Raw genomic sequence first — 57,671 nt, forward strand, 5'->3', positions numbered from 1 at the left:
CCATTGACTGTCCCAATAGATTTGCAAATTCATGCAAGTAGGTGCCGCACTTACCGTCACTTTCTCGATGTTTTGCATTGACTATTTTAAGGATTTTGTTTTTCACGGCTCTTTAGTTCTTTTTCTAATATTTTTTGATAAACTTCTTTGTTTGGATATTTTTTCCACTTTGAAATTATTTTTTCAAGCTGATCAACGCTGAGGTTTTTACAACTTTCTTTAAGCATCTCCTGGTATTTTTCTGAACTCTGAAGAATTTCGGGAAGCGTTGGCAGCGGGGGGCGTTCAGAAATAGTTTCTGAAACTCCTTTGAACATTTCTTTAACAACTTCATTATTCCATTTTGCAGATAAAGGTTCCTTACTTTTCGAATGTTCTTGCTGCGAAATCATTTCGGCTATCTCACATCGCTCTTCGAAATAATCAGCAAACCATTTCATAATTTTCGGTATACTCAAACTTTCGTAAAATTCCCCATACTTTCCCGTAATTGCCTTTTTGAAAATGAAAGTGATATCTGCAACCGTAAGCATCGGATAATCGGAAATGATCATTCCGGATAACATTTCAATTTGGCTTTCGGACAAAGGGCGCTTTAAGTCCAGGGTTTCGTTGAGGTATAGAATCCAAACCATCAAAAATGTGCTCGCGAAATTTTCACCATTCGATTTTTTTAAAAATGAAATGGAAGGGGTCTCGGTTTTAATCACATCCTGTATAGTTTTTAATTTTGCTGAATGCTTCAGGCAGTTATTCGGATTGTAAACCTTCAGCAATTTTTCTCGCGAAACTGTCACTAACTGTTTTGAGTTGTCCTGTGTATGAATTTGATCTTTCATTTTGATTATTTTTTAATTCAAAAAAACCTTTCCACCCTTTAGCCAAAGACTGATGAATAATTGCAATTGCTTTTTTTTCATCAGATCCGGATAAATTATTCAATTCAGAAAGCCCGGCCTGTTCGCTTGATTCTGATTTGTATTTGAAACCGAATTCTTTCGCCTTGTAAGCTTTCCATAGCTGCCATTGGGTTTTGAATAATTCAGTTTCAAATGGGAAAACGATTTCACTTGTTTTGACAATCGATTTTTTTATTTTTTCTCCCGTACCCTCTTTTTCTTTATTTACACTTACATTTTCATTTACATCTCCATCTCCATTTGCATAATTGTTAACCATTTGGTTAACCGTTTCTTTTTGGTTGTTTAATTGAGTATTAAACCATTCCCTAACCCTTGTTTTTATTAGGGTTTCATCCGTAATCAAAACATCATTTTCGTAAATAAAAAGATCCATTTTGAAGTTTCTTTTTATCCTTACCTGGTCATCTTTCGATAATTTGGAGCTGGAAATTAAACCGGCCAGTGATGCCGCTGCTGTTTTTTTAGGCTTGTTGATTGATCTTTGGTTAATCTCTTTATCAAGCCTGTTGTTAACCAAATGGTTGCCTATTTGGTTAAATTTATTTCCGACCATTTCCCAAACCATATCGAATTTTTCAATGGTGAAAATGCTCGTAATTCGCATCAGCCTTTCTTTGTCCACGGGGATGTTTCCATGTTGATGCTGATACATTAGAAGTCTCAAATATGCTCCGACCTCATCACATGACATATCCTGGGTACCACTCTGGAAGTCTTTTGTGTAAAATAAAAATGCCGGATCTTTCATCGTTTTGTCTTATTAGAATTCTTTGGATTGTATTTATGGTTTTCATCACTATGGGATTTATCGTGACAGGTTTCACAAAGTGTGACCAGCCAATTCAGATGATCTAATTCATGCCCTACAATTGATTGTCCGTTCACATAATATGATATATGATGGGTTTCTAATCGTATAGTCGATCCACATTCTACACACTTGAAATCGTCACGTAAACGAATACGTTTTTTAACCTCATCCCAGTATGGATTGCTTTTTATCGATTGCCTGTAATTTGATGGCTGGCCTCTTTTGTGATTAAGTCTACCCATTTATGTGTTTGATGCTTTTTTGATCGAGTTAAAGAATATCTTATTCTTTTCAGTCGCGTTAAAAATATCGCTAAGCTGATGATCCGGAACCTGTGCAACCTTTGCTAACTGCAGTCTACAATCCATGTAAGTAAAATAATAGTAGTTGCCACTGTATGCGATCTCCCAGGTAAATGCCTGATCAAGGTTTATCTCGGCAATACCTTGTTTTACCTCTTTGCTCAGCATTTCAATTTTATTCATACATGCTTTTACCGTTTCACTTGCCTTTTTTTCAATCTCTTTTACTTTTTCCAATTCAAGTAAAGCGGCTTTTAACTTTTGCTTATAAACAGGTAATTCGTTTTCAAGTTCATTCACGTATCTACTTCTGACAATCTCTTTTTCGTAATCGTCCATAAATCGGTTTGTTTCGATTTTTTTTGGGACGGCAACGAAATTGTCATTTATAAACTTTTGGGCATCTTCTGGCTTCTTGAATGCTCCTAAATCAACGGGCACCGCGCAGTTAGTTTCTAATTCAACTGTGAAATCGATTCTTTTTGGACGATAATTTTCTACTATTTTCATAAAATTTATTGTTTGAATTGAACATTAAGTTTGTCATGTTTTTGATGGCATTTTCTGCACCTTATGACTATGTTTTTTACATTCCATGCCTGTTCGGTTTTACCCTCTTCCTTTGCTCTTTTGACTGACATTTCGTGAGAGCAATCCAATCGTGTACCTGATCCATTATGACCACATTGTTCACAGAAATTATATCCGTAATTCTCAATTTGATTTTGCAAGGTCTGGGATTTTGCTTCCCTAATTTTTCGATCGATTTGCGTTTGTAAAAATCGTTCGCCTTTTGAGGTTGAATATGTATTCATTACTTTTTTCTAAAAAAAAGCTTTTGCTTTTTAACTGCATTATGAAAATCATTTACAATCAATTCGTAGTCGCCTGGATACTCTTTTGGATTAGTACTTATGAATTCTTTTTTATCGAAAAATTCTTTCCAACTAGTAACAGACCTTTCTTCACAACCTATTTTTATAGTATTCTTTCCAACTATTAAGGACCATTTACTTTTATTTTCGATACGTACTTTTACATCTTTAGTCAAGCCTTCCGGTAACACCGTGATTTGGGTTCCGAGCAGGTCAAGAGATCCACCAACGGTCAAGCCTTCCGGCAATGAGGTGATTTGGGTTCCGCTCAGGTAAAGAGATCCACTAACAGTCAAGCCTTCCGGCAATGAGGTGATTTGGGTTCTGCTCAGGTCAAGAGATCCACCAACGGTCAAGCCTTGCGGTAACACGGTGATTTGGGTTCCGCTCAGGTCAAGATATCCACCAACGGTCAAGCCTTGCGGTAACACCGTGATTTGGGTTTCGCGCAGGTCAAGAGATCCACCAACGGTCAAGCCTTGCGGTAACACGGTGATTTGGGTTCCGCTCAGGTCAAGATATCCACCAACGGTCAAGCCTTCCGGCAATGAGGTGATTTGGGTTCTGCTCAGGTAAAGAGATCCACCAACGGTCAAGCCTTGCGGTAACACGGTGATTTGGGTTCCGCTCAGGTCAAGATATCCACCAACGGTCAAGCCTTCCGGCAATGAGGTGATTTGGGTTCCGAGCAGGTAAAGATATCCACCAACAGTCAAGCCTTGCGGTAACACCGTGATTTGGGTTTCGCGCAGGTCAAGAGATCCACCAACGGTCAAGCCTTGCGGTAACACCGTGATTTGGGTTCCGCGCAGGTCAAGATATCCACCAACGGTCAAGCCTTCCGGCAATGAGGTGATTTGGGTTCTGCTCAGGTCAAGAGATCCACCAACGGTCAAGCCTTGCGGTAACACGGTGATTTGGGTTCTGCTCAGGTCAAGATCTCTACCAACAGTCAAGCCTTCCGGCAATGAGGTGATTTGGGTTCCGAGCAGGTCAAGATATCCACCAACGGTCAAGCCTTCCGGTAACACGGTGATTTGGGTTCTGCTCAGGTCAAGAGATCCACCAACGGTCAAGCCTTGCGGTAACACGGTGATTTGGGTTCTGCTCAGGTCAAGATCTCTACCAACAGTCAAGCCTTCCGGCAATGAGGTGATTTGGGTTCCGCGCAGGTCAAGAGATCCACCAACGGTCAAGCCTTGCGGAGTTTCAGTGAATTCAATGTTTGATTTAAGTAATATTTCTTTTAGATTTTTCATTTTATATATTTTTAAAATTTTGTTTCTGGAAATTTTTATTGTAATAGCCAAAGGGGCGCGTGTAGTTCCTCTTTTTCAGGTTCAAATTCATATTTAGACTTAGGGAACCATTCAATATCCCCTCGCAGTCTAAATACCAGGCTTTTGTTGTCTCACTGACAATAGTAGCCTGGATTGTGTATATATCATCCCTATTCATTTTTATATGTTTACAGGTAGGTATTCCTGTTGATTCCAATTCGGAAGGAACATCTGAATAAGTCCGTGGTCTTGATCTTCTGAAAATACTTCATACCCCTTTGTTGATTGTTTTTCCATTATTTCTTTCACATTTTCTTTTGCAAAATGATATTTGTGTTTTCCCATTTCGATATCTTCAGCGGACCATACCAATAAAGCGATGGCGTACGGTGCGACTGTCTGAAGCATTACCGTAATTGTAGTATTGAAATCTCTACCGGTACAGGCCGATGCTACTTCCTGATACATTCCCTCTGACAGATCATAATGAAGTTTAGCAGCTTGATAATAGAATGCTTTCAAATCTTCAATCCCTGAGCTTTTAACCGATATGATAGCATCAACACCGATATTTTCTTTGAACTGGATAGCATCGGGACGAATTTTAACTTTCAATCCAGTTTCACGATCATTGTAGTACATCGATATTTCACGTTTCGAATGGTGCAGCAATTTTTTAAGAATCCCATTACCGTAAACCTGATAATGTTTTTTAAGGATTTGAATTTTTAAGAAGTTTTCTTCGCTCACTGGCTCAACTCCCGAAATGCTTTTAAGGGCTGCTACATAGGCACGTTTGCCGTCTATTTTGTCGATACTTAATTTATTGTCAATGATAATAGTTTTGCAATGGTCCAATACATTTGCCGCTTCAACCTGTTCATTGCCAATTTCACCAAAACCATTTGTAGTGATGAGGTTTTCCCAGAATTCGATCATATTGTTAACGCCCTCAGTCGAATTCATGGCATAGTTTGGTTCAACGATTGCTCGTTCAAACTTTGTCGGTTCCAGAATGGCCTGGTGAAGGAATGTTCCTAATTGGAAATAAGCCGGTCCTTTACGTAGTTTTTCAAGTTCTTCCTTATCTTCGCTTTTAGCAAAGTAGAAGTGAAGGGGTGTTTTTAAAGCGGCTTTGAACATTGATGAACTAATACTATCATCATCAAGGTATTTCTCAATCTCGTCCTGAACTACCTTTCCACCTACATTGATACTTTCGGTGTAAATGTGCTGAGGTTTTGCACCTGAATTAATGAAATTTGAAATTGTATCGACCTTTGGGTAATCTGTCAAAGGCCTTGTGAAATCTATGGACTTACTGAAAAGTTCATTTTCCAATACTGTAGCCACATGTAAATTTGGCAATGTCTGTTTTAAAGTTTCTTCTACACTCATAGCTTAGTATATTAAAGGTTTTACGCTCCATTTGTCTGATAGGAACTGATTCGTTTTATTTTTCATTTTACCCAGGAATGTGATTCGTACGGCAGTCGATTCAACCATCAACTCGCCTGATTCAATAGCGCTTTCAATGGTTGCGTAAAGTCTTTTTGAACCGTTACGGATAGTAGAAAAAGTTTGATCCTCATTTTGTGATAGCATGATGATACAAGGCAGCAAAATTGATTCTCCTGTTTTGTCATCCGTGTAGCTTTCTTCCTTTAAAGAAAGTACTACACCAACTTTGTACTCGCCAGGTGTTTCTGGTGTCCAATACTCTGATGATAGTTCCCGTGGGGAAGCTTCCACTAAGTGCAGATTTGGTAATTCTTTAACATTTACTAATGTTGTTTGTGAATTTTTCATAAATTTGTTTTGATTAAAAATTAAACTTTGGTTTAGCCCGGTTACTGCCGGGTTTTTTTATTGGTCAAACTGGCGATTAAACTCAGTTTCTTATCTTCAGATAAATTGTAGACCTTTCGGCCCCGCTCTGGTCTTGCTCCCAACAATTCCAGAGCGGTTTTTGCTTCACTTTCGAATCGTGCAGCTAATTCCATATTTTGCCGGGCAACTTCAATTAAAGTTTGAGCAGACTTAATCTGCTTTTTGTAAAATGTTATTTGCTCCGTTTTGTTCATGCTTCAACCTCTTTTAAAATTTGTCGGTGTGTTTTATCGAAATACTGTTTTTTGTGATTTCGTGTTTGAATTGCTATTTTCATAACATCATTTAGCATAGGGCAGTTTTCAGATGTTACGTTCCGGTTCCTTTTAATCACAGCATTCAAAATAGAGGGGCCATAATTATGCTGATTAGCTACTGTTGCTCTGTCAGCTTCGTTTGTATGTTCTTTCAAATATTCTGAAAGATCAACACTGATTTTTTCTCCAATTTTGTATAACATATTATTCATTATTTAGTAGTACATATAGTAGGCACATCAGCATGAACATTACAACGAGTGAGCCTAGGCAAACAAGTTTTACAAACAAGTCATAAAACCTTTGGTTAGTTTTTTTCATGGTTATCCTTTTTTTTTATTGTCCATATCCCCACATCACCCGTTGATTTTTGACAATATTTGCGATCATGATAACCCCAATTTGTCACATTATTTAAGCATTCATAATTTGATACTAAAATCACACTGGAATCTTTGCTTATGGTATTTTGAATTGTAAAATCTTTTTGCATGTCTTTTAATTTTAGGTTAGTAAAAATCTTTTTCTGAAACTCCATAATCCAGTACAAATCATATTCAGTCTCGTAATCTGGTTCATTTTCTTTTGTATCCATTTTTTTTCAATTTGAGGAAAACCATAAACCACATTCACAATTTTCCATTTATATTTGCACTGTTGTGTTTTGTACGGTACAAATATATATTAATATGCAAACAAAATGCAAACAAAAAGAAAAAACATTTTCATTTTGTTTGCAGTTTATAACCGTTCTAAATAAATTAAATGGAAACAATACAGGAGAGATTGCAATATTTACTCGATTCTAAAGGTCTGACGCCTTACCAATTGTCTGTTAAGACTGGTATTTCTAATTCTACATTAAGTAGGACACTTAAAAAGGGGAGTAAGCCGAATTCTAAAACATTGGAATTATTATGCAAATATTTTGAAATCACTGAAGAGTGGTTACTTACAGGAAATGCAAATAGTGTAAGTGCTTTAGAAAATAAAAATGGAAACAAGTTTTTCGAATTGGCAAGCGGTAAGTTTTTGATGACTGTGAAATTGGTTCCGATAAAAGCCTATGCTCAGTATATCAGCGAATGTTGTGATGGCGAATTCGTTTCTGATTACCAATATGAAGAAGTCAGCTTCCACGTAGATAAATATGCAAGGGGCAATTATATGGCATTTGAAATTAAAGGTGATTCAATGGATAATGGGATGCTGTATGATACACCTGATAAAGCTACGGCACTGTGTAGGGAATTAGGCAGGCAGCATTGGAAGGATGGTTTTAGAGATTCCTTATATGGATGGGTGATAGTACATATCGATACGATTCTTTTTAAGGATATTATAGCGCAGAATTTGGAAACCGGAATTATAACCTGCCATTCGAGAAATGAAAGTCCGGAATATGCTGATTTTGAAATCAGCTTAAATGATGTAAAACAAATTTTTAAAGTAATAAAACGTACATTCTAATGAAAAGATTAATCACAATTATCGCTCTTGTATTTTCAATAATATCAGTAGCTCAAATAAAAAAAATAGAGATAACGAAGCCTGTTGAAATTGGAAAAGTAACACCAGGTGGAATCTTTGGAATAAAATGTGAAAAAGTAGACGATACTTATCTATTCACTTATCGTGATACCAAATTTAAAAATATGGATGAGAATAAGATATTCATCATAAAGGATGTGGATAATGCATTTGATAATTTATATTTGGAAATAATTGATGGTTTTTCAAAAATGCCTGATCAGCCTGTCATGTTGGAATTCCCTGATGGATATATTTATTTGAGTTATAGAAAATTTTTGGGATCTACTTATGTAAAGATTACACATTCTAATTCTAAATCAGAATATGCTACATTGGGTTTTTCCCAAGAAATAACAAAGAAGCAAGTTGATAAGTTATTTGGAAAATAAGTTAAAGAAAAATGTTATCTGTACAGCCTAATTCCCCAGTAAACACGCATGTTTAAGTGTTTTTGTACCCGACAATACAAAGCGGTATTATAATCATTACAAAAATAAAAATATACTTTATAAAACACTGGTAATCAATACGTTTTGTTTGTGAAATAGTGGGCCTCATAATTCATAACCCTGAGGTCGGGAGTTCAAATCTCCCTCTCGCTACTTAAAAAGGCAAAGGCCCTACATTTAGTTGTAGGGCCTTTTTTAATGGTATAGTTTTTAAGAGATGTTTTTTAAGAAATCTAAAAGCTGTATTTCTTTTTTTATTATTCGGACCATTAATAATCCGAAAATTAGTAAAAAACCAAATCCGCTTAGTACAATATAAAGGTAAAAACCTTGAGAGAAAATTTCTTTAAAAACAGGTAATAGGAGTATAAAGCCAGCAATATAGGCCAGGTAAATTATTGGGGTGAAAATATAGTGGATCTTTTTTCGCCATTGATAAAACTGGTTCGCCTGTTTACTATATTCGATTAAGGTAACATCGGTTTTTAAGGTCTCTAATTTTTCCACACTTTTCCATTCTAAGGTCACACGAACTAAAAGCATTGTGATCATAATACACAGTCCAAAACTGAATTGTGTTTGTCTATAGGCACCTACCCAAATATAATAAGCGATTAATAGTATTGCGGTTAAGCTTAAAATTGCCCTGGTCCAAATATGATTGCGTTTAATTCTTTTAGTATGTTCCGCTGCTTTTTTAATGACAGTAGCGGCAGCAGGTTTTGTATCGGATGCTGTCTGCTGGTTCCAGATATTTTGTAAATCTTCAAATGTTTTCATTTTGTACACATTGGGTTAAACTCTTTTTTATTCTATGGATCCTGACACGAAGCGTTTCTTCGGTTATCCCGATTACAGCTGATATTTCTGCATATTCTATGTTATCTAAGGTCATCAGAATTATCATTTTGTTTGTTTCTTCAAGCTTTTGGATGCATTGATACATTTGTTTAAGTTGCTCTTCTTGTTCGTTCGGATAGGTTTCGGAAACAACGTTAGGCAGAATGGCTGTCCTGATTTCTTTTTTGGAAGATGATTTTCGCAAATAAAGGAGACAGGTATTTACAGCAATTCTATAAATCCATGTACTAATGCTCGATTCATTTCGGAACGTAGCTAAATTTTCCCATACTTTAATGAAAATTTCCTGAGAGGCATCAGAAGCTAATGCACTATTGCCACAGAAATAACCTTTGCACAAACGAAACACTTTACTATAATGCTTGCTGTAGATATCGTTAAATTGGTTTTTATTAGCCACTTATTGTACTTCTAATTTTACTTTTTCCATAAACCATTCCGGTTGATCATACATTACAAAATGAGCCGAATTCGCTGCGTAATAAATTTTAACCGACGGTAAGTTTTCATACTGAGCTTTATAGGTATTTTGTACCGTCGTAAGATCTGGAGTTGTGGCCGCTAAAATTACCACCGGAATTTTAATTTTAGCAATTTCTTTGCGTAAATCTAAATTAAGCATATCGATGTAACCATAAACATAAGTTTTTCTATCAGCAATGTCCATCCAGGCGTTTATTGTTTTTTGCTTTTCTTTATTCAAACACAGATAAGAAGTAAACTGGGTATTCATGGAACGGAATGCCTTTTGATCCATATCGAGCATCATTTTACTTTGCGGATTTTCATAAGGAATAGCTTCTCCGCTGTAATTAGGAATCATTAAGGCAGCACTTGCGGGTAAAGCATCAACGATAATTAAATTTTTAAACAAATTGGGTTCTTCTGATGCTAACCATAAACTTAAAGTACCTCCTAAACTATGACCCATTAATGTAGCATTGTTTAATTTTTTAGTTTTTACATATAAAATGACTTGTTTCTTTATTGTCGATAACCACGGGCTTTCAATAGGAGGAACAGTACCAAATCCTGCGAAAGTAAAAATGTGGCATTCGTGCTTTTTAGAAAGTTCGGTTACTGTTTCATTCCATACTTCTCCTGTACAACCAAAGCCAGGGAATAATAAAATAGGATCTCCTTTTCCTCTTACATCCACCTTAAAGGCAGTTTGAGAAAAAACAGATTTTGAAATAAGGAATATAAATACGACAATCAAGATTGATTTTGTTTTCATAATTTTTACTGTTTTAAAGTTTATCTTTTGATGCATTGCTATATGATTTGTTACCTCGAAAAACATTTTTTTTATTTAATTTTTTTGGAAGTAGGGTAATAATAGTTAATTAAAGTGGTTGTGTCTTTGGGTTAAATACTCCTTTAGAGCCTGAAATAGCAGTCAGCGATGTTTTACTAAACTGCTTTCGATCTGCTTTTAAAAAGAAATTACCAGTGAAACAAAAAATTGCTTAATAACTTACACGGTAACGATTTGTGAACTACAAAAACAAGTCCAGAGCTATTCAGCTAATAATAGAATAGCCGCTTAGGATTGAAAGATTTTAGTCATAATGTGGTATATTTGTAAGAGCGACAACGTTGTGATTTATCACCAAAAAAATAAAAAAATGGAGGATGTTAAAACATTTCGGACGAAAACAGGCTATTGCCATATCACTCCCGATCAGATCATCTTAAACAAAGATGCTGTGTTGGATACTTCGGAAAAAATGACGGAGAGCGATGGCGTGGTAAAAATAGTGTTGGTCTATATTCTTTTTGCGGCCTATTTAATTTATTCGGCCTATGGCGATTTTGGAAGAGGTGAAAATGTGATGGCAGGGATTCTGGCCTTAGTGGCGGTAGGCCTTATTTATGCAATTGCGATCAGCCTGGACAATAGTGGAACTCCGGTTATTGATCGGAGCAGTATTAAAAAGGTAGAATTTACCACAGGAAAAAAGGGATTGACCCGATCCGTATTCGTAGTGCGGTTTAAAAATAAAAAAGGAAAAATAAAAAAACGCCTGATTATGCTTCCAGGTTCCCTGAATAACGGAGCTGAAGAAACCGAAAAAGCGCTTCAAATCATGAGAGCAGAAAAGCTGATCCTGTAAAATAGTACAAGCATGAAATTATATAAAAGAATAAATATCCCCTTGAGTCAATAGCAGATTTAAGGGGGCTTTTTATGGATAAAATATAGGTAGACATTTATAATAGGAATTAAATTTGAATTTTGGATGATAATTCTGTCGCAACTTGATTTTGGATTAATGGTTGAATCAAAATGCATTTTGGTAGTGATGAAATTTGTTTTTTTTGGTTTATAATTATAGAATATTTTGAATTGAGGTTGTTTTTTTGAAAAATACATAAAGAAACGTTAATTATTTTTTTAAGCTTTGTAATAGTGCTAATTTCATTCCGCCACCTTACTTCCCTTGTCTATTTAACTTTAAACCTACATCATGCCTATAAGCACGAAAATTCAAATACAAATTGGAGGAGAAGCCTTAACGCGTTTTTCGAAACTCGTAATTAACCAAAAAGTGCATACACACCATCGTTTCTCAATATTACAACCTCTACCTAAAGAGTTTGTTGGAGAAGCAATTGAAAAAGCTCAGAATTATGTTGGTGAAATGATAAAGATCAGCATTAGTCCGGGCTACATGGAAACTTCATCTTCCTTATTATTTAATGGTGTAATTACTGAAGCACAAGTGGTAAGAACGGCAGGAGCTTCCGGTGGAATTATGATTAATGGATACAGTCCGACTATCCTAATGGAAGGGCCACCAAATACGCATTCTTTTAGTGATAAAACGTTATCGGATATTGTCCAGGAGGTCATTGGGAGTTATCCAAAAGATAGCTTAAAAGCAGCAGTAGAAGTTCAAAAAGATGCTACTCTTCCTTATACGGTACAATATGCCGAAAGTGATTTTGCTTTTTTATGCAGAATTGCACAAAAGAAAGGACAATGGTTTTTGTATGATGGCGAAAGCCTGACTTTTGGAAAGCCAAATTCTAAAAATTTCGTTCTGGAATATGGTAGGACATTACATTCTTTTCATATCGAAATGCGAGCCAAATCACTTGGTTTTGAGTATCTTGGATATGATCCTTACAATGGAGAAAGCCAAAAAGCAAGTTCCGATGAGGTAAATTACCAACCGGAAGGTTATGCACGTCATATTTTTGATGCATCAAAAAAGTTATTTCCTAATACTTCTACTTTATTGTATTCACAGGCACTTGAAGAGGGAAATTCCAGGACACATTTAGTGGATCGTGTTACCACACAACTGCATTCCCGTACTGCAGATATGGTGACTGCCCGTGGAGATTCGGATGAAACTGGTCTTCGCATTGGTGATATCATCCAAATTAAAGAACCTGCTTTCTCCTTAACCGGAAATCCACGAGATGGACTGAAAGAACAAAATTTTGGAAGTTATATCCTGACAGATATTGTTCATATCTGCGATGAATCAGGAACTTATCACAATAGTTTTGATGCAGTACCCGAAAGCGTACTTTCTCCACCCTATGGCAACGTACACAGTTTTCCTGTGGCAGACTCGCAGCCGGCAACGATTATTTCTAATGATGATCCCGAAGGTTTGGGTAGGGTAAAAGTTGCTTTTTCCTGGCAGAAAAACAGTGGAGCCAATACACCATGGATACGAATGATTAATCCCCATTCCGGAGGAGGGAAAGGCTTTTATTTTGTACCCGAAATTGGAGAAGAAGTATTAGTCGCGTTTGAAGGAGGCAATGCTGAAAAACCATTTGTTCTTGGAGGAATGTATAATGGGAGCGCTTCCAGTAGTTATCATACTTCAGGGAACGATCAAAAAGTAATTCATACCCGATCCGGAACCAAAATGATTTTTAACGATGCTGCAGGTAGTGTTTTTATTGAAGATTCGAGTGGAAATACCTGGATGATGGATGGCCAAGGGAATATTAGTGTCAATGCACCAAAGAATTTTAAATTGACTGCAGGGGAAAATATAAATATCAGTGCTGGAAAAAATGTTACGATTAATGCCGGAGAAAATATCGACCAATCGGCAAGTCAGGATATATTGCAGGTAGCAGGGCGTGACCTAAACCAGACCGCTGCAGGGAATATGTCGGAAAATGCAAATAATAAAACCGAATTGATCCAAAAAACACACATCAGGGGAGCACAGGAATCCATACAACATGCCGAGCAGGTAACCATCTTTAGTACAAAAGAAAATATGCTGCTCGAAAGTTCTCAAAAAACGGTGGAAATCAATAGTGCTGAAAAATCAAATCTTTTTTAAATCCTGTAGTTATGGCAATCAATAAAACGGCAAAAAATCTTTATATAACGATTACACAAACGTATTCTACTTCATCTAAGACATTTTTGGAAAATGCAGAAAAGGTAGAAGTAGTGGCAACAGGAACAAACCTTACACTTATTTCCAATAAAAAGGTGGCAATAAAAGGAAAAAAATAAGCTTATGGCAAATGTAACATTTGGACAGCCAAGGTTTAGTCCTCCAGAAGCAACAAAAGATAAACTTATTTACGATTTAGTAATGTTTGTACCAGGTACAACGGATCCGTTGAATACCTCAGCACTAAAACATGAGGCTAATAAAGAGTATTGGCGTGCCAACATGCAAAATCTCCGGGCACGAGTCAAAGAGTTAAAATTTCAATACAATAACCTGCACATTGAAGATGAATTCTTCAGTTGGTCCGGGGACAATAATACACAGGAGCGAAATGCTGCTGCAGAACGGTTGCTCGATCTCTTTTTAAGGAATTATAGCGGCTGGAAGCGTAAAGAAGTACACCTGCATCTTATTGGACATTCCCATGGAGGAAATGTGATTAATGAATTTACAGACCTGATTACACGTGACAACCGTTTTCCTGAATTTTGGAAAATCAAAAGCATTACTTATTTATCAACGCCTTTTTTTCAGAAAAAACACCAGCTAAATCATGCAAAATTGCATAAAAACTGTAAAATTATCAATGTCCATAATGAATATGATATCACACAGCGTTTTGTAGCCGATTTTACCCTGATCAATCTGGAAATTCTGATTACTAATTTTCAAAAAGGAGATTTTGATAAAGCTTTGGCACGGCTAAAAGAGCCTGATTTTAAAGTATATGACATGCTCAATAGAAAGCTCGGTGGCCTTAATCTGGCAGAGGGGCGTAATATGTGGCGTCAGACAGCCATATTACTGGATGGGGTGAGCCTTTTGTTATCCGCAATCCTCAAATATATTAATAGTATCAAAACCGATAAGTTTAAGACCGAAAAGAAGCAGTTTACGGGATTGCTCGGTCGTTTGCAGAAATGGGCAAATGATGCCCGTACCACTTTTATAAGCCATCAGAACTCCCGTCCGGGGAATTATAGCAGAGGTGCTTTTTTTGATGATATTAACCTCCTCCATATCCTAAGGCTCCTGAATGAATTTTTAGCTATCAGAACCAATGAAAATGACAGCTATCTGTTGGGAGTGCTGGAAGTATTTTTCCGGGAAAATACAGGGATTACCGACAGTATTGAAGAAACAGCATGGAACCCTAAAAAACAAACCAAAGGTCTGGAAATTGTGGATGTTAATATTACGCCCGATGAAATTTATGACGCCAGGAATAAGAAGAAGAATTTTGACGGCTTTATTAATGGGATTCAGGCAGCACAGCGTAATAATAAACTAAGGGAAATCCTAATGCGTTTGCTCAGCCAGTTTGTAACGGGAGCACAGATTCAGGCTATCAGGGATAAAATTAGTACGCTCGAATATGTCGTTTGGGGTGCCGAAGATGATGAATTGGTCTTATTACGGGAAACGAACCTCAGAGTGTACCAGGGACTGGTAACACGATATAATGCTGACCTGATAGCAAGGTACGATAAAGAATTGCCATTAGCCGATCGTCCAGGTGGTATCCCTTATCTCGCAACTGTTTCCCATAGTTTGAGTCATACACAATTTTGGGAAAAAGCCGAGATTGGATTACGGTCTGCATTTAGTTCGGGTGTAAATAAGGGTTATAATAAAAAATAATATGAAAGATAGAAAACAATATATCCTTATTGGTGCGCTTATTTTTATAGTGGGCATTATAGCCATGTTCCCGCTTGAAGTATTAATGAATAGCAATAATATTGGAAAATTAACCTTGTCATTTTCAGGTTTATCTATTGGCCTATTGGTGCTGCTGTATGGTTTTATGGGACGTAGTTTTTTAAAAGCTGTAGGTATCATTCTCGCAGGAGTTCTCATCAGTATGTTATTTTGGTATGTATATGAAAATGGGGAGTGGGGCGACTCGATTATTATTTTTTGGGTTGGTGTTCCTGCCGGTATACTTGGGAGTATATTATTTTTAATAGTTAACCACTATTTTTTATGTGGCAAAAACAATAAAACTGCTATAGGGATTCAGGTACTGTGGGGACTATTGATTCTCGCTGCAGTCAACGCATTATATTATAATTTCGGGGATTTGATGGATTCTATTTTATAGCGATACTCTAAAATTTAATAAATACTACTATTAACGATTAGAAACATATGACTTTTGAAACTGAAATATAGAAAATATACAATTAAGAATGGGGATACTTTAAACGGAATTGCCCAATTATTAGGCAAGTCCACTCTGGAGATTAAAAATTTCCACAGTATGTTTTGTGCCGATGATGATCATATTGTACTTGACTTTCCAGACCATTTAAAGGAATTGTTCATTTATCCTGAATACCGTGAAACCGACCTTACCCTTATTCCTAAAGTTTATTTTGATGGAGGGGATAAACTGCTTTTTCGTCCGTTGAACCAAAAAAAGGAATATGGGGTTCAGTACACTACAACGACCGGAGCCGAAAGCCGCATTATGAAATGTGAAGTTGCCGTAACCTGCAAGGGAAGGATAACAGCTGAAAATTATTTGTTTGAGGTGCAAAGAATATCCAGATTTTTTGTAGATGATGAAGAAACATCAACTATAGCCGATGAACTTGCAGAAAAAGTATCAGGTGTATTGTATCCGTTAGAAATTAGTGTGGATGAAACCGGACAATGGACGGGTGTTTGTAATTTTGGCCAGATCCGTCAAAGATGGGAAGGAATTAAAGAAGCAATCCTGGACGAGTATGAAGGGGAATCTGTACTACAGTATTTGGCTTTAAGTGAGCAAACACTGGAAACGGAGAGCAGTGTCTACCATGCACTCACCAAAGATTGGTTTTTAAATGCCTATTTTGGAGGAATATATATAGGGTACTCCCATAAATTCAACTGTAAGAAGGATGTAAATTTTCCTTTGGTTCCGTATTGTGAAGCTGCAAAATATAGGGTAACCCAAAAAATAGAACCCTATTTAGATGAATATAACTTAATTGCAATCCGTACTTCAGGCGATTTGGAAGAAGAAAGAACAATAGGTGATTTCGAAAACCACCTAGACTTTCCCTACTATGGGCTAATGGATCCAACAGCAAAAAAAGCAACAGGACAATTTGCAGCCAAATATTTTCTAAATGCCGCAAGTAATGCTATTGAATCCCTTGCGGTAGTTTGTACAATGGATTTGACAATACCCAAAAAGGTAGAAGTTATAATTTCAAAAATGTAAGGGGCTTCAGGGCAAAATACAAAAAAAGAGAAATCATGAGTGAAAAATATGTTGTGGTACAGGGAGCAGACTGTAAATGTAAGTTTAGCGTAGAACCCTTACTGGATAAACTTCTGGTGAAAACACAAAAGAAAGAATACGCTAACGATAGGGATGGAGCCAAAAAACTAATTGCAACAGATCAGGAATTGGGACAAACCCTCGAAAAGAATACGTTTGGGAAATGTAAATTGCAGCCCACACCAGGGGGGTATTTGCCTTGTAAAGCAGTGATTACGAAATGGAGCGCAGTATATGAAGCGGTAACGCTGTCCAATAGCGGTAAAATATTATTGGAAGACAGTAAGGCAACCTGTCCTATTGGTGGCCCTGAATGTATCCTGATCGATAAAAATGGGCAAAAGACAGAAGCCGGGGAACAAAATTTTAAAAATGCAACCGAAGAAGTGCAGATACAAATAAATCCGCTGGTTGATCCTAAGGATATGATGACATTGCAACGCCTTCATGCAGGAGCTGAGGATAGCAGTAACTAATTCTTGGAGGATTAAAAATATGTATTAGTTATGGCAAAAGGAGTAAAAAAAATATATTGCGCAGAAGGGGTAACCTATCCCAGAATGTCCATTCCTAACAAAAAAGTAGTGATTGTTCCTGAACAATGGGTTTTCTTTAAAGTGAGTGAATGGGAAGCAGATACAACGGAAGCAGACAAGAAAAAAAACCTGGTCTGGATGCGCCGGAACAACAATAGGAAAATTATAATCAACCAACTTACGGTTGGTTCGGATGGTAAATACGGATTTTGGATTCCGAAACTGCTCTGTGGTTCTTATACCTATTATATCGAAGCCAGTATGTCCGGAAAAAGAGACTCCCGGCTTTCCGGGCTCTATGTTAGTGGTTGGTGTGAAGCTAAAATTGCTTCTTCCAAATGGAGAAAGCAACCAAACAGTACCAGTATAAAGAATAATAAAAAAGCTGATTTCATTTCCTATGGGGAAAATGTTTACCTCAATCTTGGTACAGAAGGCCTCAATGGAGATTTGTTAATTGTAGAAATCCTGAACCGGCAGACTGCAAAAGACGATAAACTTATTCATGTCTATACTAATGTTGAGGTAATTGACGGGCAGGTCAATCTTAAAATTGAAAATACTTTTTCCTGGATGTCACATGTTAATAACATCCAAAATGTTGAAGAGTTTTACATCAAAGTAAAAAACCAGGCTAACGGACGGTATATTAAAGACAGTCGGGGCGATGAACTGCATGCCATCTACTTAAATGTAAAAAATAAAGTAGCCTCTTCGCAGGTTGCCGTTGCCAAAAACCAAACGCCGGCCAAAGTGGGGAAACCCGATGAAAAGCGAACGAATATCCATACCTGTACCTTCGATGAAATTGGAGTGGAGGATACGGATTATTTTGAAGTTTTTAAACAGGGAAAAACCAGTTTAAAGAAGAAAGAATCCCTGTCAAGGTTGGTGAACTTCGAAATATTTTTTGATTTTGATAAAGACACGATCCGGGAAGATGCCAAACCGGTACTTCAAAATATTCTGAACTTTTTATTGTTTAATAATCATCTGGATATGCTACTTTCCGGACATGCAGATGAAAGGGGATCTTTAGATTATAATCAGGCTTTATCCGAAAGAAGGGCAAATACTACACGGGAGTTTTTTATTTCCAAAGGATTGGATCCTGATAAAATCCGCACACGTGCATTTGGTGAAGCCACTCCCAAAGATAATGGTAAAACAGAAGCTTCCTATCAGAAAAATAGAAGAACAGAAATTCAATTTTCCTATTTGGAATACAATGCCGACGCACTCGTGTATGAAACCATTGCTTCCAGTGTAAAAAAAGGTAAGAAAATAAAAGTAAAAATAAAATCACGCTCCGATGAAGGCTGCTTTAGGGATGATAAGCACAAAAAGAATGAGGTACTGGTAAGCAATCTGGGAGTAGAAACCGTAAAAAAAACCGGTAATGAAATCCCTTTGGATGTGTATTCCAATACTGGTAACCATTTTCCGAAAAACTATTTTGGAAAGCTTGTCGAATACCTGAATCCATTTTCTACGTTGTACAATTCTTTCTCATTTTATATCAATAGTTGTGCTTATTTTTCCGATAAAAACAAGTCGACATTAGAAGTCCGGGTGTATCCTGATATCATTTGGATTGCCCATTTTCAATACAATTATAAAGAGAGTGGAAACTATTTTTTCCATAATAAAAAAGTAGAACTCAAAACCGGCATTGCCGACATTATTGATGAATTCACCAACAGCCTCTTTTTCAAAATAACGAAAATATTACCTTCTCAGTGGATTATGGAATATGTTGTCCTGGAATATATAAAAAGCCAGGCAGAGGATTATAGTTATGGTGCTCATGTTATTTATGACAGGACATTGGAAAAACCAGGAAAAGAGTTGCTACTCCAAGGAACAGAAGTGAACCTGATTACCCAAACAAGCTATACCAAATATGCTGCAGCTTCTGTAATTTATTGCCTGGTATTGGTAGGCATTGCTATTGATTTGCTCATGATCTACCTCACCAGGGGGAGAAACCTGACCGGACGGATTGCTCGTATTGCCAAAAAAGTAAAGCAAGTCCAAAGCGTTATCAAAAAGATGGAAGATGCAGGTATTGAAATTGTACCACCGGCAATAGCCATCAATGGAGGGATCTATTACTACAAACAGGCCAATGGTAAAATGGCTGAAGTCTTTGAAGCCAACCTGAAAGCGAAACCTTTAGTGGCGGTAAACTTTAAGAAGGACTTTGACCTGTTGGAAATGCTCCATAAAAAAAATGATGTAAAGGGAGCAAAATTACCTGACGATAAAAAGACAAAGGAGAAACTGAAACGGAATTCCGAAAATAATAGTAAAATAGCGGATGCGTTTGAGGGAGAAGGAAAAACTTCCATTACCGGATCAATTACGGTCATAGGGGAAATTGCATTTGAACACAATGTAAAGTTTAACTTTCTGACCCAAAGCTACTCCATTATTGATATTTTAGGAAATGGAATCCAAACCGCAAAAGATGAAAGGCTGATTACCGAACAGATTTCTTTTGAAGCCAATATAGATGGGAAATTTGAAAAGGAATTTAAATTTGATCCTTTGCAGACTAAAATTGAAGGAAAAATGAACATCAAGCTAAAGGGAGCTGCAGGTGTGAAACTAAAATACGGAGTAAATGAAAAACAAGGGTTGTTTATTACACAAACCGTTTATTTCTCGGGTATTGAAGGAACCTATTTAGGGAGTTTAAAAGCCAAATCGCGTTGGGGCTTAATTGATGTAGCATATGAAACCAATAAGGGAAAACCAATGCCCTTTACCCTGATGGAGCCTTTTGAAGTTGAAATGTATACCGTGCAGCTATTCAATCAGCCGAAGAATAAAAAAGAATGACCTGTGAAAAAAATAAGTACGCTAACCCTGATCCTGAGCATTATAGCCTGTTCACCAAAAAAAGATGAAATGATTACCCAAAATCCAAATATTACAGCCACTAATTTGGCAGAGGAAATAGTCCGTGAAGTAAAACATTATCCGGAGGAAATAGTATACAAATTAACTTATGAGAATTATTATTGCTTTTTTGAGCTATTAGTGAATGATGTCCCGGTTTTTAAGGAATTCCAAAGTCCTGCTACAGGCTCAGCTATCGAAATTAATCAGGCGATTTTTAAAAGTGGTACTCAAAAGATTACTTACAGAATGTATCCCGTTGGTACGATAAAAGACCAGGACGAGGTATATTCTACATTACTGGATAGGACCTATTTAAAATTCACATTGAAATCCTATGATTTAAAAAAACCAAAAGAGAGTGATACGCAATATCAGGAATATAAAACACGCTCAATGACTGTTAAACCGAATGAGTATGAAACGATAGAAAAGTTTGATGGCGCTGGGCAGGTATATTATGAAGGAAATTTTACAATTGATGTAAAAGTACCGTATACTTTGGAAGAAAAGTTTAAGGACGCACAGGATTTGAGAAAGATGGATCCGAAAATTTTAGAGGCTAAATTACTGAATCACTACAAACAGGTAAAGAAGATATATGAAGAAAAAGAATATGACAACATTGCAAAATTATCCTATGATAAGCTTCGTAACGAATTTGTAAGTACCTATGATGATGATCAGCGAGAGATTGAGGAAGGTTGGAATGACTTTTTAGACGCTATAAAGCAACCTACATTACAAATGCAGCCGATAACGGATTATAAACTCCAGTTTTATGCTGAAGGGAAGTTGGTAGGGTTTGTGAATCAATCCGTCAATGGAAGGTATCAGGGAACATCAGCTCTTTGGGGGAAATTTGCAGGAGATTCAGGTCATTTTTTATCTTTTGAAATTAAAAGCCTTTATTATATTCCTAAGGGTGAAAATGAATTTAAAGAATATTAATTATGAAAAAAAATGCTATTTGGGTACTGTTCTTATTATTAAATTTAACAGCCTGTTCTCAGAAAAATGAAAATACGAAATCTAATGCGGAAAAAGGAAATGTAAAGGAACTGATTGAAGGGGAGCATCACGATAATCAAAACTATTATATTTTTAAGAAAAATCAAAAATTCGGAATTTGTGATGGAGTAGGTAATATTATTATTCCAGCACAGTTTGATGAATTTGGGCAAAGGAATGACAACTATTATGTCGAGCAAAAAAATGGGAATTATATTTTATATTGGTTGGATGTGAAAAATAAGAAATTAGTATCACTACCACAATTTGCAGATTTCCATTTCAATATCAGTGATAATATAGATGTTTTTACAGATGAAAATCAAAAATTTGGAGTATATAAAAACCGAAAAGAAGTTCTTCTGCCTTTTTCCTATTTTAAAATGAATAAGTTTGGAAATACCATTTTGGGACGTAAAGAGGGTTTAAAAGTAGTAGATGCCTTTGATACGAAACTCGTACCCAAAAGTGGAATCGATTTTTCAGATTTCAGATTACTTTCCGAAAAAGAACAGTTAGTTGCTGTAGAAAAAGAAGGAAAATGGGGAGTCGTAAATTATGATTTGAAACAGGTTGTACCTTACCGGTATTCAAATATAAACGAATTGCAATCGCATGGAGGTTATTTTATTGTCTCCCAAAAAGAAAATAATAAGAACCTTTTTGGAATCATTGATGTGAAAGGAAAAGTAATTGTAGCCCTGAATTATTGTGATATCGAAGAAGAAGGCACACGAATAAAATTCTGCAAAAATGATAAGTATAGTATAGTAGCTTTTGAAGAATTTATAAAATAAGGACACTAAAGTAGCCTACTTATTATGTAAAACCCACAGTATCAAACTTGTTGCTGTGGGTTTTGTCGTCACTTAATAAAAGCAATAATATTTCTGTTAGGATACGGACTGTCTTTTTAATCTTATTTTTTGGACCATCCATTGTGCAGCGGCCAATAGGAGTGCTAAGAAGAATAAGAGCATTCCCACCACCATGAAGGTGATTAAAAAGTAAGTATCGTGGATATTAATGTCAATCAGGTAATCTGTTGGATACAGATAGCCCCAAATGACCAGAAAGATGCTTGAGAATAGCAGTATGTAAATAATTTTTTTCATAATACAGTATAAACTGAAAATAAAGTGCCGACGAGAATGTGAATTGGCCCTATATTCTGGTTTTCATTTATAAGAGATCCAGTACTCTCTCATGTTCAAAATGGACTTCATCGTCCTCATTGTATTGTTTGTGCCAGTTAATGGAAAAACCGGTCAATTTGACCACCTAATTCCGGAGTAAATTGACCACCCGTTCCGGAGCAAACTGACCACCTAATTCCGGAGCAAATTGACCACCAAGTTTTGTGGTGAATTAAGTATTAAAAACTATTGATTTTTTCATGTTGTTAGAACCATACATTCGTTAAAAATTTACGGATTATGGCAAACAAAATAACAGACATGAGTAAAATTAGAAAAGTAATTAAATTCTATTGTAATGGAAAGAGTAAGTTATTTATAAGTAGCTACTTATCCCTTTCAAGAAATACGGTAAAGAAATATATTTCTTTATTTGAAGTTCTCGAATTAAGCTTTGAATTAATCGACCAAAAAACCGATGCAGAGCTGGAACTTTTATTCTCCCAGACTAGTGTAGAGGCCATTAGCCCGAGATTACAGACACTTTATGATTTTTTTCCTAAAATGGAACGTGAACTAAAAAAAGTTGGCGTTACCGTACAGCATATGTGGGAACAATATATTGCTGTAAATCCTGATGGTTATCGAACTTCACAATTTCATTATCATTACAATATATGGGGCAAACGAGTTAATCCGGTCATGCATATGAACCATAAGGCTGGTGATAAAATGTATGTTGATTATGCCGGAAAGACACTCTCAATTATTGATATAGATACTGGAGAAGTCAAAGAAGTACAATTTTTTGTAGCAATATTGGGCGCTAGCCAATACACGTATGCTGAAGCTTCCATGAGCCAGCAAAAGGAAAACTTTGTTGACTCGGTAGAAAATGCCATGCGCTTTTTTGAAGGCACTCCTGCCGCCATTGTTCCAGATAATTTAAAATCTGCCGTAATAAAAAGCAGTCGTTTTGAACCGACAATCAATGAAACCCTGGCTGATTTAGCAGAACATTACGAAACCACAATTTTACCTGCCAGAGCTTACAGGCCCAGAGACAAGTCACTAGTTGAAGGAGCTGTTAAGATATTATATCGAAGGATTTATGTAACCATAAAAGAAACTAAGTTCTTTTCTCTGGAAGAATTAAACCAGCAGATCTGGGATTTACTTGACTCTCACAATAACAGAAAACTGACAGGACGCCCTTATTCCCGCTTTGAATTATTTTTAGAAGACGAGAAAGAAAAACTGCGTCCACTCCCACAAGATCGTTTTGAAATTAAATACCAGTCTTTTGCAACAGTAATGCAAAACGGTCATGTTCAATTAAGCCAGGACAAAAACTATTACAGCGTTCCGTATCAATATGTAAAGAAGAAAGCCAAGCTGTTATATACCAAATCAACAGTAGAGATTTATTATAAATACAATCGAATAGCTGTACATCCAAGAAACTACAAACCTTATGTCTATACAACAACTCCTGAGCATTTAGCCAGTACACATCAATTTGTAGCCCAATGGAGTGCTGCCCGCTTCATTGAATGGGCTAATAATATTGATGAGTCAGTAGGAGAATATATAATGCAGATAATCGAAAGCAGAAATCATCCAGAACAGGCTTATAAAAGCTGTTTAGGAATACTGAATTTTGAAAAAAAGGTAGGCAGACAGCGATTAATAAATGCCTGCAGGCGGGCACTTGATTTTAAAATTTACAATTTTAAGACCATACAAAACATTTTAGAAAACAACTTGGATCATATTGATTTTGATCAAGAACCTGAGCAGGAACTTCCCGATCACAGTAACATAAGAGGAAAACACTATTATAACTAAATTAAATCTTGAAAAAATGAATGAATCCACAGTAACCAAAATGAAACAAATGAAGCTTTATGGCATGTTTAATGCTTTTAAAACAGCCATTGAAAGCGGGAAAACAGATCATTATACCCTTGACCAGTTTGTATCGATGATTATTGATGCAGAATGGGATGAAAGGTACAATCGTCGTATTGAACGAAGTATCACTAATGCCAAATTCCATTACAAATCAAATATTGAAAGTATCAATTTTGATGTATCACGTAACCTGGACCGAAACATGGTACTGCGTCTGGCAGAATGCGAATTTATAGAGAAAAACGAAAACATTTTAATCACTGGAAGCACCGGTGTCGGTAAAAGTTATTTAGGTACTGCATTAGGTTATCAAGCCTGTATACAGGGTTTTAAGGTAAGTTATTTTAATACCTCAAAATTGTTCGCTAGACTAAAAATGGCTAAAGCAGATGGTACTTATCTACGGGAACTTACCAAAATACAAAGACAGGATGTTATAATACTTGATGATTTTGGACTCCAGGCACTTGACAGCCATAACCGAATTACTCTTTTAGAGATCATAGAGGACAGGCATAATAACGGCTCTATAATCGTGACATCACAAATACCAGTTCAAGGCTGGTATGATATAATTGGAGAAAAAACGATAGCCGATGCAATATTAGACAGACTTATACACCAATCTCATAGGCTTGAATTACATGGAGAATCCATGAGAAAGAAAAGAGGAATAAACAAAGAGTGATATTTTATTATATTTGAATACTAATTAACAGATGAAAAAATATAGTTTTTAATCAAAACGGAGGTGCTCACTTTGCACCGGAATTAGGTGGTCATTTTGAACTGGAATCAGGTGCTCACTTTAAAACGGAATGGGGTGATCAATATAACCGGAATTTGCAGAACGACTTCTTTGGCATACTTTTTAGGATTACTACAGTACTTCACACAATACTAAAGAAAGGAAATGATCATGTTAAAATGGATTGACGTTGTAAAGTTTGCCAGTGTTGGAAACCCTGTACCCGATACAAGAGTAGAGAAGACCGAAGCAGAGTGGAAAACCATATTAAGCCCGGAAGCATTCAGTATAACCCGCCTTAAAGGTACCGAGCGTGCCCATAGTTCGGATATGTGCTCATTCTTTGAGCCTGGAATATATGCCTGCGTTTGCTGTGGCACCCTGTTATTTGATGGGGATGAAAAATTCGAAAGCGGAACAGGCTGGCCTTCTTTTACACAACCGGTAAAGGAAAATGCAATAGCCTATCACAAAGATAGTACCTTCGGGATGGTTCGTATTGAAGCCCTATGCAATACCTGTGATGCACATCTGGGGCATGTATTCCCCGATGGCCCAAAACCCAGTGGATTACGCTATTGTATGAATGCCGTAGCACTACAAAAGGTGGAAAGTAGGGAAAAGAAACTCACTCTTGGTGGTGGTTGTTTCTGGTGTACCGAAGCAGTTTTTACGCTGCTGAAAGGCGTTTCCAAAGTAGAAAGCGGCTATAGCGGCGGAAAGATTGATAATCCTACCTATCGTGAGATATGCAGTGGGATGACAGGCCATGCTGAAGTAATTGAAATTACCTATAACCCGGATGAAATTACAGTAGAAGATTTGTTGCGAATCCATCTCAGTACACATAATCCCACCACCTTAAACCGTCAGGGTGCTGATACGGGTACTCAGTACCGTAGCATTATTTTTTATCGTAGCGAGGAGGAAAAGGTCGCTGCTCAAAATATAATCGCCGAAATGCAGGAAGTATACGATGCTCCTATTGTAACGGAAGTAAAGGCTTTGGAGCAATTTTACAAAGCGGAGGACTACCACCAGGACTATTACAGCAACAATGCCGAAGCAGGATATTGCCAGGCTGTTATAGATCCGAAACTTCAAAAATTCAAACAGCTTTTTAAAGATAAGCTAAAAGCATAACAGGTGAAATTCGCCTGTTGGATAGTATAATAGATACTCTAATTTATTTATTTGAATCACATGGAAAACAAAAAAAATATAGCCTACTCCATACTGGAACTCGCATTCATATCGAGTGGCACTACTGTTGCAGAAACATATAAAAATAGTCTTGACCTCGCTCAAAAAGCAGAAGCGATGGACTACAGCCGTTTTTGGCTTGCTGAACACCATAATATGATTAGTATCGCCAGTTCGGCCACTTCAGTACTTATCGGTTATATTGCCGGAGGTACTAAAACCATCAAAGTAGGATCAGGAGGCATCATGCTTCCAAACCATTCCTCGCTTATTGTTGCCGAACAGTTTGGAACTTTGGGCACGCTTTATCCCAATCGTATCGATTTAGGGTTAGGCCGCGCTCCCGGCACCGACCAGATTACCGCCCAGGCCATCCGTTCCGACAGGATGCAGGCTGCCAATAATTTTCCGGGAGAAGTAGCGCAGATACAGGAGTATTTTGATGCGGAAAACAGTCATGCGCCAGTACGTGCCATTGTGGCCGAAGGTGTAAATGTGCCACTCTATATCCTGGGATCCAGTACAGACAGTGCCCACCTGGCTGCAAAACTGGGATTACCGTATGTTTTTGCCAGTCATTTTGCAACAGGGCAATTGTTTGAAGCCCTCGATATCTACAGAAGAGAATTCCAACCGTCCGTACATCTCGATAAACCCTATACCATCGCGGGAGTGAATGTAATTGCTGCCGACACCGATGCTGAAGCGGAGGAAAACTTTACATCGCTTTTACGCATGTTTATTGGAGTATTAACTGGAAAACGCGAACATTTGCAACCTCCAATGCCAATGCCGGATGATTTGATGATGTTACAGCACAATCCTGCGCTTCGTGACATGCTTAAATATTCTTTCGTCGGAAGGAAAGAGGCGGTAGCAAAAGAAATTGCCCGTTTCGTGGAACAGACCGGGGTGGACGAGCTGATGGTCGTTACAAACATCCACGGTCATGAAGACCGCGTAAAATCGTATCGTATCGTTGCTGAAATAATGAAAGATTTAAATGCTGCTCCGGTAGCATAATCAAAGCTTACAGTAACTATTCCTGATTTTCTGGAAGTTAAAGATAAGTGTCATACAACCCGGAAGTTATTATCCTTCCGGGTAATGTAAAGGATCAGGCTGGAGGTATTTTATTTTGTGAAACCAAAAGAGGTTGAGCAGCCCCAGGACAATTGAAACTGGAAATAGTACTATATTTCCAAAAATTCCCATCATCAATGTCGCTAACAGGTCTCCCGGACTTTCTATCGTTACGGCAATAGCATTTCCTAAAAGAATGATAATCATACAGCACATTATAGAGATAACAGCCAGTTTTGGTACGGAATGTTTTTGAAAATTCAGATAACGAAACACCAACAGATATACTATAACACAGGCGATAGACATTCCCAGCATTAATGTATAATTAATAGTAGTGCTATACGCATCGGAACCGGCACAGTATAAAATCCCATTACCGATGGCTAAGTTCATCAGTATAGCACTTAAAATGATGAGGTATTTCTTTTGAATTATATCCATTATACTTACAGTAAATTAATTCGGTATACCAATCATTGGTGCCGTTTCTTCATGTTTGCTAAAAAATAGCGTCCTATTTTCTGTATCATACATAACTTCAAGATACTGTTCTAAAAACGCAATTAAGGGTTTAGTACACGCATTATTATTTTTGGATCGGGCCATTTTGAACGATTGATAATCCCCAAATACTACCTGTGGACTTTGGAGATACGGTAGTAAAATCATATAAGTACCATTGATCGTTACTTTGCAATCCCGGTGATTCAGGATAACCTGTACTTTTTTTGCGTCAACAAAATAAAGCATATCAGGCTGATTGGGATTGTCATCCAATAGCAATTCTTTATCCGTAAGGTTGTCAATATTAAAAAACCATTTGGTACCCTTAATAGCATCATTCAGGGTATCGTAGGTAATAGCGGGGGGCGAAGGATAATCTGTCTTTTTCTTTCTCTGGGCAAAAGAAATGCTGGAAACCAAAACCAGGAGTAGGTATAACTTTCTCATAAAATGCAATTTACATTTGGGTGTAAGAAACAAATACATTCCGTACCTGTCATTCAAATATAGCTAAATAGTATAAATTGTATTGAAGTTGCAGTGTATTTCTTATTTTTGATTCAAATCTTATAATTCGTAATGAATGACAGAAGACATTGCCGGACAATTTTACAGTAACCTGCCTTTAAATGATTTACCGCTCAGCGATCTATTAGGCAGAGAAAAATTGTTCCGCCAGGTTCCGGAGAGCTGGCATGTTGTCATTACCGATATTGTAGGGTCAACCCAGGCTGTTTTAGGAGGCAGGCATGAAGACGTAAATCTTATTGCCACTGGCAGTATTGTTGCGGTACTCAACCTCGCTTTTCGCATGCAGATAACCATACCTTTTTTCTTTGGAGGTGACGGGGCAACTTTTATTATTCCAACAGCCTTGATCGATACTGTAATGCAGGCATTGACGCGTTATAGGGAAACGATCTTAGAAAATTTTAATCTTGAACTCCGAACCGGTACCGTACCCGTAGCCGAAATTTATGCTGCCGGGCATGTTATACGAATAGCAAAATACAAGAGTTCCTCCTCCTTTTCCATACCCATAGTATTAGGAAACGGGCTGAATTTCGCAGAATGCCGGATTAAAGGAGGAGATTATCTGTTCTCCGGGGAGCCTCCTGTGGCAATACAGCTTGATCTCAGTGGGATGCAGTGCCGCTGGGATAAAATTCTGCCACCTCAGGATAAAGAAGAAATTGTAACCTTGCTGGTAGTCGCCAAAGATTCCGGGCATCAGGAAAAAGCGTTTGCCATGATTTTGAAAAAAATGGATGAGCTGTATGGTATTCCCGAAAAAAGACAGCCTATTTCTGTAGCACGGCTCAGGCTGAAAACAACATTCAGCCGCCTGGGAGCCGAGATGCGTATCAGGCTGGGAAAGATTAGAGTACTAGAATTGTTGCAAACATGGTTGGCTACTTTATACGGATACATCTATTTTAATACAAAAAAGGGCAGGAAGTACCTGAGGGCACTGGTTGAAATGTCAGATACACTGGTTATAGACGGAAAGATCAATACGGTAATTTCGGGGCGTGCAGCACAGCGGGCTGCCTTACAACTCTTATTGGATCAGATGGAAACAGAAGGATCCATACATTATGGCATGCACATCAGTAAGGCTTCTATAATGTCGTGTTACGTCCGGGATTTGGAAGATGGTCATATCCATTTTGTCGATGGGGCAGAGGGCGGTTATACTAAAGCAGCGGCTATTTTAAAAACCAAACTGGCAGCTCATCCATCATAATTTACTGCAAATCGAGCCTGATGATATCCAGGCTACTAAGCCAGCATAGAGCAATCACCGCTACCTGTAATGAACTATATACATTCGTCAATCTATTGGATACTCTGTTTTAATCCTGTCTTATTCATTAGCAACGCACAAAAAAAATGAGCCGCTTTTTTCTCATAAACATTCTTCATGGATATGATCATGGCTTTGCGTAACATTTTTTTTCCTTTGATGGGGATCACGCATAAATCATCATAATCCTGAACTGTCGTTTTAGCCAATATTGTGTGCCAGTTTCCGGCCTTTACTAATTCCAGCAACGTGGGGATATCGTTAACCTCCACCGGAATATTTGGGATAATGTTGTTTTTAGTAAAAGTCTCATTGATAAATTGCCGTGTACTATAGCCATTGGCAGGCAGTGCTAAAGTGAGTTTTCCAATTTCAGGTAGGGTAATTTCTTTTTTGCTTGCCAACGCATTGTAGGTAGAAGTAATTAAGCATAAAGGCGATTCAAAAAGCAGCTTGTAAGATAAATTTTCATCTGTAGCCTGATCCGCAAAAGTCAATATAAAATCCAATTCAAGTTTGAGTAACTTATGGTATAGTTCTTCGGAAGTACCAAAAACGATTTGTATGGAAATTTTAGGATACAGTTCCAAAAATTGAATCAGGGCGGGAGTAAGGATATACCGAAGGCCATAGGTAACGCCAATATATAATTCCCCGGTCTTTAGGTCCTTTAGGTCTTTCAGTAAGGCCATACCACTGCTGGCCTTGCTTACACTTTGTAGGGCATAGTCATAAAACAGGCTGCCCGCCTCAGTCAAAAGAATCCTTTTTCCTATCCTGTGAAAGAGTGGTGTATCCAACTCAATCTCCAACTGTTTGATTTGTTGCGAAAGCGTACTCTGGCTAATATTAAGTTCTGCAGCTGCAGCCGTAAAATTGAGTAATTCTTTCGCTCTCAGAAAATAGTTAAGCTGTCTAAGTTCCATTTGTTAATCGGTTTTATCGATTGATATTATAGAAAAATAACGTTTTACAAATATAAGGATATTGCTGAAATTTGTAGTGGTAAAGTAGTTAAGACCTTTGCCATTGCGATATGAATATTTTCAGGTCTTTAAAGTATAGAAATTTCAAGTTGTTTTTTTATGGTCAGTCAGTGTCGCTCATGGGAACATGGATGCAAAAAACAGCCGTAAGCTGGCTCGTCTACCGACTGACAGGGTCAGCGTTTCTATTGGGTATGGTAACCTTTGTAAGCCTTATCCCGTCGTTGCTACTCTCCCCGTATGCCGGTAGTTATATTGACCGTCATAACAGGTTTAAGGTAATGGTCAATACACAGATTATTTCGATGCTGCAGGCAGGAGCCCTTGCGGGAATGATCTATTTTCAATACTATAGCATCCCGGCGATTATAGCCCTGAGCCTTTTACAGGGGATTGTAAATTCCTTTGATGTGATCTGCAGGCAAACACTTATGATCGATATGGTTGATAATCCGGAAGACCTTCCCAACGCTATCGCGCTCAATTCTACAATGACCAATCTTGCCCGGATTATTGGCCCGGCACTGGCAGGTTTCATATTGAGTACAGTAGGAGAAGATTTTTGCTTTATTAGTAATTTCATCAGTTATGTTCCTGTTTTAGGCTGCCTTTATATGATGCGTATAAAAGTTGGAGCCACCCCAAGGCAGCAAAATAGTTTATGGATGGAATTAAAAGAAGGATTTGATTACATCGCTGGAGAAAAAGATCTGAAAAGCCTTATTCTGTTACTCGCGATGAGTAGCCTTATAGTGATTCCTTTCACTACCTTGATGCCTATTTTTGCGAAAGACCTCTTCCATGGTACTGCCCGGACATTTAGCCTTTTTGAAAGTGCCATTGGTTTTGGATCCGTTCTTAGCGCCGTATATTTAGCGAATCTGCAATCCAACAAATATTTGATTCGGATCATTATTATCGCAAGCCTGCTTTTTGGCGGCAGTATTCTACTGTTATCGTTTGCCTCCATTTTGCCTTTAGCATTAGCGTTTATGGCACTAAGCGGAATGGGCATGATGGCGCAGACTTCCGCAATAAATACCTATATTCAGACTCATGCTGCTTCACACATGCGGGGGAGGGCGATCAGCTATTTTATTATGGCTTATCAGGGAGTAATCCCCGTGGGGAGTTTAGCAATCGGTATACTGGCAGAAACGCTGGGTCCAAAAGAAGCCGTCGCGATAGCCGGAAGTAGTGGTATTGTCTGTATTTTAGTATTTGCATACTACTGGAAATACAGTGTTACCAAAAATAAGTTCAGCATAGCGTTAGACACGCCAAAAAATTAAAATAATAGACCCATGATAATCATCCCATTGAATGAAGGCATTTTTGCCGTGAGCAAACAAAAAGTATTTGCACCCGTTGCTTCAGAAGATCTGGACCAGGTACCTACGGATAGTTTAAAACTTGCGATCTGCCCTTTTTTGGTAGTGTTGGAGGACGATGTACTCCTGTTGGATACCGGATTGGGATTTATGGATAATGGTGTACCCGCACTTTTTCCGCTGCTGGAAAAAGCAGGATATCATCCGGGACAAATTACAAAAGTCCTGATTTCACACCTCCATAAAGATCATATTGACGGAATCGGGTATCGCGAAACTACAGGTTTTGTACAACATTACCCTAACGCCCAAATTTACATCCAGCAGCAAGAACTGCAGTATGCTTTGGAACAGGAAAATAGTCACTCTTTCAACCCGGAAGTTTTAAAAGAACTGGCAGCCCTTCCCAATGTAGTGTTTTTAGAGGATGAAAAAGGAACTATTGGAACCACTATCTCATATGAGGTTACCGGAGGGCATTCTCCATTCCATCAGGTTTTCTGGATCAGAGAAGCGGGGACAACAGCTTTTTACGGAGCTGATAATCTCCCACAGAAAAACTACCTCAAATTCCACCTGGCTTATAAGACGGACTTCGATGGTAAAAAGGCGATGGAATTACGCCAGCTATGGGAAGAAGAAGCGCATAAAGAACAGTGGGAGGTATTATTCTATCATGATATCAGGGATAATGTTGTCCGGTTTTAGAAATAGCATTTTACGATAGGAACTCACTCAAAAACCGATACGGATACTAACAGGTTGCAGGCTCAGTTTTATTTGATAATTTTGCAAAATGGATACGGACAAGAAACTCAGGGAATTAGAAGGGATGCGTGAAAATAACTGGCAGCGGATTATTTTCGTCCTGCGGAAACACCATGACCTCTGGGCCCAAAAAAATATCAGCCCCGAATTTGGGCCACTCAAAATGTCTTATATGCCAGTCATCTGTAACATCAACCTGGAGGGTAGTTCAGCTGTGGATATTGCCAGGGATTCCATGATCATCAAGCAGGCCATGAGCCGTACTATAAAAGAGCTGGAAGAAAAAGGAATGATTACCAGTACTACCGATGCTTCTGACAAAAGAAGTGAACGGCTCAACCTGACAGAAAGCGGTAAAAAACTCGTACTCGATGCTAATCTCAAATTGGTGGAATTAGTCAAAGAATATGAAAAACTGGTGGGCAGGAAAAACCTTGATACTGCCGTGTCTGTTATTAATACGATTATTAAATACCATGAAAGCCTGAATGACGCAGACAAATTAGAAAATAAATAAGATTTGTTTCCCGCGTCTTACCGCATCTTTTCAATAGCTATAGATTTTGACTTCGATATATAAATCAAATCCATTCCACGAACTTTTGTACTTATTTTAGGCGCTTGAAAATCAACTGATACACCTGTAATGAGTGCTGTTTTAATATTGAATACTACTATTGTTTTCGATACTGCTTTATAAATAAAGTAAACAATGTTTATTATTATTAATTATATTTGCCCGTGGATGAGGTGAACGAAAGATTATGGAGTGGTATTTCAGGATACCATCTTTAGTTTTTCTTTTTATATAATGCATACAACAGTAATTGCAATAACATGGAGCACAACGAAATAAGTTTTATGGATACAAAGATTAAAGTGAATCAAACTTTTACCGCTCAGGATATGCTGGGCCAGGAATATGAAGGGGTAGAATTCAGGAACTGTGTTTTTGCCAGCCTAAGGGGTGTAGACCTCATTTGCTGCCGCTTTGTGAACTGTGACCTTAGTAATATCGATGTGATGAATTCCGGAATGCAGGATGTTACCTTTTTGGATTGCAAAATAATCGGGGTCAACTTTTTTGAGGCCAATGATTTTGGGTTCAGTGTGGATTTTATAGATTCAGTGTTGGATTTTTGTGGCTTTGAAAACATGAAGATCAATAAAAGCACCTTTAGCGGCTGCCGGATACACGGCACAAGTTTTAGGGGAGCAGATCTTTCCAAAGCCAAAATGAGCAAGTGTGACCTGTTGAGCACAGAATTTTCAGCGACCAATATTAGCGGTCTTGATTTCACCAGTTGTACCAACATAACGATGGATCTATCGCTGAACAAAGTAAAAAAGACCAAATTCAGTTCTGCCAGTCTTGGTGGCCTGCTGAGTCATTTTGATATTATCATACAAGAAGCAAAATGATCCAGAGCAATACCATTTATCACGGGGAAGAATTCGTGGGGTTTGAGGGTAGTGGGCTTACCTTTTCCGATAATGCATTTACCGAATGTAGTTTTAAAAAATGCAGATTCAGCAGGGCATATTTCGAGAATTGCCATTTTGACCAGTGTACTTTTGAAGACTGTGACCTCTCCTTGATGACTTACGACGAGAGTAACTTCCATAAGATAGTGATAAAAAGATCAAAGGCAGCCGGTATAAGTTGGGCAGAAGCACTGCCTCCGTTTGCTGTTGATTTTGAAGACAGCGAAATTAGCTATTCCAGTTTTTATGGAAAGGTGCTTAAAAAAGCAAAATTTATTCATTGTACGGCTGAAGAGGTTGATTTTAGCGAATGCCAGCTTACCAATAGCGATTTTAAAGGCACCGATCTTAAGGGAGCACAATTCCATAATAGCGGCCTTGATTTATGCAACTTTGAAGACGCATCCAACTACAGTATCGATATCCGGCACAACACTATTAAAGGGGCGAAATTCTCCCTTCCGGAAGCCTTTAGTTTTTTCAACACATTGGGGATTGATGTGGTCAATCTTGATTCGTTTTAAATAGCGAAACAGAGTTACTTCATTCTGTCATCAGCTAAATAACGACCGAATTCCTTTTATCTACTTGGATTCGATTTTCAGAATTGTTATTTTTGGGTGAGCCGGGTTCCATAATTGAAATACGGCTTTTAACTTAAAAACACCAACTATGTCAATACTAAAAAATAAAAAGAATATACTCGTTTTTGCTTTTTGCATTTTTATTGTATCCATGCTCATCGGAGGATTAGTAGCTTATAATTCAGGGGGTAATTAACGGTGCTTGTTAAGATTTTCTTACAATCCATAACGATTTCGATTAATAGGCTACTTTAGTAGCAACCAAAATTGCCACAATGATCCGCATCCTTACGCCTGCCTTCCGGTCTATACTATTACTGTTGCTCTTTTTTAGTTTCAATGGTAAGGCTCAGGTCATTTTACCCCATGAAAAAGAATTATCCCATCCGGATCAGTATCTTTTTCAGGATATTGATTTTAAAGTAGCGGTGAAAAAAGACAGCATTACATTGTACGGAACCCTTGTCATGCCTAAGGGAAACTTTGATAAATTAGTAATCATTGTTCCCGGAACCGGAGCAGATACACGCTATTCCCACTTTTTGCTGACTGAAGCATTGCTGCAAAATAATATAGCCGTGTACCGTTATGATGATAGGGGAATCGGTCAGTCCGGCGGTAAATACAATGCTGCAAACACTACGGTTACGATGCTCTCCGTAGAATTGTATAGCGCGATCAGAAGAATAAAAGCACTCGGATATACTTCCGGAAAAAAACTCGGATTGATTGGGCACAGCCAGGGCGGCATGGTCACTATGGGGACTATGGAAATGGGCGCTTCTGTTGATTTTCTGATACAGTGGGCTACTGCTGTAGAAAAGTATGGTGCTTTTATAAAATACCAAATCCTGTCAGGGCAGAATAGTTTTGATGATGCCCTGAAATATAACACTACTGAAGAAAAGTTTGCAGTAATGGATGCCTTGCATAAGGTGGTCGAGGAAAATAGGAATGATGAAGACTGGCCACTCTCTAAAAAACTTAACAAAGCGTCTAAAAAAATAGGGTATGACTCCTCCCGATATACCCGTTTCCCTTATCTGACCCTATCTTCCGAAAAAGATTTTGTACGCAAAAATTTTGAACCAGCCTATCAGTCACTCAAAATACCCACTTTGTATATTGTGGGAATTAAAGATACTTTTGTCAGTGCAGAAGCAGAAACCAAAGTATTGGAAAGTTTTAATAACGACGCCATAACAATCGTAAAAATGGATGGGCTGACACACTATTTAACCCAGCCTGACCTGACTCCTGAAACCATGTACCAGATCGATCCGGCAGCAGTTCGAATAATCTTAAATTGGATTACGGAAAAGGTGGATACACTCTAAATCAGGCTGAGTTTTAAATATGATGTATAAATTAAACAGATAATTGCGGCTCTTTTAGTAAGGTAAAGTCGAATCATCGAAACTTAATTACATATTATAATGTAGTATGGTGATCATTCTTACTATATTGTCCATCTTTTCGGTCACTTTGGCTGGGTAGCCATACTGATTGTATTCGTATTCATATGTGATGGAGCCGTCTGATAGTATATTATTTTTGGAATATGGGCTTGTATTTAAATATACCTTAGGAAACAGAATTAATAAAGGATTTTTTTTAGTGTCATAATCATTGAATTCTGTTGATTGTGTGTTAGAGGAAGTTATTGTTATTCTCTTAGATAAATTCCCATCTGCATTATATTCGTATTTTAATTCAGATAGTACACTTCCATTTGAGCCATATTTCTTGTGGTTAATTACCCTGCCTTCAGAATTATAAGCATAAACATTATTAAATGTTCCAGAATTATCAACCTCTAAGCTACTTGCGATTTTTCCATCCGAATAAGTAAAGGTTTGGATTGCGGTATGATCATCCAGATTCGATTCGTTAGGGCTTCTGCTAATTATTTTTACTAATAATGAATTTTCATAGATATATTCAGCTGTTTCTCCACCAGTAGTGCTTCCAACACGATTGTATAGAACACCGGAAAGTTGGTTATTAGTATAAGTGTAAGTAGTATTAAACTCAGAGTCAAAATTATTGTAATAGGACTTAATATTTGTGCTGATCAATTTTAGATTGACTGGTGTACCGGGTTCAGGATTCACAGGAGTAGCTTCTGAATCGGAGTCGGAGGAGCAGGAATAAAGGATTGCAAAAGCAAATAAAAATAAAGTGATTTTTTTCATAAAGTGATAATATTCGATTTTTGGCAAATGTAAAAAATGAATGCTAAGGTTGAATAGATTATTTAATTTATTAGGAAAATAATTATTTTATTGAAAAATCACTATTTATTACGATGGTTTAAAAATCTTTGCGGGAGTAAATTATTGCTATAGCTTTTAAAATGTAAGAGAAATAATCTTTACCAAACAATTATTAATTTATGTAACGGTCTTCTTTGAGTATTTTAACGCGTTATCCAATCTCTGGTCACTATGGAAAGAAATACTAAAAGTGAAATCATAGGTTCCCTGATGTAAAGCTAACTATATGACGTCCTGAATTGCAAGGGGGAAACATTGGTTTTGCTTTTGAACAATTTGTTGAAGGATTGCGGGTATTCGAAGCCCAGGCGGTAGGCAATTTCACTCACTGACAGTGAAGTTGTGGTTAGGATTTCTTTTGCTTTTTCAATCAGAGCTGCATGGATGTGTTGCTGGGTGCTTTGCCCGGTCAAAGAGCGTAACATATCACTGAGGTAATTGGGCGAAAGATGAAGCTGCTCCGAGAGATAGGCAACAGTAGGCAGACCGGATTCCTGTACTTTTTCGCTATTAAAATAATTCGATAGTAATTTTTCAACCTCCACTAAGAGATCACTATTAACCGATTTTCGGGTAATAAACTGCCGGTTGTAAAAGCGGTTGCAATAATTCAGCAGCAATTCGATATAGGAGATGATGACATCCTGGCTGTAATGATCGATAACCGAAGCATATTCCCCTTTGATATTTTCCATAATGGAATCGATACTTATTTCTTCCTTTTCAGAAAGATGCAGGGCTTCATTTACCGCATAGGAAAAATAACCATAGTCTTTTATCGTTTTGGAGAGTGTATAATTCCGAAGGAAATCAGGATGTACGACCAGCCACCAGCCGGAAATTTTCATTTCAGGATTGATATCGGTAGTGATCACCTGGCCGGGGGAGAAAAAAGTCATAATCCCTTCATCAAAATCATAATACTGCTGCCCATAGCGCATCTTGCCGTGAAAATTTTTCTTCAGTGCAATGCAATAGAAATTATAAGCGACAGACCGGAGGCTCTCGTCATCAAAACACATGGTGTCTTCAAATTTGATAACACTGACCAATGGATGCTCCGGTTTGCCCAACTGCAGTAACCGGTGCAATTCTGTAATGGATTGGATAGTATAGGGGGTAACCGCTTTTTTCATAAGATTAAAGGTAAATCATTTCAACACAACACCCAAAGAGGATTTAGGTTAATCAAAATCAGTGGAAAGGGTGATCGATTTCCACGCCGCTATTTCTTCCTGTTCTTTCTGGCGGTGTTCCATAACCATGGTATAAGTATCCGGACCCAATAACAGATGTAAAGGTGGATGGCTGAGATGGCTAAGGTCGACCAGGATTTTGACCAGTTTTTCAGGATCGCCCTGTTGTTGCCCGCTAAATTCTGTCCACTGCGCTTCGGCAGCATCTAAATTGTACACAGGGATTCTGTTTTTCGCAAAAGTAAGCGAACCTTTATCCATGAAATTAGTCCTGAATTGTCCCGGTGCCACTACAGTAACCTTAATACCAAAAGGTTTAGCTTCTGCTGCTAAGGCTTCGGATATCCCAATGACAGCAAATTTGGACGCATTATAGCTGGCAGCATTTGCAAAACCAACATAACCCGCATTGGATGAGATGGTTATAAAATGGCCTGACTGTTGTTTTCTGAAATGCGGCATTACAGCCCGGATGACATTTACCGTTCCAAAAACATTGACATCAATCGTTTGCCGAAATTCAAGATCTGTCATTTCTTCGAGGCTGCCCACCAAAGAGTAACCGGCATTGGTAACCACAACATCCAGCCTGCCAAATGCACGGATTGTTTTGGCTACCGCTGCAGCCACACTTTCATCCGCAGTCAGGTCTACTGCTAAAGGGAGTAGCATATCGGGATAAGCGTCGTAAAGCTGTTGTAGTGCTGCGATATTCCGTGTTGTTGCGGCCACTTTATGGCCCTTGGATAATAATAGGGTAATCAATGCCAGTCCGAGGCCTTTGGAAGCTCCGGTGACAAACCATACTTTTTGGGAATTATTTTGAGGATTCATAGTATTCTGTTTTAATTAGTACGGCAAAGTTCCTGTAATTGATTCGTCAAAAAGTATCCAGATCCCTTGAAAGTGTATCCGGATTTCAGGAAAGGTAGGGGCAGTTTTTATCAGTAATACTTTTCATACTCCACAAATAATAATATCTTTGAGTAGGAGCCATGTTATTTTTCTGTTGCAAATCGTAAAAAAACAGGATGTTTTGCCCGATCATCGTATGTTGGTATCGATTGATGCTGCTTCTTAAAAGAGTCTCACTTCAGTTATAAATAAACAGATCGCATAGGATAATCAATATTGCCGATGCTGCTGTGTCCCATTTATTATAACGTAAAAAAACATGAGTATGAATACTGAAATTGCAATAGGCATTTTGGGAGCCATTTTATCTTCCTTATCATTTTTGCCTCAGGTACTAAAAATCTGGAAAACAAAATCAGCCAATGACCTTTCCCTCCCGACCATTTTACTATTAGCTGCCAATGCGGCAACCTGGCTTACTTACGGAATGCTTAAAGACGCGATGCCACTGGCCATAACCAATGCCATTATGCTGTCTATGCTGCTTATCATTATCTTTTTCAAGTATAAATTCCGGAAGAATAAGAAATAATCAGGCTATTATACAATCGTAAATAAAAGCTTTACCGTTGAAGTTTGGGTAGGATTACAGTAAATGTGGCACCTTCAAATTGTTCTGAAGTTGCGTATATTTCACCAGCATGGTTTTGTACGATTTTTTTACAAATTGCCAACCCTATCCCCGTACCGATGTATTCCGTTTTGGCGTGTAACCTTTGGAAAATATGAAAGATTTTATCGGCATACTGCGGGTCAAATCCGATTCCATTATCTTTAAATGTGATTTTGATGTAGTCTACTGTTGTATCCAGGTTGTGCTGTTTTTTCTCTTCATTGGGAAGTGTACTGCCTGTAATGACTATTCTGGGATGACTATCAGGAAAGGAATACTTCAGGGCGTTTGAAATTAAATTGCCAAAGAGCTGTGACATCTGTAATGGCTTGGCTTGGATAGTGGCTAAACCCGAAAAAGTGATTTCAGCATTTTTCTGTTCGATCTGCAGTTCAAATTCATTCATGATCTCGTCGGCTACCTGCCTCAGATCGACACGTTCGAAATCATCATTGGCATTGGATAATTGGGAATACCCCAGTATATCCCGTATGAGTACGGTCATTCGTGTAGTGGAATCCTTAATGCGGTCAATGTACGTAAGTGACTTGGCATTGATCGTTTCCAGGCTATTCTCCAGGATTTCCATAAAAATGGATATTTTTCGGATCGGTTCCTGTAAATCATGGGAGGCAATATAGGCAAACTGCCGAAGTTCCTGATTGTTTGCTTCTAAGTTTTGATTGGCCGCCTGCAGCTCCAGGGTGCGTTCCAGTACTTTGCTCTCCAATTCATTCTGTACTTTTCGCTGTTTTGTAATATCCTGTGCCGTACCGCTCATATAGTCCGGATTACCGCTGCTATCATAAAAGAGTTGGGCTGTGGCATGAATAATCATTGGAGCACCCGTTTCTTGATTGATGATTTCATATTCATCATCATAGATGCTTTTTGATTTGGTATAGAGTACCTGGTTTAATGAATTGCGGACATTGTCGCGGCGTTCCGGTACAATGGCATTATAAAAATCTTCGATCGAGCATTGGGATTCAGTGATGCCGATCCAGTTCTTAAAACGATCCGAGCAGCTGAAAATATTCGATTTGGAATCGAGGCGCCAGGTGGCCAGTTCGGCCAATTCAATAGCATTGTGTAAAGCGACCTGGCTATCTTCAATCTTTTTACGGGACACTACCTGTTCCGTTACTTCTACGGCCACCACCAATACCCCAATAACCTGTTGTTGGGTATTCAGGCGGGGTTGGTAGTTGAAGTCAATATAAATGGTTTCCATTTTATTGTTTCGCAATATTCTAACGGTAAGTTCTTTCGCAATATACGGTATGCCAGTGCTAAATACACCTTCCAGCAATTCCTCAAAGCCCTGCCCCTCAAGTTCCGGTACAGCAGTCAATAACGGTTTGCCAATCAATTCTTCCGGTGGGCGCCCGACGATCATGCCATAGAAGGGATTTGCCATAGTAAACGTATAACCTTCGTGTGCAATCATGGCAATAGCCACTGGTGATTCTTCAAAAGAAGCCAGCAATTCCCGTTGATTTTCTTCTATTTTCTGCCGGGCCATTACCTGGTCGGTTACATCCACAGACATGTTCATGACACCATAAATGCTGCCATCGGCGTTGCGTAAAGGTTTGTAGGTAAAATCAAAATAATAAGTATCCATCCGTCCTTCAAGATCCAGTAGGACAGGGGCACCTTTATCAGTATAAGCGATTCCCGTACTATAAACTTCGTCTAATATTTTCAAAAAAGGCTGTCCAATCAATTCCGGGACACCCACTTCAAGTGGAAGGCCCATCACACTCCGGTCTTTACCCCAGTACCCAATCATAATATCATTGGCAATGGCAACAGTCATGTCCCGGCCTGCAAAAAGGCAGGTGGCCACCGGTGCCTGTTCGATGATGGATTTGAAAAGTTCTTCCCGTTGCTTTTGCTCACTAATATCCTGGAAGGTACCATTGATCTGATACGTTTCATTTTCTGCATTGCGCCACGATTTACCTTTAGCCCTCAAAATACGTTCCTGCCCTGTTATGGGATGTGCAATCGTAAATTCAATGTCATAATCACCAATAGGATCAGTAACTGCACTATTGATGGCTTTGATAACCCGCTGCCTGTCTTTTTCAGCTACGACAGCAATCGCATCTGATAATTCATTTTCTGAAGCAGAAGTACTGCCAAGCCACTCTTTTAAGCGGGAATTGGCGGTGAACCTGCCAGTAGCAATAGTAAGTTCCCAGGTTCCTAATTCAGTTGCCTCAATGGCAAATTCCAATTGCGATTTGCCCTCTTCAATACGCTTTAAGTTTTTTATTTTTTCTGTCGTTTCGGTACATACTACCAATACTCCTGTAATTATGCCTTCATCATTTTGCACCGGGCTGTAGCTAAAGGTCCAATAAACATCTTCCATCCTGCCATTTCGAAATATCGGCAACAGCAAATCGTCATACCACACACTCTCTCCTGTAGTCCGTACTTTATCAATCAGCGGGAAAATAAAATCCCAGATTTCCGGCCAGCAATCCTCTCCTTTTTGTCCCATCGCTGTGGGATGCTTACCATCATTCCCCAGGCTGGGCCTGTAGGCATCGTTGTAAAACTGGATAAGATCATCACCCCACCACAGGAACATAGGAAATTTTGAAGAGACAATTAAGGATACGGTATTCCGAAGACTGATGGGCCATTCGTCCGGATGGCCTACTGAAGTGGTTTCCCAGTCGAAGTTTTGAATCAAAGTAGCACACTCACCAATAGGCTGTACAGGAAAAATAGTAGTATTAGGTGTTTTATTTTGCAATCGTATTGATGTATTTAATGGGAAATTGGGGTAAAATTTCGAGGTCAGACCCTTTTGGAACTAAGCCCATCACGATTTGATAGATTAAAAATACTTATAGTTTTTCGGATTACCATAATTTAGGGGAAGCTATTTTTAGTTTTTTGTAAATAGGGGAATTGTGGAAAATGAACTTATGTGGTGTTTTTCATATTCCATTGTTTTTAATACCTTTAAAGCATGTTTGAATTACTTCATAAAAATATAGAAAAGCACATCCGGATCAGTGACCGTGAATTTGAGGTTTTCGCCTCCCATTTCCATCCAGTTTCCATAAAAAAGAAAGAATTCCTGCTTCAGGAAGGCAGTGTATGTTCCTTTGAAGCCTTTGTGACCAAAGGCTGTTTTCGGATATTTTATACCGGGGCATCCGGGAATGAACAAATTTTATATTTTGCGATTGAAGATTGGTGGGCCACAGATATTGATAGTTTTATGAATCAGGTTCCTTCTATATTCACTATTGAAGCCTTAGAAGATTGTGAAGTCCTTACTATTACCAAAAAGGATAAAGAGGCACTTTACGAGGAGCTGCCCATAGTCGAAAAATTATTCCGGATCATGAACCAAAAAACGTTGGTTGCTTTTCAGCGCCGGCTTATTTCATCCCATGGGCAAACGGCTGACAAGCGGTATTTGGAATTTTTAAACAAATACCCCGCATTGGAACAACGAATCACCCAACAACAAATTGCAGCTTATCTCGGTATCTCGTTTGAATTCCTGAGTAAGATCCGAAAGAAACTCTACAAAGGCTAAAGCAGCCGCCTGAAAAAGTGCTTTTTGAACTAGTTCAAAATTTCCCTCCGATTACCATCCTACTTTTGCCCTGTTAAACACTAATAAATAGGAAGTATGAAAAGAGCACTCGTATTAATTGACCTTCAAAATGATTATTTTGAAACCGGAACCCACACCCTGCATTACCCTGATGCCGCCGTGCAAAATGCCCAAAAAGTCTTGGAGCATGCGCGTGATAACCACATCCCCGTGATTCATGTCCAGCATATTGCCACCAACGAAGGGGCGGATTTTTTCCTCCCGGGGACTGCAGGTGCTGCCATTCATGAAGCTGTGCAGCCACTGGCTGAGGAGAAAGTAATTGTGAAACACTATCCGAATAGTTTCCGGGAAACCAGTTTACAGGATTACCTTAAAAACATCAGCATTAGCGAACTGATACTATGCGGAATGATGACTGATGTCTGTGTGGCAGCTACTGTAAGGGCTGCCATGGATTTGGGCTATACCACTACCGTATTGGGGGATGCCTGTACTACCGAAGACCGGGAACTCTACGGGGAAAAAGTAGCAGCGGAAACCGTACACCAGAGCTGCCTTGCAGGACTTACAGCATTGGGAAACCTGTATGCGACCGTAAAGACAACACAGGATTTTTTAAAAGGATAAAGATCCGGTTGCAGTTGAAATAAATAAAAATAACAGATTAAAACTATTAAAATGAAAAACAGGCAACGTTACTATTGGCTTTATGCCGTACTATTCTTTTATATTGCAGGAACGCTACAGGCACAAAATCAACCTGACGCAGCAACTACAGCGCTGGTGGTTATTGATGTGCAAAATGATTACTTTCCGGGAGGGAAAATGACTTTAAATGGTGCTGATGAGGCAGCGGCCAATACAGCTTTGCTGTTGCAGAAATTCCGTTCTGAAAAAAGAACCATTATTCATATCCAGCACATTGGCCCGGAGACAGCTCCATTTTTAGCAACGGGTACTGTGGGTGCCGAACTGTATCATAAAGTAGCACCACTTCCCGGGGAAAAAGTAATTACGAAGCAATATCCTAACAGCTTTCGCGAAACAGCATTATTGGCGTACCTGAAAGAAAAGCACATAACCCATCTTGTTATCGCAGGGATGATGACCGACGTTTGTGTGGATGCAACAGTACGGGCTGCGAAAGATTTTGATTTGAATACCATTGTTATTGGTGATGCGTGTGCCACAAAAGAACGAACGCTGTATGGAAAAGTAATTCCTGCACACCAGATCCATACGGCTTACCTCGCCGGACTCACCGCTGTAGGGAACCTGTATGCCGAAGTTTGGCAGACAAAGGATTATTTAAGCCGCAGTAAATAGTAGTATAGCATTAGTATCGATGCCGTCAGCACACACTGATGGTATCGTGATGTGTCCCAAACCCATATATCCCTCTGACAGTAGCAGTTGCTGGATATTTGTAGTAAATCATCCTGTTATTTAAGCTGGATAGCCCAAAATAAACCAGGGATAAACTACCACTATGACCCGGAAATTGCACTTCATAACCAGGATTTCGGTGTCTATAAGCCCGATTTTGCGATTTTTAAGTAGGATAGCCTACCTATAGCACCACAAAATCGGGCTTTATAAATAGGAGGTCCTGCTTCCTGAGTGGGATCTTGGGCTACTGTAGGTAGGGCACCGCAAGTAATAAATAGGAGGAAGTGTTTCTTAAACCAGAATTTCAGGCTACAGGATTGGTAAAAGTAGCAGGTGTAGTAGCAGATTTGGTAACAAAAGCGGACTATACCTTGTATTCATAATTATTGTCCTTCCTAAAACAGGTTTATATAGCACTATCGCGTATAGCATCAGGTTGACATAACAGGATAGGGAAGGACTATGACCTTTTTATGCAATAAGGCTCCTGAAAAGGAGCCTTTATGGTATTCATTTTTTTTAATGCAGGTACACCCAATCACCGGATTTGAAAATCATATTCTCGATGTAATGGTTATACTTCTTATTAATAATATAGACGATACACAGGTATTCTTCTTCTGTTTCAGGATTCGCCCTGATGCTTTTTTTATCCTCATCTACATTGATCTTTACTGTCCCTTCTCCCGATTTTTTACCCGATGCCAGTTCTATGATACGATCGCGGGTCGTCCAAATGTAATTGGTATAGGCACCATAAAATTCAGTAGATACAATTTCAGGTGTACCATATACATCGGTAAGCTTTTTTACAGTTTTTTCAAAGTCATCCGGAGAAGTTATTTCGGAAACACCACACACGGCAATGAATTCATGCTTTTTGGTTTCCATGACACTAAACCGGTTACAGTCGATACTATAATATTTAGCTATGGGCTTATTTTTCCAGAAAGCCATATTCCAGCTGTAGCCAAAAGAATGTGGATCATTGCTATAGGCATCATGATCCATGTCATTAGAGTATAATGTATCCAGTTGAGCACCATAATCATCGTTATACTTGGTTTTGAAATCCTTTTGTAACTTTTTTGAATCAAAATGCTCCGGTAAGGTGTCGAGATCAATCAGTGTGTTCCAGAAGGTGAAATACAGTACAGCGGTTAATGCTACTGCAACTAAAATTAAAGGGGTGAGATACTTTTTCATAGGCTAAGATTTGGATTGATATGGGGGAAGGCAGGTATTATTAATCACCTGGTATTCAAATATACTGGAATTTATAAGAATTTGGGAGTCTGTTTTTTTAAATGGGTTTAATTACCTGATTAATCAGTCCTGCAAAGGGCGGAAGTGGATTTATTACGGCACAGGATTTTTTATAGGATCATTATTGTTTTATTATTTTCGATTGTGATTGCTGTAAAAAGTACTAACTTTAATCACCACGACTTTAAAACAAACCAGTAATGATCAGAAAAATTATAGTACCGTTTTTAGTATTTGCTTTGATGTCCTGCAGTAAAAAATCAGATACACTGGGGGAAAATTCACAATTTGATATGGAGCAAATTACTTTTAAGGAACAGCCTCTTGTCCTATTGAAAAACAGCATTGATTCCAGTTTTTATAATTTTGGTGCCTCACCCTATACCCCGGGTTTCGAATACCCAAAGGATCATTTAGTGCAACCCTGGAACGGAGCGGATTCTCATTATGGCTATAGCTATTTCAGTAAAGAAATAAAAGGCATCGCCCGATGCTACGAATGGGATTTTGATGTTATTGGATTTCTGGTAGATAAAAAACAAACACTGGTGGCAGTTACAGCTTATGGTAGTTTTAAGGATAGAAAGACCTTTGAAGATATGGTAGCCTACCTGAATCTCAATTATGGGGATCCTACTTTTCAGGATACGTCAGAGGCTCCAGCCTATTATGAATGGACCTTAAAAGACCGGATCATCCAGATCCAGTACCAGGAGAGCGATGAGTTGACGCTAAGTGCCGGACAGCCGGACATCACAAAATCGGTCCATCAGGTGTCGCTATTGGTTTTTGAAAAAAGCCATGCCGATGCGATCCAGAAGACGGAGATGGATAACTTTTATGCTAACCGTACCTATAAAACTATAAATGGGAATTTCAGTATCTTATCCCATTATATCACTTATAATGAAAAGCTTTCTGAAGCACTATTTTATTATTTGGGAAATGGAAAAAAGATGCCAGTTGAACAACAGCCTTAAGGATTGAGGTATTCATTACCTTCGGTATCCAGATAGCCTTTCCGGCCATCAGGAAGCTCAATGCCCGCCAGGTAATGGTCAAAGCGGCCTAACATAGTATACTTTACGGCTGATAGGCCATAATATCCTTTTAGCTTTCCTTTTTTTAAAGCAGCCAGCGCCTGGGAAAAGGCAATGAAATCGTAATCGTCATGAGCCGGGTCATTCAGGATAAAATAGCGCCCGTCTTTGATGTAGGCTATAATTGATGGATCGGCTTTGCTCATTTTACCTATATTAAAATCCCCTGTAAAATTAAAAACTGTTTTTTTATTCAGGAAGAAAACGCGGTCTGCATCTTTCTTTGAAATCCGGGCGATTTCTCTCGGAGGGATTTTGCCATCACGGTTGAAATACGTCTCTCTTTGCAATATGATAAAATGGTTGGCTGTTTCTTTAATACGGAGTTCATAATCAGCGACTGTACCACAAAGTAGAATAGGAATAGGCTCCAGTGTGTTTTTTCGCTTCAGTTTTTCGTCTAAGAAATACATTGTTCCATTTTCGTCGATCACCTGCAGCCCATTTCCGACAGGTAGGCAAAACCGGAGATCCTTTTGGACTATTTTGTTCCCTTTTTTCAGGTAATAGGTCTTTGTGCCTGCTTTCTGAAAGACTGTGTAGTTATTTTCTGAAAAGAGTAATTTGTCTTTGGACTGACCATTTACCATTGTTACCGTAAGGGTACAACAGAACAGTAGTAACATCGTATAATAGCGCATGATTTTCCGGTTTAATATCAAATATACTATATGTTTTGGAACCGTCAGATTTTCAGGAACATAAAAAAACCGCTTTATCGAATGATAAAGCGGTTCAGTATATAGTGGAGCTATACTTAGTAGTTTACATATTCTGTAATTTCAAGACCATAACCGATCATTCCAACACGTTTCGAATGCTCTGAATTGGAAACCAGCCTGATTTTTGAAATATCAATATCATGCAGGATTTGAGCGCCAATCCCAAAGTCTTTATTGTCCATTTGTACTTGTGGTGCTTTATAGATACCATCAGCCTGTAAGGCTTTCAGTTCGCTGATACGGTTCAGCAGGTCCATTGGTTGCACTTCCTGGTTGATGAATACTACCGCTCCTTTTCCTTCTTCGTTAATACGTTTGAACATATTATCCAGTTTCTGGTCGGCATTATTGGTTAATGTGCCAAGGATATCAGAATTTACCTGGGTAGAATTGATCCGTGTTAGGATTGGGTCACCGGCATTCCAGGTTCCTTTGGTCAGGGCAAAATGGATTTGCTTGTTGGTTTTTTGCTCATAAGCACGCAGGCGGAAGGTACCGAAACGCGTTTCGATATCAAAATCTTCTTTTTTGGTGATCAGGCTGTCGTGCTGCATTCTGTAAGCGACAAGATCTTCGATAGAAATGATTTTCAGGTCGAATTTTTTAGCCACTTCCAGAAGCTGGGGAAGCCTGGCCATAGAACCATCTTCATTTAGGATCTCAACCAATATCCCTGCAGGTTTGAAACCAGCAAGGCGGGCAAGGTCAATAGTTGCTTCAGTATGTCCGGTTCTTCGCAATACGCCGCCTTGTTTGGCACGAAGTGGGAAAATATGTCCGGGACGGCCTAAGTCTTCCGGTTTGGTATCGTCAGAAACCAGGGCTTTAATCGTTTTAGCACGATCGTGTACCGAGATTCCTGTCGTACAGCCATGACCTTTCAAATCTACCGATACGGTAAACTGGGTTTCATGGAGTACAGTATTATTGGTAACCATCAGGTTCAGGTCCAGTTCTTTACAGCGGGCCTCAGTCAATGGAGCACAGATCAGTCCGCGTCCGTGAGTGGCCATGAAATTGATCATTTCCGGGGTTACTTTTTCAGAAGCAGCGATGAAATCGCCTTCATTCTCGCGATCTTCATCATCAACAACGATAATTACTTTTCCTTGTCTGATGTCTTCGATTGCTTCTTCTATAGTGTTGAGTTGTGTTGTTGGAGTAAGCATTGTATGTGTTATTTTTTTTTGGACTTAGTGAATTTTTGAAATAATTTCTGAAAGGGCAGGAGGATAACATCCATATTAATCAGCCCGATATCATTGGTAGCCCTGTAGGTCAGTAAAATGGCCAGCGGGGTCAATACGATAGAAGACATCCAAGACCCTAAAAATGGGCTAAGGCTGTCATCCTGCGCAATTTTCCTTCCAAAGGTATTAATAAAGTGGAAGATGATAAAAATAAGGATCGCAAATACTATGGGAAGCCCAAGGCCTCCTTTACGGATAATAGCGCCAAGCGGTGCACCGATGAAAAACATCAGCAGGCAGGCGTAAGCAATCACAAACTTCTCGTGTAAGGCCAATAGGTGGCCGTTTATATTTCGTTTTTTATTTTCAAGCCCGAATTTGGTATCATTGATTACCGTGCGGGAGCTCATAATATTACTATTGGCGATTTCCAGGATTCGGGTTTTGTCGCCTTCCGGAATGATTTTTACCAGATCATTGACAATGGTATCTTTTTTAATAGCACTATTGTTCTGGAAATTAATAAGGACTGAGTTGGCCGCTCTTTGGTAGATGTTTTCGGTATAGGAAACAATATCCCTTTTGTAATTATTGTCCAGGGAATCCAGAGTATAATTCAATTCTTTGACATTTAGCATCGAATTGGTATTGGCCAGGTTTTCCGCATCCACATCCACATTATTTAATTTGCTTAAATCCATGTTGATGGTATATTTTTCAAAAGTACTTTTAGCGAATGGCATCTTTTTGCGCTCTTCGTATTTCTTAGGGATGATGTCTTCATACGAATGCCCATCATACAATACCAATTGCAGGATATTGGACTGTTCGCTACTCAGCAGTTCCCCTCTTTTAGCCTGGATAACGGTAGTGTTATCCCCGAGGTTGTTTTTTTTGTGTATCGTGACGCCGGTTAGTTTTTCGCCTTTCTCCCCCGATTTTTTATCTACTTTGATATTGAGGTTATTGATGCTGTTAAACTGTCCTTCCGCAATCGCCATTGCAGGTTTTACCTGGGCAATGTTCCGCCTGAAGTTATCGAATTTATACTGGGCATACGGAATCACATTATTAGCAAACATAAACGCTGCAAAACTGAGCATGAGGATAAAGACCATCAGGCTTCGCATGGCGCGCTGTAAAGAAATACCGGACGATTTCATCGCAGCAAACTCATAATTTTCGGCAAAGTCACCAAAAGTCATAATAGAAGCAAGCAAAATCGTAAGGGGTAATACCAAAGGTACCAGCTTGGGCATGGAAAGAATCAGGAACTTGATGATCAGGAAGAAATCCAGGTCTTTTCCGGCCAGTTCAGCAATAAACAACCATACAGTTTGCATGATGAATATGAAAAACAAAATAACAAATACAGAAGTAAATGTCGTAACGAAGGTTTTTAGAATGTAGCGGTCAAGAATTTTCACCTAAAAATTAGTCTAATTTGTTGATGTAGTAATTTGGATATTTACTTTCGGTAAAGGTAAACTGATTTTTTGACAAAGGCTGATTTGTTTTGAAAGAATTTATGGTAAAAGTTTTACGGGCACCATTTTTACTCGTTTCAATCATATTATAGATGTGTTTCGTCTGTACATCAATCCCTAAGAGGATTTCTTTTCGGGAATCTTTGTTGCTTAAAGGCAATAATTTGATGTATTGGATTTTACGGCCTTTGACGTTTTGTGGGATGTCCCAGGAATATTTGTAGCCACTGCTGAAAAAAGTCAGGATTTTAGAGGGTGTAAACTCACTGGAGCTGTTTTCGTCCAGTCTTGAAATACTGATTTCCTCATCCTCGGGGTTGATGGTATATACTTTCTTCCCATCAGAAATACGGGTAATTCCCATGAAGTTAAGGTAATACTGGCTGTCTTTCAGTGTGACGTCACCACGGCTTTCCTGATTGATATTGTCTTTAGGGCTAGTGTAGGAATATTTAAAATCAAGAGTGATATTATCATAGCTTCTTACCTTCGCAGCCACCTGGTCCAGCAGTTCTTTTGCATTTTTTGAATCCTGGGCCTGAAACGTAAATGGTAGTAAAAACAGTATGATAATTTGTAGGAACTTTTGCATCTTAATTGTTGTTTTTTTCATTATCTAAAAAATAATCAAGAGATGTCAAATCAGGCACCAATACATTTCGGGCTTTACTGCCCTCAAAAGGGCCAACGATTCCGGCCGCTTCCAACTGGTCAATTAGCCTTCCGGCACGATTGTATCCCAATTTCAATTTACGTTGCAGTAATGAAGCTGATCCTTGTTGTGCATTTACAATAACTTCGGCAGCTTCCCTGAATAACGAATCTCTATCGGTGATATCTATATCAAGATTGATGCCACTTTCTTCCCCGACGAATTCCGGTAACAGGTAGGCATTTGGATAGGCTTTTTGCCCTCCGATGAAATCGGTGATCTTTTCTACTTCTGGCGTATCGACAAAGGCACACTGTACCCGTACGATATCATTACCATTGGTATACAGTAAATCTCCACGGCCAATCAACTGGTCGGCACCAGAAGTATCCAGAATGGTTCTGGAATCTATTTTGGAGGTTACACGGAATGCAATACGTGCCGGGAAATTCGCCTTAATCATACCGGTAATTACATTGACGGAAGGCCGTTGTGTAGCGATGATCAAATGGATCCCAATAGCACGGGCCAACTGTGCCAGTCGGGCTATAGGAAGTTCGACTTCCTTACCCGCTGTCATGATTAAATCGGCAAACTCATCCACTACCAGTACAATATACGGTAAGAAACGGTGCCCGTTTTCCGGGTTTAGTTTCCGGGACTTGAATTTTTCATTGTACTCCTTGATATTCCGTACCATCGCATCTTTAAGCAAGGAGTAACGGTTGTCCATTTCGACACAAAGGGAATTCAGGGTGTTGATTACCTTATTATTATCGGTAATAATGGCGTCTTCGGTATCGGGAAGCTTGGCCAGGTAATGGCGTTCTATTTTGTTGAACAGCGTAAGCTCTACTTTTTTAGGGTCCACCAGTACAAATTTTACTTCTGCAGGGTGTTTTTTATACAATAAGGAAGTCAGGACTGCATTCAATCCTACCGATTTTCCTTGTCCGGTAGCTCCCGCCATTAATAAGTGGGGCATTTTGGCCAGATCGACTACAAACGTCTCATTGGAAATTGTTTTTCCTAATGCAATTGGCAATTCCATTTCGGCTTCCTGGAATTTAGCAGAAGCGATAACGCTTCGCATGGAGACCATTGTAGGATTCTTGTTCGGTACCTCGATACCAATTGTCCCTTTACCCGGAATAGGGGCAATAATCCTGATTCCCAACGCGGCAAGTGACAACGCAATATCGTCTTCGAGGCTTTTAATTTTAGAGATTCGGATTCCTGCTTCGGGTACGATTTCATACAGCGTTACGGAAGGCCCTACTGTAGCTTTTATCTGGGCAATTTCTATTTTATAATTGCGGAGTGTTTCGACAATCCGGTTTTTGTTTTCTTCGAGTTCTTCCTGGTTGATCGTAATACCGCCGGTGGCATATTCTTTCAGCATGTCAATAGGAGGGAACTTATAATTGGAAAGTTCCAGCGTAGGATCAAATTCGCCGAAATCGGCTACAAGTCTGGAAGCCAGGTTTTCGACCAGTTGGTCTTCTTCCGCCACTTCTTCGATGACAAAGGAATCATTGGTATTTTCTACTACCGGTTGTGGCTGGGGTACTACCGGTTTTGGTTTGGTATCCAGTACAATTTCAGAATGATGGCTGATAGTTGGTGTATTGTGTGCTTCTTTGTTCAGCTCAAATTGGGACACTACAGGTGGGGTTACTTTTAAAACAGGCTCCGGGATAAATTCTTCTTCGTCTTCGAAGGCTTCTTCTGGTGTTCCAAGTGGCATTGGGATTGTATTTTCAACCGTATTGTCTTCTGCAGGAATATAGCTATCGCTGGTTTGCCTCAGATTAGCATCTGCTGGCGTCATGCTTTCATTGATTTCGGATTTGGTTCGTTCGAAGAATGCTTTTACGGCATCCGGGGAAATACGGATTTTAAAGACCAGATAGATAATCAGCCCGAAAAGCAATACAAGGAAAGTACCCGCTTTACCGAGGTAATCCTGTAAAAAGAGGTTCATCTCAAAACCGATTACACCGCCAAGTTCCGGCAATTGGGAACCAAAGAAGCCCAATAATATGGAAATGATGATGATGGCAAAGACATCCCAAAACCAAATTTTCTTTAATTTTAATATGGAGAGGTCCAGGATTAGGTACATTCCGGTCAGGAAAAATAAGCGGACGAATAGGAATGAGGAGGCTCCGAATCCACGATAGAGGAAAAGATCGGAAAGATAGGCACCGAATTTACCCAGCCAGTTTTCTACTGGGGCATTTCGGTCACTAAATACTACCAATTGGCTTTGGTCGTATTTTCCGTTGCTATAAAAAGAAATAAATGCAGTAAGTAACGCAATGGAAAAAAGTACCAAAAGGCTTCCGATCAGCATTTTATGCTGGCGGGTGAGTTTCCATGATTTTTTAGGGGTTGAATCTGCAGTTTTTTTCGAAGCTGCCGTTTCTTTTTTTGTTGTTTTTGCCATTCCTTTTATTGATGATATTGTAAAAATAAATAATTTAGGGCGATATTCTATTTCTACAAGGCCAGAATTAATGGGATATAGATAAATAAACCAATCGTTAAGGCTGCCAATGCCGCAAAAAATACGGCGCCGGCAGCAATATCTTTAATGAATCCTATTTTCTCGTGGAAATCGGGATGGATAAAATCAGCAATCTTTTCGATGGCTGTATTCATTCCCTCGATGCCCAGTACTAAGCCAATCGCCAAAAACTGAAGCATCCATTCCACATTGGATATTTTAAAATAAAATCCAGCAATCGTAACCAGGACGCCTATTGAAAACTGCACCATGATGCTGTGTTCGGTAGTGACCAATTTATAAGCTCCCATAAAGGCATAGCGGAAACTTTTGATTCGTCCGGTTATAAAAGAACTCGATTTTTTCATTTGAAATAAAAAAGAGGTTAAAGTACAGCAAGCGCTGCCTCATAGTTAGGCTCGTCAGCAATCTCTGCTACTTGTTCTGTATGGATGATGTTTCCGTTTTCGTCAATGACCACGACTACTCTCGAGTGCAATCCGGCTAATGGGCCATCTGCAATCTCTAAACCGTAAGCTTTTCCGAAACTTCCGTCTTTAAAATCAGAAAGATTAATTACATTTTCTAATCCTTCTGCGCCACAAAATCTTTTTTGTGCGAATGGGAGGTCTCTGGAAATGCACAATACTTTAGTATTTTCCAGTTGGGCTGCTTTTTCGTTAAATTTTCGAACGGAAGCGGCACAGGTTCCGGTATCTACACTTGGGAAGATGTTCAGTACCAATTTGCTGCCTGCGAAATCGGAAAGTGAAACCACAGATAAATCCGTTTTTACCAGTTTGAAATCGATTGATTTTGTCCCTGTTTTTGGTAAATCACCAGTAGTGTGTATTGCGTTTCCGCCAAGTGTTATTGAAGCCATTTTTTCTATATTTATTAGGGGTCAAAAGTATGAAATTATTATGGGGAATACAACGTTGCCGGATAAAATCAAAAGCGAGTCAAATGAAGGGATGGATGTATTTTTAAAGCAGGATGTTATACTGTAGCCGGGAGAGAATAATGTGATAAAATTATTTTGTACAAAAAAAACGCCTCCGTTGCCGGAAGCGTTTTTAGAAATGTAATCGGAATTTATTTATCGATAGAACCCAATACGCGTTTCATAAACGTATTCAGCGCTTCTTTTTTGTCCATACCTTCTTTTACCATTTTACTGACTTCAACTGCTCCATACATATTAGAGATCAGTTCTGCAATCACATCAAGTTCTTCATCCTTTAGGGTGGAGAGTTCGGTCAGGTTTTCCAAAACGTCGATAGTTTCCAAAACGTAATCCTGGTCGTTTTCCTCGATAAATTGGGTCAGGTGTTTAATTACTGGTAATTTCATGTACTAAATCGTTTAATATTTCCTGTTTATTGGTTTGTGTCTGATTTACTAGTGCCCCGTTGACAAAAGTAGCAAAGGTAGGTAAGTTACTTACGTTAGCCAGTTTTCGGGATTCCGGGAATTTCTCTGCGTCTACGATAACAAAAGTTACCGCTTCATTTTCAGTCGCCAGTTTTTTAAATTTTGGCTTCATGATCCTGCAGTTTCCACACCAGGAAGCGGAGTACTGGACTACCACTTTTTCATTGTTGGCTACTAATTCTTGTAAACCATCTTCATTTAATTCAATTAACATAGCAATTTGTTTTTAAATTAGTTTGAGCTTAAGTAGTCAGCAACACCTTTACGGTCTGCGTTCATAGCATCTTTTCCTTCTTCCCAGTTTGCAGGGCAAACTTCTCCTTTTTCCTGAACGTGTGTATAAGCATCTACCAAACGAAGGTATTCTTTTACATTTCTTCCTAATGGCATATCATTTACACTTTCGTGGAAAATTTTACCAGTCTCATCAATAAGGTAAGTCGCTCTGTACGTTACATTAGATCCTTCAATGATTACAGAATCCGTTTCTTCGCTATAGCTGGTAGACTCGATGTCAAGGATACCCAGGATATTAGCCAGGTTACGGTTAGTATCTGCAAGGATAGGGTAGGTTACACCTTCAATTCCACCGTTGTCTTTTGCTGTGTTTAACCAGGCAAAGTGTACTTCATTGGTATCACAGGAAGCTCCGATAACGATAGTGTTTCTTTTTTCAAATTCTGGCAAAGCAGCCTGGAAAGCGTGTAATTCAGTAGGGCATACAAAAGTAAAGTCTTTTGGGTACCAGAATAATAATACTTTTTTGTTATTGTTTACAGCCTCTTCAAAGATGTTGATTTTTAAATTATCTCCCATTTCAGAGATAGCATCTACAGCAATGTTTGGGAATTTTTTACCTACTAATGACATATTATTTAATTTTAAAGGTTATACTTTTTTGTACTGCAAATGTATTTCAATTTACCACCACCGACAATAGTTTAAAATTATATATTTTTATTTCGATATAAATAAAATTGATATGATTGGTTTATTAATCATTATTTAATATGGTTTTATATATTTGTTCGCGACAAACTAACTTACACAGACTACTATATGGCTTTTTCGAATCTATTCAGAAAAAAAACGGTACAGGATATATTAAAACAAATAGATAAATCAAACGCAGAAGGCCATTCTTTAGGAAGACATCTTACTACCCGGGATCTCACCGCATTTGGTATCGCTGCGATTGTTGGAGCGGGGATTTTTAGTACGATTGGTAAGGCCAGCTCTGATGGAGGGCCTGCTGTTATCTTCCTGTTCCTGTTTACTGCCTTAGCCTGTAGTTTTGCTGCATTTGCTTATGCTGAATTTGCTTCTATGGTACCTATTTCAGGAAGTGCCTATACTTATTCGTATGTTGCCTTTGGTGAAATTATAGCCTGGATCATCGGATGGGCACTTATCATGGAATATGCCATCGGAAATATTACGGTAGCGATTTCGTGGAGTGATTACTTTACCGGATTACTCGAAAGTGGCGGGCTTCACCTGCCCCAATGGATACAGATGGATTACCTTTCGGCCTCTAACGGCTTTAAGGAAGCGACTGCGCTTATGCAGGGTGGCAAACCCTTTGCAAATCTGGATTCGGCTTTGCAGGATGCCTATACTGCCTGGGTAAATGCGCCTACTATTGGTTCTTTCCACCTGGTGGCGGATCTTCCTGCTTTGTTTATTATTGTATTGATTACGGCACTGGTTTACCGGGGAATGAAAGAATCCCGAAACGCCAGTAACCTGATGGTTGTCGTGAAATTATGCATTATATTATTGGTCATAGCCGTTGGTGTTTTTTATGTAGATACTGACAACTGGACGCCTTTTGCACCGAATGGTGTGAGTGGGGTTTTAAAAGGTGTTTCTGCTGTATTTTTTGCCTATATTGGTTTTGATGCTATCTCAACCACGGCAGAAGAATGTAAAGATCCACAGCGGGATTTGCCGCGCGGTATGATGTGGGCTATTGTCATCTGTACGGTTTTATATGTTGTTATTGCACTTGTCCTTACCGGAATGGTGAATTACAGCCAATTGAATGTTGGGGACCCACTCGCATTTGTATTTGATAAACTGGATTTGAAATGGATGTCCGGTATTATTGCGGTGAGTGCGGTAATCGCCATGGCGAGTGTATTGCTTGTATTCCAGATGGGACAACCGAGAATCTGGATGAGTATGAGCCGTGATGGGCTGCTGCCAAAACGTTTCTCCAAAGTACACCCGAAATATAAAACCCCTTCGTATGCGACTATTGTTACTGGTTTTGTAGTGGCTATTCCAGCTTTATTCCTGAACCTGACTACGGTAACCGATTTGTGCAGTATTGGAACCCTGTTTGCATTCGTACTCGTTTGTGCAGGTGTATTGGTATTGCAGGATAAACCAGGAATTCCAAGAGGAAAATTTAAAACACCTTAT

Annotated in this window: 61 protein-coding genes and 2 pseudogenes (1 of these 63 running past the window's edge); 30 read left to right on the plus strand and 33 right to left on the minus strand. The window is 38.7% G+C overall.

Going from position 1 to position 57,671, the window contains the following annotated elements; all coding sequences use genetic code 11:
• Positions 1 to 86: 86 nt before the first annotated feature.
• The 11 genes from FK004_RS12540 to FK004_RS12595 form a co-directional block, all read right to left on the minus strand.
• Positions 87 to 554, minus strand: a complete 468-nt coding sequence (locus FK004_RS12540) for a hypothetical protein (RefSeq protein ID WP_157956099.1) — start codon at positions 552 to 554, stop codon at positions 87 to 89.
• 196 nt (positions 555 to 750) lie between these two features.
• Entirely contained in the window at positions 751 to 1,671 is a 921-nt protein-coding gene (locus FK004_RS12545; RefSeq protein WP_108737560.1) for a DUF1376 domain-containing protein, read from the minus strand.
• Entirely contained in the window at positions 1,668 to 1,976 is a 309-nt protein-coding gene (locus FK004_RS12550) for an HNH endonuclease (RefSeq protein WP_108737561.1), read from the minus strand. The genes FK004_RS12545 and FK004_RS12550 overlap by 4 nt, the downstream gene beginning before the upstream one ends.
• Positions 1,977 to 2,546, minus strand: coding sequence for a hypothetical protein (locus tag FK004_RS12555; RefSeq protein ID WP_108737562.1), 570 nt, complete (start codon positions 2,544 to 2,546; stop codon positions 1,977 to 1,979).
• 5 nt (positions 2,547 to 2,551) lie between these two features.
• Positions 2,552 to 2,851, minus strand: coding sequence for a hypothetical protein (locus FK004_RS12560; RefSeq protein WP_108737563.1), 300 nt, complete (start codon positions 2,849 to 2,851; stop codon positions 2,552 to 2,554).
• Positions 2,851 to 4,221 (minus strand): leucine-rich repeat domain-containing protein, encoded by a 1,371-nt coding sequence (locus FK004_RS12565; RefSeq protein ID WP_157956100.1) that lies wholly within the window; start codon positions 4,219 to 4,221, stop codon positions 2,851 to 2,853. Before FK004_RS12565 ends, FK004_RS12560 begins: the two co-directional genes overlap by 1 nt.
• Before the next feature lie 150 nt (positions 4,222 to 4,371).
• Positions 4,372 to 5,589 (minus strand): exonuclease family protein, encoded by a 1,218-nt coding sequence (locus tag FK004_RS12575; RefSeq protein ID WP_108737566.1) that lies wholly within the window; start codon positions 5,587 to 5,589, stop codon positions 4,372 to 4,374.
• Positions 5,590 to 5,592: 3 nt separating this feature from the next.
• Entirely contained in the window at positions 5,593 to 6,000 is a 408-nt protein-coding gene (locus FK004_RS12580; RefSeq protein ID WP_108737567.1) for a hypothetical protein, read from the minus strand.
• A gap of 41 nt (positions 6,001 to 6,041) precedes the next feature.
• Positions 6,042 to 6,275, minus strand: coding sequence for a hypothetical protein (locus FK004_RS12585; protein WP_108737568.1), 234 nt, complete (start codon positions 6,273 to 6,275; stop codon positions 6,042 to 6,044).
• Positions 6,272 to 6,541 (minus strand): hypothetical protein, encoded by a 270-nt coding sequence (locus tag FK004_RS12590; protein WP_108737569.1) that lies wholly within the window; start codon positions 6,539 to 6,541, stop codon positions 6,272 to 6,274. Before FK004_RS12590 ends, FK004_RS12585 begins: the two co-directional genes overlap by 4 nt.
• A gap of 104 nt (positions 6,542 to 6,645) precedes the next feature.
• Positions 6,646 to 6,933, minus strand: a complete 288-nt coding sequence (locus FK004_RS12595; RefSeq protein WP_108737570.1) for a hypothetical protein — start codon at positions 6,931 to 6,933, stop codon at positions 6,646 to 6,648.
• Between the two features lie 170 nt (positions 6,934 to 7,103).
• Between FK004_RS12595 and FK004_RS12600 the strand changes: the two genes are divergently transcribed.
• On the plus strand, positions 7,104 to 7,808 hold the full coding sequence (locus FK004_RS12600; protein WP_108737571.1) for a LexA family transcriptional regulator: 705 nt from the start codon (positions 7,104 to 7,106) through the stop codon (positions 7,806 to 7,808).
• A complete protein-coding gene (locus FK004_RS12605; protein ID WP_108737572.1) occupies positions 7,808 to 8,260 on the plus strand; it encodes a hypothetical protein in 453 nt (150 codons plus the stop codon). The genes FK004_RS12600 and FK004_RS12605 overlap by 1 nt, the downstream gene beginning before the upstream one ends.
• A gap of 270 nt (positions 8,261 to 8,530) precedes the next feature.
• Here FK004_RS12605 and FK004_RS12610 read toward each other — a convergent pair whose 3' ends face one another.
• From FK004_RS12610 to FK004_RS12620, 3 genes are read right to left on the minus strand one after another with little or no spacing between them, the layout of a single operon-like run.
• Positions 8,531 to 9,100 (minus strand): hypothetical protein, encoded by a 570-nt coding sequence (locus FK004_RS12610; RefSeq protein WP_108737573.1) that lies wholly within the window; start codon positions 9,098 to 9,100, stop codon positions 8,531 to 8,533.
• Entirely contained in the window at positions 9,087 to 9,581 is a 495-nt protein-coding gene (locus FK004_RS12615; protein ID WP_108737574.1) for an RNA polymerase sigma factor, read from the minus strand. Before FK004_RS12615 ends, FK004_RS12610 begins: the two co-directional genes overlap by 14 nt.
• Positions 9,582 to 10,418, minus strand: coding sequence for an alpha/beta fold hydrolase (locus FK004_RS12620; RefSeq protein WP_108738837.1), 837 nt, complete (start codon positions 10,416 to 10,418; stop codon positions 9,582 to 9,584).
• Between the two features lie 391 nt (positions 10,419 to 10,809).
• Here FK004_RS12620 and FK004_RS12625 point away from each other — a divergent pair, with 391 nt between their 5' ends.
• The 10 genes from FK004_RS12625 to FK004_RS12670 all read left to right on the plus strand — a co-directional run bounded on the left by FK004_RS12625 (position 10,810) and on the right by FK004_RS12670 (position 22,145).
• Positions 10,810 to 11,298 carry a phosphoribosylaminoimidazolesuccinocarboxamide synthase gene (locus FK004_RS12625; protein WP_108737575.1) on the plus strand — a complete coding sequence of 163 codons (489 nt, stop codon included), beginning with the start codon at positions 10,810 to 10,812 and terminating at the stop codon, positions 11,296 to 11,298.
• Positions 11,299 to 11,652: 354 nt separating this feature from the next.
• The gene (locus FK004_RS12635; protein WP_108737577.1) at positions 11,653 to 13,503 is read left to right on the plus strand and encodes a type VI secretion system Vgr family protein; all 1,851 of its coding nucleotides are present in this window, start codon (positions 11,653 to 11,655) and stop codon (positions 13,501 to 13,503) included.
• Positions 13,504 to 13,514: 11 nt separating this feature from the next.
• Positions 13,515 to 13,682 (plus strand): hypothetical protein, encoded by a 168-nt coding sequence (locus FK004_RS19220; protein ID WP_157956101.1) that lies wholly within the window; start codon positions 13,515 to 13,517, stop codon positions 13,680 to 13,682.
• Positions 13,683 to 13,686: 4 nt separating this feature from the next.
• Positions 13,687 to 15,264: a hypothetical protein gene (locus tag FK004_RS12640; RefSeq protein ID WP_108737578.1), complete on the plus strand. Its 1,578-nt coding sequence runs from the start codon at positions 13,687 to 13,689 to the stop codon at positions 15,262 to 15,264.
• A 1-nt stretch (position 15,265) separates the two neighbouring features.
• Entirely contained in the window at positions 15,266 to 15,727 is a 462-nt protein-coding gene (locus tag FK004_RS12645) for a hypothetical protein (protein ID WP_108737579.1), read from the plus strand.
• Positions 15,728 to 15,781: 54 nt separating this feature from the next.
• Positions 15,782 to 16,837, plus strand: a complete 1,056-nt coding sequence (locus FK004_RS12650; protein WP_108737580.1) for a hypothetical protein — start codon at positions 15,782 to 15,784, stop codon at positions 16,835 to 16,837.
• A 35-nt stretch (positions 16,838 to 16,872) separates the two neighbouring features.
• On the plus strand, positions 16,873 to 17,373 hold the full coding sequence (locus FK004_RS12655) for a DUF4280 domain-containing protein (protein WP_108738838.1): 501 nt from the start codon (positions 16,873 to 16,875) through the stop codon (positions 17,371 to 17,373).
• 30 nt (positions 17,374 to 17,403) lie between these two features.
• Positions 17,404 to 20,277: an OmpA family protein gene (locus tag FK004_RS12660; protein WP_108737581.1), complete on the plus strand. Its 2,874-nt coding sequence runs from the start codon at positions 17,404 to 17,406 to the stop codon at positions 20,275 to 20,277.
• 3 nt (positions 20,278 to 20,280) lie between these two features.
• The gene (locus FK004_RS12665; RefSeq protein ID WP_108737582.1) at positions 20,281 to 21,288 is read left to right on the plus strand and encodes a hypothetical protein; all 1,008 of its coding nucleotides are present in this window, start codon (positions 20,281 to 20,283) and stop codon (positions 21,286 to 21,288) included.
• Positions 21,289 to 21,290: 2 nt separating this feature from the next.
• Entirely contained in the window at positions 21,291 to 22,145 is an 855-nt protein-coding gene (locus FK004_RS12670) for a WG repeat-containing protein (RefSeq protein WP_108737583.1), read from the plus strand.
• 96 nt (positions 22,146 to 22,241) lie between these two features.
• Here FK004_RS12670 and FK004_RS19225 read toward each other — a convergent pair whose 3' ends face one another.
• The gene (locus FK004_RS19225) at positions 22,242 to 22,463 is read right to left on the minus strand and encodes a hypothetical protein (RefSeq protein ID WP_157956102.1); all 222 of its coding nucleotides are present in this window, start codon (positions 22,461 to 22,463) and stop codon (positions 22,242 to 22,244) included.
• 321 nt (positions 22,464 to 22,784) lie between these two features.
• Here FK004_RS19225 and istA point away from each other — a divergent pair, with 321 nt between their 5' ends.
• The 5 genes and pseudogenes from istA (at position 22,785) to FK004_RS12690 (ending at position 27,372) form a co-directional block, all read left to right on the plus strand.
• Positions 22,785 to 24,332, plus strand: a complete 1,548-nt coding sequence (istA, locus tag FK004_RS12675; protein WP_108735486.1) for an IS21 family transposase — start codon at positions 22,785 to 22,787, stop codon at positions 24,330 to 24,332.
• 16 nt (positions 24,333 to 24,348) lie between these two features.
• Complete coding sequence (gene istB / locus FK004_RS12680; protein WP_056251131.1) at positions 24,349 to 25,086, plus strand: IS21-like element helper ATPase IstB; 738 nt, start codon at positions 24,349 to 24,351, stop codon at positions 25,084 to 25,086.
• Positions 25,087 to 25,317: 231 nt separating this feature from the next.
• A pseudogene (gene msrB / locus FK004_RS19565) lies at positions 25,318 to 25,758 on the plus strand (peptide-methionine (R)-S-oxide reductase MsrB); the annotation flags it as partial.
• Between the two features lie 21 nt (positions 25,759 to 25,779).
• Positions 25,780 to 26,289: pseudogene (gene msrA, locus FK004_RS19570) on the plus strand (peptide-methionine (S)-S-oxide reductase MsrA); the annotation flags it as partial.
• Positions 26,290 to 26,349: 60 nt separating this feature from the next.
• Complete coding sequence (locus tag FK004_RS12690; protein ID WP_108737584.1) at positions 26,350 to 27,372, plus strand: LLM class flavin-dependent oxidoreductase; 1,023 nt, start codon at positions 26,350 to 26,352, stop codon at positions 27,370 to 27,372.
• Positions 27,373 to 27,441: 69 nt separating this feature from the next.
• Here the strand turns inward: FK004_RS12690 and FK004_RS12695 are convergent, their stop codons facing one another.
• Positions 27,442 to 27,876, minus strand: coding sequence for a hypothetical protein (locus FK004_RS12695; RefSeq protein ID WP_108737585.1), 435 nt, complete (start codon positions 27,874 to 27,876; stop codon positions 27,442 to 27,444).
• 15 nt (positions 27,877 to 27,891) lie between these two features.
• Positions 27,892 to 28,386 (minus strand): hypothetical protein, encoded by a 495-nt coding sequence (locus FK004_RS12700; RefSeq protein ID WP_108737586.1) that lies wholly within the window; start codon positions 28,384 to 28,386, stop codon positions 27,892 to 27,894.
• A 136-nt stretch (positions 28,387 to 28,522) separates the two neighbouring features.
• On the opposite strand from FK004_RS12700, the gene FK004_RS12705 reads away from it, so the two are divergent.
• On the plus strand, positions 28,523 to 29,686 hold the full coding sequence (locus tag FK004_RS12705) for a DUF3095 domain-containing protein (protein WP_108737587.1): 1,164 nt from the start codon (positions 28,523 to 28,525) through the stop codon (positions 29,684 to 29,686).
• A gap of 92 nt (positions 29,687 to 29,778) precedes the next feature.
• Here FK004_RS12705 and FK004_RS12710 read toward each other — a convergent pair whose 3' ends face one another.
• On the minus strand, positions 29,779 to 30,672 hold the full coding sequence (locus FK004_RS12710) for a LysR substrate-binding domain-containing protein (protein ID WP_108737588.1): 894 nt from the start codon (positions 30,670 to 30,672) through the stop codon (positions 29,779 to 29,781).
• Between the two features lie 110 nt (positions 30,673 to 30,782).
• On the opposite strand from FK004_RS12710, the gene FK004_RS12715 reads away from it, so the two are divergent.
• From FK004_RS12715 to FK004_RS12740, 6 genes are all read left to right on the plus strand, one after another.
• Positions 30,783 to 32,024 (plus strand): MFS transporter, encoded by a 1,242-nt coding sequence (locus FK004_RS12715; protein WP_108737589.1) that lies wholly within the window; start codon positions 30,783 to 30,785, stop codon positions 32,022 to 32,024.
• Positions 32,025 to 32,036: 12 nt separating this feature from the next.
• On the plus strand, positions 32,037 to 32,771 hold the full coding sequence (locus tag FK004_RS12720; protein WP_108737590.1) for an MBL fold metallo-hydrolase: 735 nt from the start codon (positions 32,037 to 32,039) through the stop codon (positions 32,769 to 32,771).
• An 88-nt stretch (positions 32,772 to 32,859) separates the two neighbouring features.
• Positions 32,860 to 33,348, plus strand: a complete 489-nt coding sequence (locus FK004_RS12725) for a MarR family winged helix-turn-helix transcriptional regulator (protein ID WP_108737591.1) — start codon at positions 32,860 to 32,862, stop codon at positions 33,346 to 33,348.
• Positions 33,349 to 33,692: 344 nt separating this feature from the next.
• The gene (locus tag FK004_RS12730; protein ID WP_170108557.1) at positions 33,693 to 34,253 is read left to right on the plus strand and encodes a pentapeptide repeat-containing protein; all 561 of its coding nucleotides are present in this window, start codon (positions 33,693 to 33,695) and stop codon (positions 34,251 to 34,253) included.
• Positions 34,250 to 34,840, plus strand: a complete 591-nt coding sequence (locus tag FK004_RS12735) for a pentapeptide repeat-containing protein (protein ID WP_108737593.1) — start codon at positions 34,250 to 34,252, stop codon at positions 34,838 to 34,840. Before FK004_RS12730 ends, FK004_RS12735 begins: the two co-directional genes overlap by 4 nt.
• Before the next feature lie 335 nt (positions 34,841 to 35,175).
• The gene (locus FK004_RS12740) at positions 35,176 to 36,237 is read left to right on the plus strand and encodes an alpha/beta hydrolase (RefSeq protein WP_108737594.1); all 1,062 of its coding nucleotides are present in this window, start codon (positions 35,176 to 35,178) and stop codon (positions 36,235 to 36,237) included.
• A gap of 87 nt (positions 36,238 to 36,324) precedes the next feature.
• Here the strand turns inward: FK004_RS12740 and FK004_RS12745 are convergent, their stop codons facing one another.
• The 3 genes from FK004_RS12745 to FK004_RS12755 form a co-directional block, all read right to left on the minus strand.
• Positions 36,325 to 37,095 carry a hypothetical protein gene (locus FK004_RS12745; protein WP_108737595.1) on the minus strand — a complete coding sequence of 257 codons (771 nt, stop codon included), beginning with the start codon at positions 37,093 to 37,095 and terminating at the stop codon, positions 36,325 to 36,327.
• A gap of 299 nt (positions 37,096 to 37,394) precedes the next feature.
• Complete coding sequence (locus FK004_RS12750; RefSeq protein ID WP_108737596.1) at positions 37,395 to 38,312, minus strand: helix-turn-helix domain-containing protein; 918 nt, start codon at positions 38,310 to 38,312, stop codon at positions 37,395 to 37,397.
• 48 nt (positions 38,313 to 38,360) lie between these two features.
• Entirely contained in the window at positions 38,361 to 39,206 is an 846-nt protein-coding gene (locus tag FK004_RS12755; protein ID WP_108737597.1) for an SDR family NAD(P)-dependent oxidoreductase, read from the minus strand.
• A 346-nt stretch (positions 39,207 to 39,552) separates the two neighbouring features.
• Here FK004_RS12755 and FK004_RS12760 point away from each other — a divergent pair, with 346 nt between their 5' ends.
• Positions 39,553 to 39,819, plus strand: coding sequence for a SemiSWEET family sugar transporter (locus tag FK004_RS12760; protein WP_157956103.1), 267 nt, complete (start codon positions 39,553 to 39,555; stop codon positions 39,817 to 39,819).
• A 31-nt stretch (positions 39,820 to 39,850) separates the two neighbouring features.
• Here the strand turns inward: FK004_RS12760 and FK004_RS12765 are convergent, their stop codons facing one another.
• Positions 39,851 to 42,673 (minus strand): PAS domain-containing sensor histidine kinase, encoded by a 2,823-nt coding sequence (locus FK004_RS12765; protein ID WP_108737599.1) that lies wholly within the window; start codon positions 42,671 to 42,673, stop codon positions 39,851 to 39,853.
• A gap of 219 nt (positions 42,674 to 42,892) precedes the next feature.
• Between FK004_RS12765 and FK004_RS12770 the strand changes: the two genes are divergently transcribed.
• The 3 genes from FK004_RS12770 to FK004_RS12780 all read left to right on the plus strand — a co-directional run bounded on the left by FK004_RS12770 (position 42,893) and on the right by FK004_RS12780 (position 44,821).
• Positions 42,893 to 43,471 carry a Crp/Fnr family transcriptional regulator gene (locus FK004_RS12770; RefSeq protein ID WP_108737600.1) on the plus strand — a complete coding sequence of 193 codons (579 nt, stop codon included), beginning with the start codon at positions 42,893 to 42,895 and terminating at the stop codon, positions 43,469 to 43,471.
• Between the two features lie 96 nt (positions 43,472 to 43,567).
• Positions 43,568 to 44,122 (plus strand): cysteine hydrolase family protein, encoded by a 555-nt coding sequence (locus tag FK004_RS12775; RefSeq protein WP_108737601.1) that lies wholly within the window; start codon positions 43,568 to 43,570, stop codon positions 44,120 to 44,122.
• Between the two features lie 51 nt (positions 44,123 to 44,173).
• Positions 44,174 to 44,821, plus strand: a complete 648-nt coding sequence (locus tag FK004_RS12780; RefSeq protein WP_108737602.1) for a cysteine hydrolase family protein — start codon at positions 44,174 to 44,176, stop codon at positions 44,819 to 44,821.
• Positions 44,822 to 45,403: 582 nt separating this feature from the next.
• Here the strand turns inward: FK004_RS12780 and FK004_RS12785 are convergent.
• Positions 45,404 to 46,090 (minus strand): hypothetical protein, encoded by a 687-nt coding sequence (locus FK004_RS12785; protein ID WP_108737603.1) that lies wholly within the window; start codon positions 46,088 to 46,090, stop codon positions 45,404 to 45,406.
• A 260-nt stretch (positions 46,091 to 46,350) separates the two neighbouring features.
• On the opposite strand from FK004_RS12785, the gene FK004_RS12790 reads away from it, so the two are divergent.
• Positions 46,351 to 47,130 (plus strand): hypothetical protein, encoded by a 780-nt coding sequence (locus tag FK004_RS12790; protein WP_108737604.1) that lies wholly within the window; start codon positions 46,351 to 46,353, stop codon positions 47,128 to 47,130.
• Here FK004_RS12790 and FK004_RS12795 read toward each other — a convergent pair.
• The 10 genes from FK004_RS12795 to FK004_RS12840 all read right to left on the minus strand — a co-directional run bounded on the left by FK004_RS12795 (position 47,127) and on the right by FK004_RS12840 (position 56,114).
• A complete protein-coding gene (locus FK004_RS12795) occupies positions 47,127 to 47,891 on the minus strand; it encodes a hypothetical protein (RefSeq protein ID WP_108737605.1) in 765 nt (254 codons plus the stop codon). The genes FK004_RS12790 and FK004_RS12795 overlap by 4 nt on opposite strands.
• Positions 47,892 to 48,007: 116 nt before the next feature.
• On the minus strand, positions 48,008 to 49,141 hold the full coding sequence (gene ribB, locus FK004_RS12800) for a 3,4-dihydroxy-2-butanone-4-phosphate synthase (RefSeq protein WP_108737606.1): 1,134 nt from the start codon (positions 49,139 to 49,141) through the stop codon (positions 48,008 to 48,010).
• Positions 49,142 to 49,149: 8 nt separating this feature from the next.
• A complete protein-coding gene (locus FK004_RS12805) occupies positions 49,150 to 50,589 on the minus strand; it encodes an LptF/LptG family permease (RefSeq protein WP_108737607.1) in 1,440 nt (479 codons plus the stop codon).
• A 7-nt stretch (positions 50,590 to 50,596) separates the two neighbouring features.
• Entirely contained in the window at positions 50,597 to 51,241 is a 645-nt protein-coding gene (gene lolA1, locus FK004_RS12810; protein ID WP_108737608.1) for an outer membrane lipoprotein periplasmic chaperone LolA1, read from the minus strand.
• 1 nt (position 51,242) lies between these two features.
• Complete coding sequence (locus FK004_RS12815; RefSeq protein ID WP_108737609.1) at positions 51,243 to 53,750, minus strand: DNA translocase FtsK; 2,508 nt, start codon at positions 53,748 to 53,750, stop codon at positions 51,243 to 51,245.
• Between the two features lie 53 nt (positions 53,751 to 53,803).
• Entirely contained in the window at positions 53,804 to 54,178 is a 375-nt protein-coding gene (locus FK004_RS12820) for a diacylglycerol kinase family protein (RefSeq protein ID WP_108737610.1), read from the minus strand.
• Positions 54,179 to 54,195: 17 nt separating this feature from the next.
• Positions 54,196 to 54,693, minus strand: a complete 498-nt coding sequence (gene tpx / locus FK004_RS12825) for a thiol peroxidase (protein WP_108737611.1) — start codon at positions 54,691 to 54,693, stop codon at positions 54,196 to 54,198.
• A gap of 212 nt (positions 54,694 to 54,905) precedes the next feature.
• Positions 54,906 to 55,163 carry a DUF6952 family protein gene (locus tag FK004_RS12830; protein ID WP_108737612.1) on the minus strand — a complete coding sequence of 86 codons (258 nt, stop codon included), beginning with the start codon at positions 55,161 to 55,163 and terminating at the stop codon, positions 54,906 to 54,908.
• Positions 55,144 to 55,458, minus strand: a complete 315-nt coding sequence (locus tag FK004_RS12835) for a thioredoxin family protein (RefSeq protein WP_108737613.1) — start codon at positions 55,456 to 55,458, stop codon at positions 55,144 to 55,146. Before FK004_RS12835 ends, FK004_RS12830 begins: the two co-directional genes overlap by 20 nt.
• 17 nt (positions 55,459 to 55,475) lie before the next feature.
• Positions 55,476 to 56,114, minus strand: coding sequence for a peroxiredoxin (locus tag FK004_RS12840; protein ID WP_108737614.1), 639 nt, complete (start codon positions 56,112 to 56,114; stop codon positions 55,476 to 55,478).
• Positions 56,115 to 56,303: 189 nt separating this feature from the next.
• Between FK004_RS12840 and FK004_RS12845 the strand changes: the two genes are divergently transcribed.
• Positions 56,304 to 57,671: the 5' portion of an amino acid permease gene (locus FK004_RS12845; RefSeq protein ID WP_108737615.1), read on the plus strand. The gene runs 579 nt beyond the window's last position; the window shows 1,368 of its 1,947 coding nt (coding positions 1-1,368); the start codon lies at positions 56,304 to 56,306; the stop codon falls past the right edge of the window.

The sequence above is a fragment of the Flavobacterium kingsejongi genome, assembly GCF_003076475.1.
Classification (GTDB): Bacteria; Bacteroidota; Bacteroidia; order Flavobacteriales; family Flavobacteriaceae; genus Flavobacterium; species Flavobacterium kingsejongi.

Coding starts and splice junctions, on each gene's coding strand:
- FK004_RS12785 (WP_108737603.1), bottom strand. CDS start 46,090: ATGAAAAAGTATCTCACCCCTTTAATTTTAGTTGCAGTAGCATTAACC.
- FK004_RS12575 (WP_108737566.1), bottom strand. CDS start 5,589: ATGAGTGTAGAAGAAACTTTAAAACAGACATTGCCAAATTTACATGTG.
- istA (WP_108735486.1), top strand. CDS start 22,785: ATGGCAAACAAAATAACAGACATGAGTAAAATTAGAAAAGTAATTAAA.
- FK004_RS12625 (WP_108737575.1), top strand. CDS start 10,810: ATGGAGGATGTTAAAACATTTCGGACGAAAACAGGCTATTGCCATATC.
- FK004_RS12635 (WP_108737577.1), top strand. CDS start 11,653: ATGCCTATAAGCACGAAAATTCAAATACAAATTGGAGGAGAAGCCTTA.
- FK004_RS12790 (WP_108737604.1), top strand. CDS start 46,351: ATGATCAGAAAAATTATAGTACCGTTTTTAGTATTTGCTTTGATGTCC.
- FK004_RS19225 (WP_157956102.1), bottom strand. CDS start 22,463: ATGAAAAAAATTATTTACATACTGCTATTCTCAAGCATCTTTCTGGTC.
- FK004_RS12770 (WP_108737600.1), top strand. CDS start 42,893: ATGTTTGAATTACTTCATAAAAATATAGAAAAGCACATCCGGATCAGT.
- FK004_RS12745 (WP_108737595.1), bottom strand. CDS start 37,095: ATGAAAAAAATCACTTTATTTTTATTTGCTTTTGCAATCCTTTATTCC.
- FK004_RS12610 (WP_108737573.1), bottom strand. CDS start 9,100: ATGAAAACATTTGAAGATTTACAAAATATCTGGAACCAGCAGACAGCA.
- FK004_RS12550 (WP_108737561.1), bottom strand. CDS start 1,976: ATGGGTAGACTTAATCACAAAAGAGGCCAGCCATCAAATTACAGGCAA.
- lolA1 (WP_108737608.1), bottom strand. CDS start 51,241: ATGCAAAAGTTCCTACAAATTATCATACTGTTTTTACTACCATTTACG.
- FK004_RS12750 (WP_108737596.1), bottom strand. CDS start 38,312: ATGAAAAAAGCGGTTACCCCCTATACTATCCAATCCATTACAGAATTG.
- FK004_RS12715 (WP_108737589.1), top strand. CDS start 30,783: ATGAATATTTTCAGGTCTTTAAAGTATAGAAATTTCAAGTTGTTTTTT.
- FK004_RS12670 (WP_108737583.1), top strand. CDS start 21,291: ATGAAAAAAAATGCTATTTGGGTACTGTTCTTATTATTAAATTTAACA.
- FK004_RS12585 (WP_108737568.1), bottom strand. CDS start 6,275: ATGAACAAAACGGAGCAAATAACATTTTACAAAAAGCAGATTAAGTCT.
- FK004_RS12720 (WP_108737590.1), top strand. CDS start 32,037: ATGATAATCATCCCATTGAATGAAGGCATTTTTGCCGTGAGCAAACAA.
- FK004_RS12730 (WP_170108557.1), top strand. CDS start 33,693: ATGGATACAAAGATTAAAGTGAATCAAACTTTTACCGCTCAGGATATG.
- FK004_RS12560 (WP_108737563.1), bottom strand. CDS start 2,851: ATGAATACATATTCAACCTCAAAAGGCGAACGATTTTTACAAACGCAA.
- FK004_RS12540 (WP_157956099.1), bottom strand. CDS start 554: ATGATCATTTCCGATTATCCGATGCTTACGGTTGCAGATATCACTTTC.
- FK004_RS12640 (WP_108737578.1), top strand. CDS start 13,687: ATGGCAAATGTAACATTTGGACAGCCAAGGTTTAGTCCTCCAGAAGCA.
- FK004_RS12725 (WP_108737591.1), top strand. CDS start 32,860: ATGGATACGGACAAGAAACTCAGGGAATTAGAAGGGATGCGTGAAAAT.
- FK004_RS12835 (WP_108737613.1), bottom strand. CDS start 55,458: ATGTTAATTGAATTAAATGAAGATGGTTTACAAGAATTAGTAGCCAAC.
- FK004_RS12590 (WP_108737569.1), bottom strand. CDS start 6,541: ATGTTATACAAAATTGGAGAAAAAATCAGTGTTGATCTTTCAGAATAT.
- FK004_RS12600 (WP_108737571.1), top strand. CDS start 7,104: ATGGAAACAATACAGGAGAGATTGCAATATTTACTCGATTCTAAAGGT.
- FK004_RS12580 (WP_108737567.1), bottom strand. CDS start 6,000: ATGAAAAATTCACAAACAACATTAGTAAATGTTAAAGAATTACCAAAT.
- FK004_RS12775 (WP_108737601.1), top strand. CDS start 43,568: ATGAAAAGAGCACTCGTATTAATTGACCTTCAAAATGATTATTTTGAA.
- FK004_RS12830 (WP_108737612.1), bottom strand. CDS start 55,163: ATGAAATTACCAGTAATTAAACACCTGACCCAATTTATCGAGGAAAAC.
- FK004_RS12710 (WP_108737588.1), bottom strand. CDS start 30,672: ATGGAACTTAGACAGCTTAACTATTTTCTGAGAGCGAAAGAATTACTC.
- FK004_RS12690 (WP_108737584.1), top strand. CDS start 26,350: ATGGAAAACAAAAAAAATATAGCCTACTCCATACTGGAACTCGCATTC.
- FK004_RS12645 (WP_108737579.1), top strand. CDS start 15,266: ATGAAAGATAGAAAACAATATATCCTTATTGGTGCGCTTATTTTTATA.
- istB (WP_056251131.1), top strand. CDS start 24,349: ATGAATGAATCCACAGTAACCAAAATGAAACAAATGAAGCTTTATGGC.
- FK004_RS12815 (WP_108737609.1), bottom strand. CDS start 53,750: ATGGCAAAAACAACAAAAAAAGAAACGGCAGCTTCGAAAAAAACTGCA.
- FK004_RS12735 (WP_108737593.1), top strand. CDS start 34,250: ATGATCCAGAGCAATACCATTTATCACGGGGAAGAATTCGTGGGGTTT.
- FK004_RS12595 (WP_108737570.1), bottom strand. CDS start 6,933: ATGGATACAAAAGAAAATGAACCAGATTACGAGACTGAATATGATTTG.
- FK004_RS12695 (WP_108737585.1), bottom strand. CDS start 27,876: ATGGATATAATTCAAAAGAAATACCTCATCATTTTAAGTGCTATACTG.
- FK004_RS12740 (WP_108737594.1), top strand. CDS start 35,176: ATGATCCGCATCCTTACGCCTGCCTTCCGGTCTATACTATTACTGTTG.
- FK004_RS12820 (WP_108737610.1), bottom strand. CDS start 54,178: ATGAAAAAATCGAGTTCTTTTATAACCGGACGAATCAAAAGTTTCCGC.
- FK004_RS12780 (WP_108737602.1), top strand. CDS start 44,174: ATGAAAAACAGGCAACGTTACTATTGGCTTTATGCCGTACTATTCTTT.
- ribB (WP_108737606.1), bottom strand. CDS start 49,141: ATGCTTACTCCAACAACACAACTCAACACTATAGAAGAAGCAATCGAA.
- FK004_RS12840 (WP_108737614.1), bottom strand. CDS start 56,114: ATGTCATTAGTAGGTAAAAAATTCCCAAACATTGCTGTAGATGCTATC.
- FK004_RS12760 (WP_157956103.1), top strand. CDS start 39,553: ATGAATACTGAAATTGCAATAGGCATTTTGGGAGCCATTTTATCTTCC.
- FK004_RS12755 (WP_108737597.1), bottom strand. CDS start 39,206: ATGAATCCTCAAAATAATTCCCAAAAAGTATGGTTTGTCACCGGAGCT.
- FK004_RS12545 (WP_108737560.1), bottom strand. CDS start 1,671: ATGAAAGATCCGGCATTTTTATTTTACACAAAAGACTTCCAGAGTGGT.
- FK004_RS12705 (WP_108737587.1), top strand. CDS start 28,523: ATGACAGAAGACATTGCCGGACAATTTTACAGTAACCTGCCTTTAAAT.
- FK004_RS12605 (WP_108737572.1), top strand. CDS start 7,808: ATGAAAAGATTAATCACAATTATCGCTCTTGTATTTTCAATAATATCA.
- FK004_RS12795 (WP_108737605.1), bottom strand. CDS start 47,891: ATGCGCTATTATACGATGTTACTACTGTTCTGTTGTACCCTTACGGTA.
- FK004_RS19220 (WP_157956101.1), top strand. CDS start 13,515: ATGGCAATCAATAAAACGGCAAAAAATCTTTATATAACGATTACACAA.
- tpx (WP_108737611.1), bottom strand. CDS start 54,693: ATGGCTTCAATAACACTTGGCGGAAACGCAATACACACTACTGGTGAT.
- FK004_RS12700 (WP_108737586.1), bottom strand. CDS start 28,386: ATGAGAAAGTTATACCTACTCCTGGTTTTGGTTTCCAGCATTTCTTTT.
- FK004_RS12555 (WP_108737562.1), bottom strand. CDS start 2,546: ATGAAAATAGTAGAAAATTATCGTCCAAAAAGAATCGATTTCACAGTT.
- FK004_RS12620 (WP_108738837.1), bottom strand. CDS start 10,418: ATGAAAACAAAATCAATCTTGATTGTCGTATTTATATTCCTTATTTCA.
- FK004_RS12655 (WP_108738838.1), top strand. CDS start 16,873: ATGAGTGAAAAATATGTTGTGGTACAGGGAGCAGACTGTAAATGTAAG.
- FK004_RS12660 (WP_108737581.1), top strand. CDS start 17,404: ATGGCAAAAGGAGTAAAAAAAATATATTGCGCAGAAGGGGTAACCTAT.